At 40.0% G+C, this 55559-nt stretch carries 67 protein-coding genes, 1 pseudogene and 1 riboswitch (2 of these 69 running past the window's edge); of the genes and pseudogenes, 17 read left to right on the top strand and 51 right to left on the bottom strand.

What is annotated here, in order from left to right:
• The 3 genes from CKV81_RS09620 to CKV81_RS09610 all read right to left on the bottom strand — a co-directional run.
• Window positions 1–1255: the 5' portion of an ACT domain-containing protein gene (locus tag CKV81_RS09620; protein WP_095072811.1), read on the bottom strand. Its footprint begins 284 nt before the window's first position; only the first 1255 of its 1539 coding nucleotides appear in the window; its start codon is at window positions 1253–1255; the stop codon falls past the left edge of the window.
• Between the two features lie 2 nt (window positions 1256–1257).
• Window positions 1258–2202, bottom strand: coding sequence for an alpha/beta fold hydrolase (locus tag CKV81_RS09615; RefSeq protein WP_095072809.1), 945 nt, complete (start codon window positions 2200–2202; stop codon window positions 1258–1260).
• 52 nt (window positions 2203–2254) lie between these two features.
• Window positions 2255–2359, bottom strand: a riboswitch (SAM riboswitch).
• 100 nt (window positions 2360–2459) lie between these two features.
• Window positions 2460–2684: a hypothetical protein gene (locus CKV81_RS09610; RefSeq protein ID WP_095072807.1), complete on the bottom strand. Its 225-nt coding sequence runs from the start codon at window positions 2682–2684 to the stop codon at window positions 2460–2462.
• 124 nt (window positions 2685–2808) lie between these two features.
• Between CKV81_RS09610 and CKV81_RS09605 the strand changes: the two genes are divergently transcribed.
• On the top strand, window positions 2809–5415 hold the full coding sequence (locus CKV81_RS09605; RefSeq protein ID WP_095072805.1) for an MGH1-like glycoside hydrolase domain-containing protein: 2607 nt from the start codon (window positions 2809–2811) through the stop codon (window positions 5413–5415).
• Between the two features lie 244 nt (window positions 5416–5659).
• On the opposite strand, the gene CKV81_RS09600 is transcribed toward CKV81_RS09605, so the two are convergent.
• Complete coding sequence (locus CKV81_RS09600; protein ID WP_095072803.1) at window positions 5660–6079, bottom strand: OsmC family protein; 420 nt, start codon at window positions 6077–6079, stop codon at window positions 5660–5662.
• A gap of 143 nt (window positions 6080–6222) precedes the next feature.
• Between CKV81_RS09600 and CKV81_RS09595 the strand changes: the two genes are divergently transcribed.
• A complete protein-coding gene (locus CKV81_RS09595) occupies window positions 6223–6510 on the top strand; it encodes a GNAT family N-acetyltransferase (RefSeq protein WP_095072801.1) in 288 nt (95 codons plus the stop codon).
• Window positions 6511–6544: 34 nt separating this feature from the next.
• Here CKV81_RS09595 and CKV81_RS09590 read toward each other — a convergent pair whose 3' ends face one another.
• The 3 genes from CKV81_RS09590 to smpB all read right to left on the bottom strand — a co-directional run bounded on the left by CKV81_RS09590 (window position 6545) and on the right by smpB (window position 9290).
• The gene (locus CKV81_RS09590) at window positions 6545–7285 is read right to left on the bottom strand and encodes a YebC/PmpR family DNA-binding transcriptional regulator (protein ID WP_095072799.1); all 741 of its coding nucleotides are present in this window, start codon (window positions 7283–7285) and stop codon (window positions 6545–6547) included.
• Between the two features lie 90 nt (window positions 7286–7375).
• The gene (locus tag CKV81_RS09585) at window positions 7376–8755 is read right to left on the bottom strand and encodes an OmpA family protein (RefSeq protein WP_095072797.1); all 1380 of its coding nucleotides are present in this window, start codon (window positions 8753–8755) and stop codon (window positions 7376–7378) included.
• Window positions 8756–8831: 76 nt separating this feature from the next.
• Window positions 8832–9290, bottom strand: a complete 459-nt coding sequence (gene smpB, locus CKV81_RS09580) for an SsrA-binding protein SmpB (RefSeq protein WP_095072795.1) — start codon at window positions 9288–9290, stop codon at window positions 8832–8834.
• A 194-nt stretch (window positions 9291–9484) separates the two neighbouring features.
• On the opposite strand from smpB, the gene CKV81_RS09575 reads away from it, so the two are divergent.
• From CKV81_RS09575 to CKV81_RS09555, 5 genes are all read left to right on the top strand, one after another.
• The gene (locus CKV81_RS09575; RefSeq protein ID WP_095072793.1) at window positions 9485–11110 is read left to right on the top strand and encodes an ABC-F family ATP-binding cassette domain-containing protein; all 1626 of its coding nucleotides are present in this window, start codon (window positions 9485–9487) and stop codon (window positions 11108–11110) included.
• Window positions 11111–11229: 119 nt separating this feature from the next.
• Window positions 11230–12972, top strand: a complete 1743-nt coding sequence (recJ, locus tag CKV81_RS09570) for a single-stranded-DNA-specific exonuclease RecJ (protein WP_095072791.1) — start codon at window positions 11230–11232, stop codon at window positions 12970–12972.
• Between the two features lie 14 nt (window positions 12973–12986).
• Window positions 12987–13571, top strand: a complete 585-nt coding sequence (gene nadD / locus CKV81_RS09565; protein ID WP_095072789.1) for a nicotinate (nicotinamide) nucleotide adenylyltransferase — start codon at window positions 12987–12989, stop codon at window positions 13569–13571.
• Window positions 13572–13576: 5 nt separating this feature from the next.
• Window positions 13577–13918, top strand: a complete 342-nt coding sequence (locus tag CKV81_RS09560) for a DUF3817 domain-containing protein (RefSeq protein WP_095074417.1) — start codon at window positions 13577–13579, stop codon at window positions 13916–13918.
• 333 nt (window positions 13919–14251) lie between these two features.
• Window positions 14252–16471, top strand: coding sequence for an outer membrane beta-barrel family protein (locus CKV81_RS09555; RefSeq protein WP_095072786.1), 2220 nt, complete (start codon window positions 14252–14254; stop codon window positions 16469–16471).
• A gap of 119 nt (window positions 16472–16590) precedes the next feature.
• Here CKV81_RS09555 and ctlX read toward each other — a convergent pair whose 3' ends face one another.
• Window positions 16591–17514, bottom strand: coding sequence for a citrulline utilization hydrolase CtlX (gene ctlX, locus CKV81_RS09550; protein ID WP_095072784.1), 924 nt, complete (start codon window positions 17512–17514; stop codon window positions 16591–16593).
• 258 nt (window positions 17515–17772) lie between these two features.
• On the opposite strand from ctlX, the gene CKV81_RS09545 reads away from it, so the two are divergent.
• Window positions 17773–18432, top strand: a complete 660-nt coding sequence (locus tag CKV81_RS09545; protein WP_095072782.1) for a copper homeostasis protein CutC — start codon at window positions 17773–17775, stop codon at window positions 18430–18432.
• A gap of 203 nt (window positions 18433–18635) precedes the next feature.
• Here CKV81_RS09545 and CKV81_RS09535 read toward each other — a convergent pair whose 3' ends face one another.
• The 3 genes and pseudogenes from CKV81_RS09535 to CKV81_RS09525 all read right to left on the bottom strand — a co-directional run bounded on the left by CKV81_RS09535 (window position 18636) and on the right by CKV81_RS09525 (window position 20474).
• Complete coding sequence (locus CKV81_RS09535) at window positions 18636–19550, bottom strand: dimethylarginine dimethylaminohydrolase family protein (RefSeq protein WP_095072778.1); 915 nt, start codon at window positions 19548–19550, stop codon at window positions 18636–18638.
• 292 nt (window positions 19551–19842) lie between these two features.
• Window positions 19843–19923, bottom strand: a pseudogene (locus CKV81_RS13605) (30S ribosomal protein THX); the annotation flags it as partial.
• A gap of 65 nt (window positions 19924–19988) precedes the next feature.
• The gene (locus CKV81_RS09525) at window positions 19989–20474 is read right to left on the bottom strand and encodes a thermonuclease family protein (protein ID WP_095072776.1); all 486 of its coding nucleotides are present in this window, start codon (window positions 20472–20474) and stop codon (window positions 19989–19991) included.
• A gap of 108 nt (window positions 20475–20582) precedes the next feature.
• Between CKV81_RS09525 and aspS the strand changes: the two genes are divergently transcribed.
• On the top strand, window positions 20583–22337 hold the full coding sequence (gene aspS / locus CKV81_RS09520; protein WP_095072774.1) for an aspartate--tRNA ligase: 1755 nt from the start codon (window positions 20583–20585) through the stop codon (window positions 22335–22337).
• 98 nt (window positions 22338–22435) lie between these two features.
• Here the strand turns inward: aspS and CKV81_RS13500 are convergent, their stop codons facing one another.
• Window positions 22436–22582 (bottom strand): hypothetical protein, encoded by a 147-nt coding sequence (locus tag CKV81_RS13500; protein ID WP_220096587.1) that lies wholly within the window; start codon window positions 22580–22582, stop codon window positions 22436–22438.
• A gap of 233 nt (window positions 22583–22815) precedes the next feature.
• Between CKV81_RS13500 and CKV81_RS09515 the strand changes: the two genes are divergently transcribed.
• Window positions 22816–24456: a putative transporter gene (locus CKV81_RS09515; RefSeq protein ID WP_157727402.1), complete on the top strand. Its 1641-nt coding sequence runs from the start codon at window positions 22816–22818 to the stop codon at window positions 24454–24456.
• Window positions 24457–24613: 157 nt separating this feature from the next.
• Here CKV81_RS09515 and CKV81_RS09510 read toward each other — a convergent pair whose 3' ends face one another.
• The 3 genes from CKV81_RS09510 to CKV81_RS13370 form a co-directional block, all read right to left on the bottom strand.
• On the bottom strand, window positions 24614–25900 hold the full coding sequence (locus CKV81_RS09510) for a citrate synthase (RefSeq protein WP_095072770.1): 1287 nt from the start codon (window positions 25898–25900) through the stop codon (window positions 24614–24616).
• A gap of 268 nt (window positions 25901–26168) precedes the next feature.
• Window positions 26169–27461, bottom strand: a complete 1293-nt coding sequence (gene eno, locus CKV81_RS09505; protein ID WP_095074414.1) for a phosphopyruvate hydratase — start codon at window positions 27459–27461, stop codon at window positions 26169–26171.
• An 84-nt stretch (window positions 27462–27545) separates the two neighbouring features.
• On the bottom strand, window positions 27546–27734 hold the full coding sequence (locus tag CKV81_RS13370) for a hypothetical protein (RefSeq protein ID WP_157727401.1): 189 nt from the start codon (window positions 27732–27734) through the stop codon (window positions 27546–27548).
• Between the two features lie 78 nt (window positions 27735–27812).
• Between CKV81_RS13370 and CKV81_RS09500 the strand changes: the two genes are divergently transcribed.
• Window positions 27813–28211 carry a hypothetical protein gene (locus CKV81_RS09500; protein ID WP_095072768.1) on the top strand — a complete coding sequence of 133 codons (399 nt, stop codon included), beginning with the start codon at window positions 27813–27815 and terminating at the stop codon, window positions 28209–28211.
• A 142-nt stretch (window positions 28212–28353) separates the two neighbouring features.
• Here CKV81_RS09500 and rplQ read toward each other — a convergent pair whose 3' ends face one another.
• From rplQ to rplC, 28 genes are all read right to left on the bottom strand, one after another.
• Complete coding sequence (gene rplQ, locus CKV81_RS09495; protein ID WP_095072766.1) at window positions 28354–28893, bottom strand: 50S ribosomal protein L17; 540 nt, start codon at window positions 28891–28893, stop codon at window positions 28354–28356.
• Window positions 28894–28899: 6 nt separating this feature from the next.
• Window positions 28900–29895, bottom strand: coding sequence for a DNA-directed RNA polymerase subunit alpha (locus CKV81_RS09490; protein ID WP_095072764.1), 996 nt, complete (start codon window positions 29893–29895; stop codon window positions 28900–28902).
• Window positions 29896–29923: 28 nt separating this feature from the next.
• Window positions 29924–30532: a 30S ribosomal protein S4 gene (rpsD, locus tag CKV81_RS09485; RefSeq protein ID WP_095072762.1), complete on the bottom strand. Its 609-nt coding sequence runs from the start codon at window positions 30530–30532 to the stop codon at window positions 29924–29926.
• 101 nt (window positions 30533–30633) lie between these two features.
• Window positions 30634–31023, bottom strand: coding sequence for a 30S ribosomal protein S11 (gene rpsK, locus CKV81_RS09480; RefSeq protein WP_095072760.1), 390 nt, complete (start codon window positions 31021–31023; stop codon window positions 30634–30636).
• A gap of 19 nt (window positions 31024–31042) precedes the next feature.
• Entirely contained in the window at window positions 31043–31420 is a 378-nt protein-coding gene (rpsM, locus tag CKV81_RS09475; protein ID WP_095072758.1) for a 30S ribosomal protein S13, read from the bottom strand.
• 9 nt (window positions 31421–31429) lie between these two features.
• Window positions 31430–31546 carry a 50S ribosomal protein L36 gene (gene rpmJ / locus CKV81_RS09470; protein ID WP_007839480.1) on the bottom strand — a complete coding sequence of 39 codons (117 nt, stop codon included), beginning with the start codon at window positions 31544–31546 and terminating at the stop codon, window positions 31430–31432.
• Between the two features lie 68 nt (window positions 31547–31614).
• The gene (gene infA, locus CKV81_RS09465; protein ID WP_095072756.1) at window positions 31615–31830 is read right to left on the bottom strand and encodes a translation initiation factor IF-1; all 216 of its coding nucleotides are present in this window, start codon (window positions 31828–31830) and stop codon (window positions 31615–31617) included.
• A gap of 8 nt (window positions 31831–31838) precedes the next feature.
• Window positions 31839–33218, bottom strand: coding sequence for a preprotein translocase subunit SecY (gene secY / locus CKV81_RS09460; RefSeq protein WP_095072754.1), 1380 nt, complete (start codon window positions 33216–33218; stop codon window positions 31839–31841).
• A 14-nt stretch (window positions 33219–33232) separates the two neighbouring features.
• Complete coding sequence (rplO, locus tag CKV81_RS09455) at window positions 33233–33682, bottom strand: 50S ribosomal protein L15 (RefSeq protein ID WP_095072753.1); 450 nt, start codon at window positions 33680–33682, stop codon at window positions 33233–33235.
• A gap of 15 nt (window positions 33683–33697) precedes the next feature.
• Window positions 33698–33877, bottom strand: a complete 180-nt coding sequence (rpmD, locus tag CKV81_RS09450; protein WP_095072752.1) for a 50S ribosomal protein L30 — start codon at window positions 33875–33877, stop codon at window positions 33698–33700.
• 17 nt (window positions 33878–33894) lie between these two features.
• Window positions 33895–34419 carry a 30S ribosomal protein S5 gene (rpsE, locus tag CKV81_RS09445; protein ID WP_095072750.1) on the bottom strand — a complete coding sequence of 175 codons (525 nt, stop codon included), beginning with the start codon at window positions 34417–34419 and terminating at the stop codon, window positions 33895–33897.
• Between the two features lie 97 nt (window positions 34420–34516).
• Complete coding sequence (gene rplR, locus CKV81_RS09440) at window positions 34517–34864, bottom strand: 50S ribosomal protein L18 (RefSeq protein ID WP_095072747.1); 348 nt, start codon at window positions 34862–34864, stop codon at window positions 34517–34519.
• A gap of 14 nt (window positions 34865–34878) precedes the next feature.
• Complete coding sequence (gene rplF, locus CKV81_RS09435) at window positions 34879–35424, bottom strand: 50S ribosomal protein L6 (protein ID WP_095072745.1); 546 nt, start codon at window positions 35422–35424, stop codon at window positions 34879–34881.
• Window positions 35425–35442: 18 nt separating this feature from the next.
• Window positions 35443–35841, bottom strand: a complete 399-nt coding sequence (gene rpsH, locus CKV81_RS09430; RefSeq protein WP_095072743.1) for a 30S ribosomal protein S8 — start codon at window positions 35839–35841, stop codon at window positions 35443–35445.
• 141 nt (window positions 35842–35982) lie between these two features.
• A complete protein-coding gene (gene rpsN, locus CKV81_RS09425; RefSeq protein WP_095072741.1) occupies window positions 35983–36252 on the bottom strand; it encodes a 30S ribosomal protein S14 in 270 nt (89 codons plus the stop codon).
• A 2-nt stretch (window positions 36253–36254) separates the two neighbouring features.
• The gene (rplE, locus tag CKV81_RS09420) at window positions 36255–36806 is read right to left on the bottom strand and encodes a 50S ribosomal protein L5 (RefSeq protein ID WP_095072739.1); all 552 of its coding nucleotides are present in this window, start codon (window positions 36804–36806) and stop codon (window positions 36255–36257) included.
• 12 nt (window positions 36807–36818) lie between these two features.
• Window positions 36819–37139, bottom strand: a complete 321-nt coding sequence (gene rplX, locus CKV81_RS09415) for a 50S ribosomal protein L24 (RefSeq protein WP_095072737.1) — start codon at window positions 37137–37139, stop codon at window positions 36819–36821.
• A gap of 20 nt (window positions 37140–37159) precedes the next feature.
• The gene (gene rplN, locus CKV81_RS09410; protein ID WP_002661337.1) at window positions 37160–37528 is read right to left on the bottom strand and encodes a 50S ribosomal protein L14; all 369 of its coding nucleotides are present in this window, start codon (window positions 37526–37528) and stop codon (window positions 37160–37162) included.
• Entirely contained in the window at window positions 37528–37782 is a 255-nt protein-coding gene (rpsQ, locus tag CKV81_RS09405) for a 30S ribosomal protein S17 (protein ID WP_095072735.1), read from the bottom strand. Before rpsQ ends, rplN begins: the two co-directional genes overlap by 1 nt.
• Window positions 37783–37793: 11 nt before the next feature.
• The gene (gene rpmC / locus CKV81_RS09400; RefSeq protein ID WP_095072733.1) at window positions 37794–37979 is read right to left on the bottom strand and encodes a 50S ribosomal protein L29; all 186 of its coding nucleotides are present in this window, start codon (window positions 37977–37979) and stop codon (window positions 37794–37796) included.
• An 11-nt stretch (window positions 37980–37990) separates the two neighbouring features.
• Window positions 37991–38416, bottom strand: coding sequence for a 50S ribosomal protein L16 (gene rplP, locus CKV81_RS09395; protein ID WP_095072732.1), 426 nt, complete (start codon window positions 38414–38416; stop codon window positions 37991–37993).
• A gap of 102 nt (window positions 38417–38518) precedes the next feature.
• A complete protein-coding gene (gene rpsC / locus CKV81_RS09390; protein WP_095072728.1) occupies window positions 38519–39265 on the bottom strand; it encodes a 30S ribosomal protein S3 in 747 nt (248 codons plus the stop codon).
• Between the two features lie 8 nt (window positions 39266–39273).
• Window positions 39274–39672 (bottom strand): 50S ribosomal protein L22, encoded by a 399-nt coding sequence (rplV, locus tag CKV81_RS09385; RefSeq protein ID WP_095072725.1) that lies wholly within the window; start codon window positions 39670–39672, stop codon window positions 39274–39276.
• Between the two features lie 5 nt (window positions 39673–39677).
• On the bottom strand, window positions 39678–39956 hold the full coding sequence (gene rpsS, locus CKV81_RS09380; protein WP_055861765.1) for a 30S ribosomal protein S19: 279 nt from the start codon (window positions 39954–39956) through the stop codon (window positions 39678–39680).
• Between the two features lie 2 nt (window positions 39957–39958).
• Entirely contained in the window at window positions 39959–40780 is an 822-nt protein-coding gene (gene rplB / locus CKV81_RS09375) for a 50S ribosomal protein L2 (RefSeq protein ID WP_095072722.1), read from the bottom strand.
• Between the two features lie 57 nt (window positions 40781–40837).
• Complete coding sequence (gene rplW / locus CKV81_RS09370; RefSeq protein ID WP_095072718.1) at window positions 40838–41125, bottom strand: 50S ribosomal protein L23; 288 nt, start codon at window positions 41123–41125, stop codon at window positions 40838–40840.
• 3 nt (window positions 41126–41128) lie between these two features.
• The gene (gene rplD / locus CKV81_RS09365; protein WP_095072715.1) at window positions 41129–41758 is read right to left on the bottom strand and encodes a 50S ribosomal protein L4; all 630 of its coding nucleotides are present in this window, start codon (window positions 41756–41758) and stop codon (window positions 41129–41131) included.
• Window positions 41749–42372, bottom strand: coding sequence for a 50S ribosomal protein L3 (rplC, locus tag CKV81_RS09360; protein WP_095072709.1), 624 nt, complete (start codon window positions 42370–42372; stop codon window positions 41749–41751). Before rplC ends, rplD begins: the two co-directional genes overlap by 10 nt.
• Before the next feature lie 186 nt (window positions 42373–42558).
• Here rplC and CKV81_RS09355 point away from each other — a divergent pair, with 186 nt between their 5' ends.
• Both CKV81_RS09355 and CKV81_RS09350 read left to right on the top strand, forming a co-directional pair.
• Window positions 42559–43533, top strand: a complete 975-nt coding sequence (locus tag CKV81_RS09355; RefSeq protein ID WP_095072706.1) for a hypothetical protein — start codon at window positions 42559–42561, stop codon at window positions 43531–43533.
• Between the two features lie 101 nt (window positions 43534–43634).
• On the top strand, window positions 43635–46316 hold the full coding sequence (locus CKV81_RS09350) for a hypothetical protein (protein WP_095072704.1): 2682 nt from the start codon (window positions 43635–43637) through the stop codon (window positions 46314–46316).
• A 36-nt stretch (window positions 46317–46352) separates the two neighbouring features.
• Here the strand turns inward: CKV81_RS09350 and CKV81_RS09345 are convergent, their stop codons facing one another.
• The 8 genes from CKV81_RS09345 to rpsL all read right to left on the bottom strand — a co-directional run bounded on the left by CKV81_RS09345 (window position 46353) and on the right by rpsL (window position 52349).
• Window positions 46353–46832: a low affinity iron permease family protein gene (locus CKV81_RS09345; protein WP_095072701.1), complete on the bottom strand. Its 480-nt coding sequence runs from the start codon at window positions 46830–46832 to the stop codon at window positions 46353–46355.
• 79 nt (window positions 46833–46911) lie between these two features.
• Window positions 46912–47700: a GLPGLI family protein gene (locus CKV81_RS09340; RefSeq protein WP_095072699.1), complete on the bottom strand. Its 789-nt coding sequence runs from the start codon at window positions 47698–47700 to the stop codon at window positions 46912–46914.
• Entirely contained in the window at window positions 47688–48422 is a 735-nt protein-coding gene (locus tag CKV81_RS09335) for a GLPGLI family protein (protein WP_095072697.1), read from the bottom strand. Before CKV81_RS09335 ends, CKV81_RS09340 begins: the two co-directional genes overlap by 13 nt.
• Window positions 48423–48475: 53 nt before the next feature.
• Entirely contained in the window at window positions 48476–48757 is a 282-nt protein-coding gene (locus CKV81_RS09330; protein WP_095072695.1) for a hypothetical protein, read from the bottom strand.
• 238 nt (window positions 48758–48995) lie between these two features.
• Entirely contained in the window at window positions 48996–49301 is a 306-nt protein-coding gene (rpsJ, locus tag CKV81_RS09325; RefSeq protein WP_095072693.1) for a 30S ribosomal protein S10, read from the bottom strand.
• Between the two features lie 17 nt (window positions 49302–49318).
• On the bottom strand, window positions 49319–51436 hold the full coding sequence (gene fusA, locus CKV81_RS09320; protein WP_095072691.1) for an elongation factor G: 2118 nt from the start codon (window positions 51434–51436) through the stop codon (window positions 49319–49321).
• A 6-nt stretch (window positions 51437–51442) separates the two neighbouring features.
• On the bottom strand, window positions 51443–51919 hold the full coding sequence (gene rpsG / locus CKV81_RS09315; RefSeq protein WP_095072690.1) for a 30S ribosomal protein S7: 477 nt from the start codon (window positions 51917–51919) through the stop codon (window positions 51443–51445).
• Between the two features lie 25 nt (window positions 51920–51944).
• Window positions 51945–52349 carry a 30S ribosomal protein S12 gene (rpsL, locus tag CKV81_RS09310; protein WP_095072689.1) on the bottom strand — a complete coding sequence of 135 codons (405 nt, stop codon included), beginning with the start codon at window positions 52347–52349 and terminating at the stop codon, window positions 51945–51947.
• A gap of 203 nt (window positions 52350–52552) precedes the next feature.
• Here rpsL and CKV81_RS09305 point away from each other — a divergent pair, with 203 nt between their 5' ends.
• From CKV81_RS09305 to rmuC, 4 genes are all read left to right on the top strand, one after another.
• Window positions 52553–53029: a Dps family protein gene (locus CKV81_RS09305; protein WP_095072687.1), complete on the top strand. Its 477-nt coding sequence runs from the start codon at window positions 52553–52555 to the stop codon at window positions 53027–53029.
• Between the two features lie 74 nt (window positions 53030–53103).
• Complete coding sequence (gene pncB, locus CKV81_RS09300; RefSeq protein WP_095072685.1) at window positions 53104–54282, top strand: nicotinate phosphoribosyltransferase; 1179 nt, start codon at window positions 53104–53106, stop codon at window positions 54280–54282.
• A 4-nt stretch (window positions 54283–54286) separates the two neighbouring features.
• Window positions 54287–54565 (top strand): hypothetical protein, encoded by a 279-nt coding sequence (locus CKV81_RS09295; protein WP_157727400.1) that lies wholly within the window; start codon window positions 54287–54289, stop codon window positions 54563–54565.
• 162 nt (window positions 54566–54727) lie between these two features.
• Window positions 54728–55559: the 5' portion of a DNA recombination protein RmuC gene (gene rmuC, locus CKV81_RS09290; RefSeq protein WP_095072680.1), read on the top strand. It continues 680 nt past the right edge of the window; only the first 832 of its 1512 coding nucleotides appear in the window; it begins with the start codon at window positions 54728–54730; the stop codon falls past the right edge of the window.

Below are 55559 nucleotides of genomic sequence, written 5' to 3'. Positions count from 1 at the left end.
CTTCATCAAGTTCGGGGATTCTTGCAATGAATTCTTCTTTTGGAATCTCAAGTAAATGTTCAGGGATTAAATTCTGAATATTAATGTCGGAAAATTCATTGATCAAATCAAGCTCACGAGCCAAAATCAAAAGTTTTCTCGCAACGTCGTTTCCGGAAAGGTCTTCGCGGGGATCAGGTTCTGTATAACCTTTTGCCATCGCTTCGCCGATAATGGCTGAGAATTTATCATTACGAACCGAAAAATTATTGAAAATGTAACTTAAAGAACCAGAGAAAACACCTTTAATCCTTGTAATATTTTCACCGGAAAGATGCAGCAGTTTTATGGTGTCAATCAACGGTAAACCTGCGCCGACATTGGTTTCGTACAGATAATTCTTCTTATTTGCGGAGAGAATATTCCTGAAATTTCGGTATTCCGAAATGGGGAGCGTATTAAAAACTTTGTTCGAGGAAACCAGGTCAAAGCCGTTTTCAGCCAGTGCGTAATAGTTTTTTACGAATTCCTTGCTTGCGGTATTGTCCACTGCTACAAGGTTTTCGAGCTGGTTTTCCTTTGCAAAATCAATCAGTGTCTGTATGCTGGAATCCTGTGTAGAATAATTTATTTTCTGACGCCAGTCGCTTCCAAAGCCCGCTTTATTCAGCGCAATTTTTCTGGAGTTTGCAATCGCTACCAATTTCAAATCAATACGTTTCCGGTTCAGGATTTCGTATGAGCTGTCGAGAATCTGCTCTATCAATTCTTTTCCTACATTCCCGTGCCCGATGATCGCCAAATTGATTTTTTTAGGTTTTCCGAAAATTTCAGCTTCGATAAGATTTCTTGTTTTTTCAAGCTGATTTGATGCGACTACAAGATTTATTCGGCCGGCCGATGCAACCTGATTCAGCAACAAGGGGAAAATTTTATTACGCTGAAGTTCGGTCAGGATTTTATTATAATTTTCAGAAACCACACCGATAACCGCCAAGTCCTTAATTGCGAAAATCTGCGTTACTTTTCCTGCTTTCCTTTCCTTTTCGAATTCTTTATTCAGACATTCAACCGCTTCATCTGCATCGTTTTCATCAACCAAAACGGAAATTCCGTTTTCAATCGCCTGCTGAGAAATCACACCCACGGAAATATGAGCATCATTCAAAGCGCGGAAAATACGGCTATCAATACCAATCTGGCCTAGGAAATCAATGCCTTCAAAATTAACAAGTGCTTTATTTTCAATTATGTTTATATCTTTCTGATTTTTCATCTTTAGTTTACAATTTTCATTAAAATTTCATTGAGCTGCTCATACTCCATCAGGAATGCATCGTGTCCGTGTATTGAATTGATTTCGTGGTAGCTGACATCCACATTAGATTTTTTTAAAATTTCATAGCAATTTTTTACCTCAAACTCCGGGAAAAATAAATCGGAATTGACGGCTATGAGGTGAATTTTAGCTTTAATTTTTCTGATATCATCAAATTTTGCATCGATAGTCATCAGCAGTTGATTCATCAGTTTGTAAGCTTTTAAACTAAATCTTTCGTTGAGCGTTTTCCCGTGATAATTTAGCCAGTCGTGCGATTTCAGAAGTCCTTTCTCAGCATCAAAATCTTTGTTGAATCTCTGATTGATGGATTCGGGTGTTCTATAGCACAACATCGCGTGAATCCGGGCTTTCTGGAGCGGTTCTTCAGAATGATTGAGCAGAAACGTCTGCACTAGGCACTGCGAATGCAGCCAGTCGGTTGTTCTGTAATCTGAGGCTACGGGAATGAAGTTTTCTGCAAGTCCGTTTTCAAGCGCCAGCATTTCCCAACCGATCGCGCCGCCAACTGAGCCGCCAATCAAAGAGTGGAGTTTTGTGATTTTAAGTTCTTTTAAACCCAAAAGAAAAATTCTGGCGATGTCTTTAGTTTTAAAATCTTTATAGCTTTCGATAAAAACGCCCTCGTACCCATTTCCGGGAATATTGAAACAGATTACGGTAAACCGTCCGGTATCAATAATTTTATCTTCGCCAACCAAAGTTTTCCACCAGCCTTTTTCGCCGGAAACCGCAGAATTTCCGGTAAGCGCGTGATTTACCAAAACTATGGGAGCGGAATGAAGTTCTCTGCCGAAAACTTCATAACTCAAATGAATATCGGCAGTATTGCCTGATTCAGTTTTAAAATTACGTAATGTGATATGTTGCAGTGGTGGATTCAATTTTCTTACTATTAAAAAAATTGAAAATGCTACCTGTGAAAGTAAGTGAACGCTGTTATCTATCCCAAAAATGAGTAGAATTTAGCACCTTCTCGCTGTTTCGCAAGGGTTGCCAAGGTTTCGCAGGGTCTATTCCCTCCACCTTTCTTGATAACATTTTCAATATGTAAATGAACAAATCTGCGACAAAAGTAATGCAAATTTTCCTTTTCGCAAACTTCTGGCGGAATTTTCTTTAATTTGGGATCTACTTAAAACTATTCTTCTACGAAGATAAGTTCCTTCTGCTGCAGGTTTTCAGCTTCCTGATCTTTTCCGATTTCCTTCAGGCTTTCGATGCGGACTTTAAGCAGATATTTTATTTTATCAAAAAGTTCATCCAGATTTGTAGCCTCGGCAACCATCCCGTCCAGTTCGCGTGAATACGCAGCGTATCCCAAGGTTGAAGGGTGATAAATGATGTGAATTACATTAGATTCCATAACAGCAATTTAATTTTCTTAAAGTTAGTAAATCATTGACTTTCTACATATTAAATATCATTAACCAACCCTTAAAATTCGGTTAATCAAAAAACAATTATTTTAGCACTTTAATTGAAAAGTGATGAATGCTGAACAGGAACGATTACAAAACCCCGACTGGAAAACGTGGGGACCGTATGTAAGCAACCGCCAGTGGGGTACGGTTCGCGAAGATTACAGCCCAAACGGAAATGCCTGGGGATATACTACTTACGAAGAGGCATTGAGCCGGAATTACCGCTGGAGTGAGGACGGAATCGCCGGAATCTGTGACTATAAACAGAGGCTTTGTTTTGCTTTTTCGTTCTGGAACAAAAAAGATAAATTCATTAAGGAACGCTTTTTTGGACTAAGCAATTACCAGGGAAATCACGGCGAAGACATTAAAGAAATTTTTTATTATCTGGACAGCACACCTACCCATTCTTACATGAAAATGGTGTACAAATATCCAATCAACGAGTTCCCATATCAGGATTTAATTGAGGAAAATGGCAGACGCACCAAGCAGGACCAGGAATATGAACTTGCCGATACGGGAATCTTTGACGATGATGAATACTTCGATATCTTTATTGAATATGCAAAAATCAATCATGATGATATTCTTATTCGCGTTACAGTAGCCAACAGAAGCGGTAAAAAAGCGCCACTGGTATTGCTTCCCACACTTTGGTACCGTAATAACTGGGCGTGGGGTTACGGAAATTACAGGCCTCAACTAAAAAGTTCGGCGAGCGGAAAAATTGACATAGAGCACGAGGCTTTAGCAATAAAAAATTTCTACGCACGGGACGCAGCCGTTGAAGCGTTTTTTTGTGAAAATGAGACCAACAGCCAAAAAATCTTCGGAATACCTTCTGAAAATAAATTCTTCAAGGATGGCATCAACGATTATATTACCAAGGGCCTAGACAAAATAAATCCTGAGAAGGAAGGAACAAAAGCGGCGTTCTGCATTGACACGGAGATTGAAGCAGGTGAAAGTAAAACCTTCGATTTCCGGTTGAGTCCGCACGAGATGGACAATGCTTTTTATGATTTTGATGAAGTACTAAGACTCAGAAAAGAAGAATCCGATCTGTTTTACGACGAAATACAGTGCGAAATTACCGATGAAGATGAGAAAAATGTTCAGCGGCAAGCGTTTGCCGGACTTCTTTGGAACAAGCAATTTTACCATTACAATGTCTCAAAATGGCTTAAAGGCGACCCAAAGTATGATGCACCGAGGGATTTCAGTAATTATGTACGCAACAGGGAATGGGAACACATGCAGAACAAGGACATTATCTCCATGCCCGACAAATGGGAATATCCCTGGTTTGCGACGTGGGATCTAGCCTTTCATTGCGTGCCGTTTTCACTGATCGACAGCAGATTTGCAAAACACCAGCTGCGGCTGCTCACCAAAGAATGGTACATCCATCCAAACGGCCAGTTACCCGCCTACGAATGGGACTTCAGCGATGTAAATCCGCCGGTTCATGCATGGGCAACGTTCAGGGTTTTTAAAATTGATGAAAAAATAAACGGACATCCCGACATTCCTTTCCTGGAAAGCGTTTTTCAGAAACTGTTGCTGAATTTTACGTGGTGGGTTAACCGAAAAGACCGAAATGACAACAATATTTTTGGCGGCGGATTTCTTGGCCTCGATAATATCGGCGCTTTCGACCGGAATATGCAGTTCAAAAACGGAGAATATCTGGAACAGGCAGACGGTACCAGCTGGATGGCGATGTTTGCCCTCAATATGATGCGTATCGCGATGGAGCTGGCATTGTACAATCAGGTTTATGAGGATATGGCGATCAAATTTTTTGAACATTACCTCTACATTGCGCAAGCCATGGAAACAATTGGCGAAAAAGAAGGCCTCTGGAACGATGTTGACGGTTTTTTCTACGATGTACTTCAACTAAAAGACGGCACCTCTAAGAATCTAAAACTACGGAGTATTGTGGGGCTAATCCCAATGTTTGCCGTAGAAATTGTGGAGCATGATACTCTGGAAAAACTTCCCGGATTTACCGCACGGATGGACTGGATCCTGAAAAACAAACCGGTCCTTGCAAAACTGGTTTCGCATTGGGAAGTGGAAGGAAAAGGCCGTAAACATTTGATGAGCATCCTTCGGAAAACCAGAATTACGAGAATTCTGGAAAGAATGCTCGATGAAAAAGAATTTTTATCAGATTACGGCATCCGCTCAATGTCGAAGATTTACGAGGAAAATCCATTTGAATTCAAAGTGGATGGACATCAGTACACTGTAAAATATTTACCGGCTGAAAGCGAAAGCCGGATGTTTGGCGGAAACAGCAACTGGCGCGGCCCGATATGGTTTCCTATAAATTTTTTGATTGTCGAAAGTCTGCAGCGTTTTCATTATTACTATGATGAAAGTTTGCAGGTGGAATATCCTGTTGGCAGCGGCGAAATGCGGAATTTGCAATTTATATCTGATGATTTAAGCAACCGCCTGAAATCTATCTTCCTGAAAAATGAAAATGGAGAACGCGCCTTCAACGGTGGAAATGAACTCTTCAATAAAAATGAACATTTTAAAGATTACATCATGTTCTACGAGTATTTTCACGGCGATAACGGTCGCGGCGTTGGAGCGTCGCATCAATGTGGATGGACGGCGACCGTGGCGAAACTGATACAACCGAGGAAAGGGTGATTTTTACTCAGAGGGTTTTCATACGGAAAGTTTGAAGGGTTTTGGTGTGGGAAAGTTGAAAGTGGTTTTTGATAGAAGAAATTTTAAAAACAGAAATGACAGAATTTATAAAGTTTCATAACGAATTAATTTTTTGCAAACAATCACTTGAAGTGCCGATGAAATTTACCGGCCGTCACTTTCATTTCCGAAAGGAGAAAAATATGCCGCTAAACTTTGCAGATCAAACTCTCGTACTCTCAAACTATACCTTCTCTCCGTTCACCGTTACCTCGTAGTTTACCGTAACATTCGGTTCCAAAGTTTTGGAAACAGAGCAGTATTTTTCAAAGGAAAGTTGAGCGGCTTTTTGCGCTTTAGCAGGATCTACATCGCCATCTACGAAGAATTTTACCAAAATCGACTTAAAAGGTTTGGCATCATCAACCTGGATTCTTTCGCCTTCTACCTCCGCTGAAAATTTGGTAACGTTTTGCCTCTGTTTTTTCAGGATCGAAACCATATCAATCCCGCTGCATCCGGCAACTGCCATCAGTACGCTTTCCATTGGGGAAACGCCTTTGGCTCCGGGTTGGGAGGTGTTATCCAAAAGAATAGAATTTCCTGCAGTGTTGGTGCATTCAAACAAAAAATCGTCGTTAATGCGGTTTAAGGTGATTTTCATTTTTAATTTTATTTAAAGTCAAAAATAGCGAAATTACTTTTGACTGAGGGGTAGAAAACTAGTAATAAACTATAATAAATGTTGTAAACCCGCAGACTTTAATTTTTTATACTTTTATTAGTACTAATCACAAACCTGATAAGATGACATTTGAAAACAATAAATCCGGTAATGGCGGCGTAATTAGCCTCAATAAAGAAAATGAAGAAGTAGGAAGATTAACTTATACCGTATTTCCTGATGACCAGAAACTCATCATTTCTTATGTTCTGGTACATCCAAAATTTGAAGGACGCGGAATGGGCAAATTTTTAGTTGAGGAAAGTATAAAATTCGCGCGGGAAAATAACTGGAAGGTTTACCCACATTGCTCATATGCAAGATCGGTAATGAACAGGATGCAGGATGCACAGGATATTTTGATACGATAAAAAAAACGCTGGTCATTAACCGGCGTTTATGTTCTTAGATCTTTTCTAGAAGATCGTCTGTAATTTCCATGTTATGATAAACGTTTTGCACGTCATCATCTTCCTCGAAGCGTTCCAGCATTTTCATATTAGCCCTGAACTGATCTTCGGAAACCTCTTTTGTATTATTCGGTATTCGCTGCAGTTCTGCACTTTTTACTTCGATTCCTAGTTCATCCAATTTATGGGATAAGGGACCAAAATCTTCAAATGCCGTAGTTACCATTACTTCTTCATCATCGGCATCTATTTCTTCTGCACCGCCGTCAATCATTTCCATTTCGAAATCATCCCAATCCATTTTTATCAGCGATTTATCGATGCTGAAAATACCTTTTCTATCGAATATGAAAGCAAGCTCACCGTTCTTACCCAAATTTCCATCAAACTTATTGAACACAGCCCTTACGTTGGCCACGGTTCTCGTAGGATTATTGGTTGTACATTCCACGAAAAAAGCTACGCCGCCCTGTCCGTATCCTTCGTAAGTGACCTCTTCATAGTTTTCAGCATCTGCACCGCTTGCTTTTTTAATTGCCCTTTCCACGTTGTCCTTCGGCATATTCGCACCTTTGGCATTTTGGATACACCTTCTTAGTGCGGGATTGGATTCCGGATCAGGACCCCCGGCTTTTACTGCTAAAGCTATATCTTTACCGATTTTAGAAAATGTCTTGGCCATTTTATCCCAACGTGCCAATTTAGAAGCTTTCCTGTACTCGAATGCGCGTCCCATATCTGTATTTATTAGGTTGCAAAAATAATCATTTTCCAAAAAAAAACACCCGCAACAGCGGATGTTTTTTTATTTATGAGTCACTACTTATTAGTAATCTCTCTTTTTGATAGCGTCCCAAGCAGCAGCATCTACAGCGCTTACAACAACTTTTCTGTCTTTCATTCTTTCAGCATCAGATGCTTTCTCATCTACCACAGCCTCAGCTTCACCAACACCTTTAGATTTCAGTTGGTTTGCGCTTACACCTCTAGATTCTAGTGCAGCAACTACAGAAGCAGCTCTTCTTCTAGACAGGTTTAGGTTATAAGCTTCAGAACCTTTTTTATCTGTGTGACCTGTAATTAGGAATGTACCACCGTTAGAAGATTTAATGATTTCCGCAGCAGCATCCAATTTTGGCTTAGATTCTGGTCTTAGCGTAGACTTGTTGAAGTTGAACAAAATATCCTGAAGTGCTACTGTAGCTTCCTCCGCGTAAGCAGATTGTGGCTTAGGACATCCGTTGTATTGAGCAAGACCCGGAACTGTAGGACAAGCATCATCTTTATCTAGAATACCGTCATTATCAGTATCTGGCCAAGGGCAACCATTGTTTTCTGCAGGACCAGCAACAGTAGGACACTGATCATCTTTGTCTACTACGCCATCGCCGTCAGTATCTGGCCAAGGGCAACCGTTGTTTTCAACCGGACCAGCAACATCTGGACATTGATCGTCTTTATCTGGAACTCCGTCACCGTCAGTATCAGGACATCCTTGGAACTCAGGTAAACCTGGAGTATCTGGACATAGATCGTCTTTATCTAGGATACCGTCTTTATCTCTGTCAGTTTGTCCAAATCTAAATAATAGAGATGCACCTGCTTGCCAGAAGTTTGCAGCAGTAGCTTTGTCACCAGGTGTGGAAACATAATCTCCCTGGATGCCAAGACCGAAGTTCTTAGTCAACCAAAAGTTGGATCCTAAACCTGTTGCAAGTGCAAAGTGATTAGCACCGATGTTTTCACCATCCTCATTCACTGCGTTGGATTGACCACTGTAATCGTGTCTTAAATAGTTTGCACCAACTCTTAAGTATGGATCGAACCAAGATTCCTCGTTCCAAAGAGAGTTAGCTTTCAACTGAAGACCAAGACCGGTCATTAGCATGAATTCTTTACCCATACCAAGTCTCTTGTTATCAACGTTACCAACAGTAGTCTGCCAGTCAAGTACAAGAGGTCCGGTTAGGTGTCTAGCAACCGTTAATTTTGAAAGTGGCGGAGTGATTGTAAAATTATTGATGTTATACAATTGCTTGCCTCCAAACGCCTGTTCGAAAACGTCTCCAACTTTACCACCAGCTGCTACGTGATTCTCCGCGTGAGCACCAACTCCGATTAACCACGGATTGTTGCTAGTCTGAGCAAACACAGTAGAGGCTACAGTAAGTGCCAATGCTGAAATTCCTAATTTTAGATTTTTCATAGAATTAAATGATTAAATAATTGATAATGCAAAATAAATATAATTTTTCTTTATAACCAAAGTTTTAAGCACATTTTTAACCAACTTTTCGGATTCTGTCGAGGGTGCGCTTATTTTCTCTATCCTTAATACTTTCTCTTTTATCAAACAACTTCTTACCTCTGGCAAGCGCAATCTGCAGTTTAGCGTAGCCCTTCTCGTTGATATAAAGCTTTAATGGAATTATAGTATTACCGGCATCTTTAAGTTTTCTTTGAAATTTCTGCAATTCTTTTTTGTGCAGCAGCAACTTCCGTTCCCTTTTGGTTTGATGATTGTAAAAAGTTCCAAGCTTATACTCATCGATCATCATATTAATGATATACAGCTCCCCATCTATAAACTGGCAGAAGCTCTCCGTGATGGATGCCTTTGAAGATCTTAGCGACTTTATTTCGGTTCCTGTAAGCACAATCCCAGCCTCTATTTGTTCAAGGATCTCGTATTCAAACCGGGCTCTTTTATTTAATATATTTACAGTCTTTTCAATCTTCATAATTCCACAGTCAAAATTATATTTTAATAGTTGTTGGTTTTTATATAATTCGATTGAATGTTTTTAAAATTTTTAACTCTTTTTAACTTGATTTAGAGAATTATATTAAAAATTTTCAGCAAAACTTTCTATCCGCAATGAGTCCTTAAAAGCCAATAACTTTTCGTATTTTTGCGGCAAATTTACGAAACTATATGTTAACAGTATCAAATCTATCATTACAGTTCGGAAAGAGGGTGCTTTTTGACGACGTGAACATCATGTTTACCAAAGGGAACTGCTACGGGATTATTGGCGCTAATGGTGCCGGTAAATCAACTTTCCTTAAAATATTAACCGGAAAACAGGAACCAACAACCGGCCACGTTTCATTGGAGCCGGGCAAAAGAATGTCCGTACTGGAGCAGGATCACTTTGCTTACGACAACTACACCGTTCTGGAAACAGTTTTAAGAGGAAATAAAAAGCTTTTTGAAATCAAGGAAGAAATGGATGCCCTCTATGCAAAACCCGACTTTTCGGATGAAGACGGAATCAAAGCGGGCGAGCTTGGCGTGATCTATGATGAAATGGGCGGCTGGAATGCAGAATCTGATGCACAGACCATGCTTTCAAATGTAGGGATTAAAGACGAAATGCACTGGCAGATGATGAGCGAGCTTGAAAACAAAGACAAGGTAAAAGTCCTTTTGGCACAGGTGCTTTTCGGAAATCCTGATGTTTTGATTCTCGATGAACCGACCAACGACCTGGACATCGACACTATTTCATGGCTTGAAGATTTCCTTGCAGATTACGAAAACACCGTCATTGTGGTTTCGCACGACCGTCACTTTTTAGATACAGTTTGTACGCATATCGGTGACCTGGATTACTCAAAGCTCAACCTTTACACCGGAAACTATTCTTTCTGGTACCAGGCTTCACAGCTGGCCACCAGACAAAGGCAGCAAGCGAATAAAAAAGCCGAGGAAAAGAAGAAGGAATTGCAGGATTTCATCGCGAGATTCAGCTCCAACGTCGCAAAAGCAAAACAGGCAACGGCCAGAAAAAAGATGATCGACAAGCTGAATATTGAAGATATCAAGCCGACATCAAGACGCTACCCTGCAATTATTTTTGAAACCGAAAGAGAAGCCGGCGACCAGATTCTGGAGGTTAAGGATTTAGAAAAAACCAAAGACGGCGAACTGCTCTTTTCAAACGTTGATTTCAAACTTAAGAAAGGCGACAAAGTAGCGGTTATTTCAAAAAATTCATTGGCAGTGTCCGAGTTTTTTGAAATCATTTCAGGAAATCAAAAAGCAGACAAAGGCGAATATATGTGGGGCGTAACCACAACCCAGTCATATATGCCGCTCGACAATACCGAATTCTTCCAGGATAAAAACCTCAACCTTGTGGACTGGCTAAGACAGTTTACCAAAAACGATGAAGAAAGACACGAGGAGTATATGAGAGGTTTCCTCGGGAAAATGCTTTTTTCAGGTGATGAAGCCTTAAAATCGAGCACCGTACTTTCCGGAGGTGAAAAAATGCGCTGCATGTTCAGCCGCATGATGCTGCAAAGAGCAAACGTTCTGCTTTTAGATGAACCGACCAATCACCTTGACCTTGAAAGCATCACCACCTTGAACAACTCTTTGGTAAATTTCAAAGGAAATATTTTGCTGGCGTCGCATGACCACGAAATGCTTCAGACGGTTTGTAACAGAATCATTGAACTGACTCCGAAAGGTGTGATCGACAGAGATATGACATACGACGAATATCTTGCAGACAAAAAAATCAAGGAACTTCAGCAGCAGATGTACTCATAAATTTGTGCACTGAACATCATAAACCGCTCAAAACTGGGCGGTTTTTTATTGCTGAAACATTCTTAAGTTGCCAGCGGCAAATTCGGGCTTCCAACTTTTTTCTTTATTTTTGCCCTACTATGAATCAAAAATGGATTTACAAACCTGAACCTGATGAAGATGTGGTGGACGGATTGAGTACCTCACTCGGTTTTGGAACATTGGAATCCAAGATCCTGGTTCTGCGCGATATAGACAACTATCAGAAAGCGCGGGAATTCTTTAAACCAAACCTCAGCGATATCCACAACCCGTTTCTTATGGCCGACATGCAGAAGGCTGTGGAACGCATCGCCACCGCAATAGAAAACGGAGAAAAAATTCTTGTTTATGGCGATTATGATGTGGACGGCACCACCGCTGTGGCGCTGATGTACCTTTATTTAAGCAAAATTGTTGAGAAAAAATATCTCGGGTTCTATATCCCGGACCGCAACTCTGAAGGTTACGGCATTTCTACAGAAGGAATTGATTTTGCGAATGAGAACGGTTTTTCCTTAATTATTGCTTTGGATTGCGGGATTAAGGCTCTGGACAAAATTGATTACGCAAAACAACTTGGCGTAGATTTCATCATCTGCGATCATCACCTTCCGGGCGACCAAATTCCGGAAGCGGTTGCAGTTCTGGATCCTAAAAGAAATGACTGCCGCTACCCTTTCAAGGAGCTTTCCGGCTGTGGTGTAGGTTTCAAGCTTTGTCAGGGACTTAATACGATTTATAAAATTCCAGATGCAGAGCTTTATGAGTTGACGGATTTACTGGCGATCTCAATCGCCGCTGATATTGTCTCGATGACCGGTGAAAACCGTGTTTTGGCAAAAATGGGCTTGAAAACCTTAAGAAAAACCCGGAATCTGGGCTTAAGGCTTTTAATTCCTGAAGACAAACTGGCGACCTACGAAATCTCAAATATCGTGTTTGAAATTGCCCCAAAAATCAATGCCGCCGGCAGAATCTCACACGGGAAAGCCGCTGTAGAACTGATGGTATCCGACAATTTGAAGCATGCACATCAAATCGTAAGCGACATCGTGGATTTGAACGATTCACGCCGTGAGCTGGATCTTACGAGTACCACCGAAGCTTTGGAGCAGGTGATAACGACCAACCAGGTCGATAATTTAACAACCGTTGTTTACGCCCCGGAATGGAATAAAGGCGTGATCGGAATTGTAGCTTCTCGACTGACGGAAAGTTATTACAAGCCGACTTTAGTTTTCACAAACGGAAATAATGGTGAGTTGGTGGCTTCTGCCCGTTCAGTTTCAGATTTTGATGTTCATGAAGCACTTGAACTCTGTTCGGAATATTTTACCAAATTCGGGGGACATCCTGCTGCCGCCGGACTTTCGATGAAGCCCGACCGTTTTGAGGAGTTCAAGAAAAAATTCGAGGAAGTTGTCAGGGCAAAAATCCAGGAGCATCAGCGTGAGCCTTCCATCACCATCGATACAGAGGTAGAAATCGAAAATCTGAATAAAGAATTTTTTAATTTCCACAGGAAGCTGGCTCCCTTCGGACCGCATAATATGAAACCGGTTTTGGTCCTAAAAAACCAGAATGTTTCAGGATATGTGAAACAGATGGGTAAAGACGGCAATCATATCAAGTTTTACCTTCACAATCCAGCAAATAACAGAAATATCGAATGTGTGGGCTTTAAGCTGGGTAAGCATCTTGAAAATTTTAAAAACAAAACTTTCGACATCGCATTTACGGCTGAAGAAAACCACTGGAAAGGCAATGTAACGTATTATCTGAATATCCGCGATGTGAAATTTCATGGGCAGGAAGCAGAAAATCCAAATCCGGAAATTTAAAATCTGTGGGAAATATGAAAAAAATCGGCCTTTTTTTCGGTTCATTCAATCCTATTCATATTGGACATATGATTCTTGCGAATTATATTCTGGAGAATTCGGATATGGATGAGCTCTGGTTTGTGGTGAGCCCGCAGAATCCTTTCAAGGAGAAAAAATCTTTACTGAAAGATCACAGCCGTTTGGATATGGTACAGCTTGCGGTAAAAAATTATCCTAAAATGCGGGCATCCAATGTTGAATTTTCTCTTCCGCAGCCAAGTTATACGATCGACACCCTGACTTACCTTCACGAGAAATATCCCGATTTTTCTTTTGCCTTAATTATGGGCGAAGACAATCTGGAGAGCCTTGGAAAATGGAAAAATTCTGAGACTTTGATTAAAAACCATCAGATTATCGTTTATCCAAGAATTTTCGACGGCGAGAAAAAAGATTCAGAATATTTGCAGCATGAGAACATCCACCTGATCAAAGCGCCGATCATCGAACTCTCCGCCACAGAAATCCGCACAATGATCAGGGAAGGTAAGAATGTGCGGCCAATGCTGCCTCCCGAAGTTTTTGAATATCTCGACGGCAGTTCCTTTTATAAGTAATGCATATGAGCAATTTTGTAGAGCAAATTATTTCAAAATATTCTGAAGAAAAGATCATCAAATGGTTTAAGCAGGTTTGCCTGTTCGAAGCTGTTTCCTGGTGCCTTCTCTTTTCCGCAATGATCTGGATCCGCTACGACCGCGAAGCGCTTGCCCCAACGATTTACATCATCATCATGGGGAATATCCACGGCTTGTTTTTTACGCTTTATCTTCTTTTGGTCTTGCCGGCCCGCAAAATCTTCAAATGGGATGATGAGGATTTTGTCTTTGCGCTGATTGCAGCATTTTTTCCTTTTGCCACGATTTGGGTTGACAAGAAACTGGCGCGTTTCGACCGGGAATAAAATTTACAACAAAAAATATTTTAAAAAAAGGATGTAATATTTTGCATCCTTTTGTTGTCTTATTCCTGAAGTTAAAATTTTAATTTAAATTTTTATAACTGATTATCAACGTTTTAAAAATTAAATCTAAATTATTTCACTACTTTGTATTGCATACTACTACTTTATTTATATATCTTTGCGATGTAAATTAATAACCAAAACAAAGAACTAAAACTTTTAACCAAATCAAAGAAAGCCGCAAGCTAATAACCACACACTAAAGTAATTGACCAATCAAAAAAATTAATAACTGGCGGCTTTCTTTTTTTCTAAAAAACAAAAAAAACTATTATGAAAAACTTCATCACCACCGTCGCACTACTTTCCGGCATCGTAGCTTTCGCACAGGAAACTCCGAAAAGAGATTCAGCTTCAACGAAAAATATTGAGGAAGTAATCGTTACCAAAAAAGTCATTCAGAAGAAATCTGACCGCCTGGTTTTCGATGTTGCCGCATCTCCCGTTGCGAAAGGAAATACCGCGTTCAATCTTTTGAAAGAAACTCCACTCGTTTCTTCCGCTGACGACAAAACTTTGAAAATCGCAGGGAAAAGCAACGCCGTAATCTACATTAATGGAAAGAAAACGCAGATGAACGCCGACGGTCTGGAAGCTTTTCTGAAAAATACGCCTGCAGACAACATTGCAAAAATAGAAGTCATCACACTTCCTGGAAGTGAGTTCAATGTCGAAGCGACAGACGGTGTGATCAATATCGTGCTGAAAAAGAAAATGACGGACGGAACCAGCGGAAATTTCCGGATGAGCAGCACGCAGCACAAATACAACAACCAGGCTTCTTCTGCAAGTTTGAACTACCGCAAAGGAAAATTCGCAGCGAGTGGAAATGTGAGCTACAGCGATGTGATAAGACCGCAGGATTATTTACTGATGAACGGCAAAGGCGATGAATACAACAAATCCGAAGGAACTGTGGAAGGTAAAGATCGGGATTTTGGAGGCTACGTAAATCTGGATTACGAAATTAATGACAAAAACACCGTCGGAGTGAATTACAACGGCTGGTTCAGCAAATCGCCGTATCTGCATTCTGACTTTTTCAATACAGTGGTCGCGCGAAATCAGCAGGGCGTTCTGGAAACCCATTACAACCGTTCCAGGAATTTTGGACAAAATAAAGACCTCAATAATTCTGTAAACCTCAATTTTGAACATAAATTTGATGATAAAGGAAGTAAACTTAGTCTAAACGGCGCCTATCTCAATTACGTCAAAGACGAAACGAACAGCAATCTTACAGAAATCGCAGATGCTGGAAACCATTTTCTGGCGCTGTCTTCCAAATTCAACCAAAGTACGCCGCAAAACATCGACAACTATTCTGCAACGGCGGATTTTACTAAAATCTTCAAAGCATTTACGCTTGGTTTGGGCGGCAATTTCAACAAAACAAAAACTGACAATGACACTTATTTCGAAAACTGGAACGGCACAACTTATGTGAAAGACGACAACCAGAGCAACCATTTCGTTTACGATGAAAAAATATCCGGCCTTTACCTGAATGCTGAAAAAAATATTACCGAAAAATTTTCTGCAAAAGCCGGCGCAAGAGTCGAGTTTACCGACAGCTACGGCGAAATCCTGGGCACAACCAACAATGTGAAAAGAAACTACACTAATATTCTTCCGACATTAAGCCTCAACTATAATATCAACCAAAACAACAGTCTTTCGTATGCATTTACAAGCCGCGTGAGAAGACCGAGTTTCTGGGAGATTAATCCGGTGAGAATTTATCTGACCAAAGTAAATTACATCCAGAACAATCCTTTTTTGAAAGCATCATCGGTGTATAACCAGGAACTGATGTATATGTATAAAAGCGCGTATTTCCTGCAGGTTTCGAATTCATACACCAAAGACGCGATCACACAGGTTCCTTTGCAGAAAGTGGATGAAAACGGCGTGAGAACATTACGTTATATTCGTACCAATTACGGGACTCAAAATACTTTTTCTGCGAATCTCGGGATGAACAAAGCATTTTTCAATCAGATTTGGAACGCGAATTATGCTGCAGGATTAAATATCAATTCTTACAAAGGAACAGTGAATACAGATCCGATCACAGGCGAGAAGTTTGAAGATTTCATTTTCAATAATACGATGGCGGCGCCTTTTTTACAGCTGAATAACAATATCCGTCTTTCTGCAAAAAAAGATTTATTTCTTGGCATAAATTATTTTTGGATGGGAAAACAAAGAGCAGATCTCGGTTATCTGAATCCGATACAGCGACTTGACCTTTCCCTCAAAAAAATCTGGAACGACTGGACATTCTCTTTCGACATGAAGGACTTATTTAAAACCATGAAAATCAATATTTACGACGAGCAAGAAACCGGAACTTACAACAGAGTGAGCCAATACCAATACAGCCAAAGTGCCGTTCTGACCGTAGCCTATAATTTCGGGAACAAAAAAGTTCAGAAAACCAGAAACGTGCAAGGCGCTGCAAGTGACATTAAAAACAGAACCGGAAATTAAATTTTCTCCATATCAAACTAAATGTAAAAGAAGGAATCACCGAAAAATTTCGGTGATTCCTTACATTTCAAAAAAGCCAGCAAAATAAATCAAAAAAAATTTACGTATTCGCGGCAAAATTATTTCTTCGGCAAAAAAACTTCCGCCAACATACATCTCGCACTTCCGCCACCATTCACTTCAATCGTATTTAAATCAGCATAAATGATTTCCGAATATTTTTCGATCGCAGCAATCTGTTCCTTAGTTAAAGATCTGTATGCCGTTTCACTCATCACCAGGAAAGTTTTACCCTCAGAATTTCTTAGCTGAAGCATATTTCCGGCAAACTGCTGCATTTGGTCTTCAGAAATCTCGATAATTTCCTTGTTGGTTGATCTGATTACTTCAACTATGTTTCTTCTTTCAACTTCATCGTCAATACAATCCAGGCAAATGACTACAAATCTATCGGCGACACACATCATCACATTCGTGTGGTAAATCGGAAGCCTTTCGCCGCCAGCCGTTTGAAAACTGTGAAAAACTACAGGTTTATAACCAGTCTTTTCACAAAATTCTCGGAAAAGCCCTTCATCAAGTCGCAATGAAACTGAACCGTACGCAATTTTATTGTCATGGTCGAAAATCATACTTCCGGTTCCTTCCAGGTACTTATCCTCATTTTCATAATTTGAGATATCTTCCACCTGTTTGATGTGGTAACCGGCATTCTCTACTGCTTCCAGAATTTCCGGGCGGCGCTCATCACGACGGTTCGGAGCAAACATCGGATAAAGAAACGCTTTTCCATCGCTGCCAAAACTCACCCAGTTGTTTGGGAAAATTGAATCCGGTTTATGCGGCTGCAAGGTATCTTTTACAGTAATCACATTGATGCCTTTTGACCTCAGCTTTTCAACAAAATTTTTAAATTCCTGAAGTGCTTTTCCCTGCGTTTCAGAATTTTCAGAATTAACCTGGAAATAATTATTTTCCGCGGTTTGAGCGTTGTAGCCGAACGCCACAGGTTCAATCATCAGAACAGTGTCAGTAGTTTGCATATCTTAGTTTTGAAGTTTTACAAAAATACTCAATATTTATCTTAATATAGAAATTGCAGCGCTGCTTTACACATACATTACTGAGATTCCGCTTACAGCAAAACAATTTAGGAATGAATCGTCGAAAACGGCGCACTGTGCTCTCAAAAAGCACTTAAAGCATACAGTGCACGGCGATATAAAGAATGTTCTGAACGATTGGAAAAGAGATTATGAAATTTCAGTATCTTTAGAAATCATAAACCTGACAGAAAAATTATGCTTGAGATAGCCTGCTTCGAAATCACTTCTGCAGAAACTGCGCTGCGTTCTGTAGCTGACAGAATTGAGTTTTGCGCCGAACAGCAATTGGGCGGAATAACACCGAACATTGATGAATTCCGCTACCTGAAGTCGGTTTACAGGAAACCAATTTATGTAATGATCCGTCCGAAAGGCGGCGGCTTTTACTATTCTGATCTGGAATTTGAGGTGATGAAGAAAGATCTTCTGCAGTTCAAAAAATCCGGTGCTGACGGTTTTGTTTTTGGAATTTTAAATTCGGGAAACACGATAGATACCCACAGAAATAAAGTTTTGGTGGATTTGGCGGACGATATTCCCTGCACTTTTCACCGCGCATTCGACCGGACTCCGGATTTGGATGTGGCGATAAAACACCTTATTGACATTGGCTTTAAAGCGGTACTGACTTCCGGTGGAAAATCTTCGGCGATGGAAGGTAAAGAAAATCTGAGAAATTTAATTGAAAAATACGGCAGCCAAATCGATATATTGGTTGGCGGCGGCGTACGCTCCGGAAATATCTCGGAACTGAAAAATTTCACCAAAGGAACACATTTTCATTCCTCGGCGATACCTTCTTATGAGGTTTTTGCGAGTGATGAGGAGATTAAGAAACTGAAAAAAAGTATTTAAAAAAAAGTCCGGTTGCGGCGCCTGCGGCGCCGCAACCGGATTAAGCGGCTCATTATCACTAGCCCCGATTGCAACGGAAATCCTTTTATTTTTCTTTCACATAAGGAAAAATAAAAGATTGCAGTGGAAAGCGGGAAAAGGCTCCTGAAAAATTTGATGAAAGGGATCTCTACTTCGCTGCGCCAAGGGAAAAGTGACATCGTTTATTCGCGGACCAGCGGCATTGTAGAACACCTTAGTAATCCGCCCATTTTTGAAATTTCGCGGTACGGGATTTCTTCCACGGTCATTCCCCACTCGTCACGCATAAAATTGTTCATCCGCGTGAAACTGCTGTCGGAAACCACTACTTCCGGGGAAATTGAAAAAATATTCGGGAACATTTCAAACATTTCCTGATCGGTGACATGGAAGCAGTTTTCCTCGCCGAAAATATCGATGAGCAGGCGATAATCGCTTTCATCCACAAAACCGTTTTTATAGATGATGCATTTATCTTTGCCTACCGGATTGAACGTGCAGTCAAGATGCAGGATCCCCTCATAAGGAACGGTGTCGTTTTTCTTCAGTTCCAGATCAATGATACGTTTCTTTGGGAAATATTCTTTAAGGATTTCGATGGCGTATTCGTTGGTTCGCGCGGTTTTATAATTTCTGTAATCTTCTGAAAAACAGGTTCCTACGAACAGAAAATCATCCCACACGATAACGTCGCCGCCTTCGATGTGGGCCGTATCGGGCAGATTTACGATTTTGCGCCACTCTACTTTTTCAAAAATCTTGCGGTAGGCATCCTGCTCATCGGCACGGTCTGAGATTACATTTGAAATGATCATCTTATCATCGATCACAAACGCCACATCCCTCGCAAAAACCTGGTTGTAATCTTCTATAATTTCTGGGCGGTACACCTCCACATCATATTTTTTCAGAATTTTTTCAAATTCGGTCATTTCGCGGATGATGTCGTTTTCTTTTGGGTACGTGCCGTGTTGGATGGTATGATAAGATTTGGCATCGTATGCCTCGTCCAAGGTGGGATCAGCACCCATAGAACTGGGCTGGCCCAGAACCACAGATCTCAGTTTTCCAGTTTCGTTTTTAATGTTCAGCTTCATAAAAAAGTGCTTGATACAAATATAAACAAACGTTTCCGAAAAGGAAAATTATAAAAAAGCTGCCCCAAAAGGTGACAGCTCTAATTTGTGGAGTAGATTATTCCTCGGTTTTTTTCTTTTTGGCGGGTTTTTCATTTTCATCCGCTGCATCAGCTTTCGGCGTTTTGGGCTTTTTCGCCACTTCTGCATTTTGTGTTGGTTCCGTTTGATAGCCCACTTCTTTTCTTACCTTCGCTTTCGGAGCTTTCTTGTCGTCCTCATCCAGCACGTTTACCGGAACTGCCTTTACAGAAGCCGACTTTCTTGGCCGTGTTTTCCCGTAACTTCCCTGATTGATTTTTCCACGTTTGGTTTTTTTGTCGCCTTTTCCCATAATGAATAATTTTAATGATTTAAAACAAATTTAGGAAAAGTTTTTGAACAGCAAAGCCACCACCGTTACTGTTGATTAACAGCTTTTTGATGTCTAAATTTTCGCCAGTTCCAAGGTTCTACCGGGTTTTTATCCTGCCATAAACCAATTTTCTTTTTTCGCGCATCAATTTCCAGCTGGGCATAATTTGAATTACGGGAATATCTTTTGAAATGCCACGCCAGGCCTTTTCGCAACAGTTCTTTGTTTAAATTTTGGTTCCTGTAAAAAATTTCGGCAATCCATCTTCCGTTGCGGTCAGGTTTTCCGGCGATTACTGCCTCTACTTCTTTACCGAAGCAGAAACCGGAAACAAACTGTTTGGCTTTGTAACCGAAAGGTTGATTTTTCTCGGGAGTATCGATGTGCGCGAGGCGAACCGTCTGCCGTTTACCGTCAATCAGCAGAACAACCGTGTCACCGTCTTTCACGCCGATCACTTTCCCCTTAAAAGTTTGTGAAAATAAAACCTGAGCAAAAACAAGCAGAAAAACGAAAAGAAATTTTTTCATCGCGCAAAAGTATTGTTTAAACACTTTCGAGCCAAAAATCTTATCTTTGCTCTTTCAAATTCAAGGTTCCCAACCTTAAAATTTTAACTTAATATTTAAACCAAATTTATGTTCCGTACACATACCAACGGCGAACTTACGCTTCAAAATCTTGATGAAACTGTGACACTTTCCGGCTGGGTACAAACCATCCGCGACAAAGGTTTTATGATTTGGGTGGATTTGCGGGACCGCTACGGCATTACGCAGTTGGTTTTTGATGAAGACCGTTCTTCAAAAGAATTGCTGGAACAGGCGAAAAAACTCGGCCGCGAATTTGTGATTCAGGTAACCGGAAAAGTGATTGAAAGAACTTCCAAAAATCCAAAGATTCCGACCGGCGAAATTGAAATTTTGGTTGAAAGACTGAATCTTCTCAATGCATCCGAACTTCCGCCTTTCACCATAGAGGATGAAACCGACGGCGGCGAGGAGCTGCGCATGAAATACAGATATCTGGACATCCGCAGAAATCCGGTAAAGGATAAATTAGTCTTCCGTCATAAAATGGCGCAGAAAGTGAGAAATTATCTTTCGGACAAAGGTTTTATCGAGGTAGAAACGCCGGTTCTTATCAAATCCACTCCGGAAGGTGCCAGAGATTTCGTGGTTCCGAGCAGGATGAACCCGGGACAGTTTTATGCTTTGCCGCAATCACCTCAAACTTTCAAACAATTACTCATGGTGGGTGGTATGGACCGTTATTTTCAGATTGTGAAATGTTTCCGCGATGAAGATTTACGCGCCGACCGGCAGCCGGAATTTACCCAGATCGACTGCGAAATGGCGTTTGTGGAGCAGGAAGATGTTCTGGAAATTTTTGAAGGAATGACCGCGTCACTTTTAAAGGAAATCAGCGGGAAAGATTTTGGAAAATTCCCGAGAATGACCTTCAACGAAGCCATGAAAAAATACGGAAACGACAAACCGGACATCCGTTTCGGAATGGAGTTCGTGGAACTGAACGGTTTGGTAAAAGGCAAAGATTTTAAAATTTTCGACGATGCAGAATTGGTGGTGGGAATCAACGTGGAAGGTTGTGCAGAATACACCAGAAAACAGATCGACGCGCTAATTGACTGGGTAAAACGCCCACAAATAGGGGCTTCCGGAATGGTTTGGATCAAATATCAGCATGACGGTGTTGTTACTTCTTCCGTCAATAAATTTTATTCCGAAGAAGATTTACGGATTGTCGCCGAAACATTCAGCGCAAAACCCGGCGACTTGATGTTCATAATGAGCGGCGATGCCAACAAAGTCCGCACCCAACTATCCGCTTTGAGAATGGAATTGGGAAATCAGTTAGGCTTAAGAAAAGGCGATGAATTTGCTCCACTTTGGGTAGTGGATTTCCCGCTTCTGGAATGGGATGAAGAAACCGGCCGCTACCACGCCATGCACCATCCTTTCACGTCGCCAAAACCTGAAGACATCACACTTCTGGATACCGAGCCCGGAAAAGCCAGAGCAAACGCTTACGATTTGGTCTTGAACGGCAACGAAATCGGTGGCGGTTCGGTAAGGATTTTCAATAAAGACTTACAATCTAAAATGTTCGGTTTGTTAGGTTTCACCAAAGAGGAAGCGGAAGCGCAGTTCGGATTTCTGATGAACGCCTTCAAATACGGAGCTCCGCCACACGCAGGTCTGGCTTTCGGTTTCGACCGGTTGGTGGCAATTTTGGACGGAAATGAAGTGATCCGGGATTACATCGCTTTCCCAAAAAATAATTCCGGAAGAGATGTGATGATTGATGCACCGAGCCCGATTGCGAATGCGCAACTCGACGAACTTTATCTTAAAGTAGAAACTAAAGAATAAGATTTTAATTCAAAAAAAATAAAAAAGCGATCTCAACTTGGGATTGCTTTTTTATTTATGGCATTTCTTTCACCCAACCTCCGGAATATTTAAATAAATCAGTTTCCGTTTGAGTTTGGGACACTCACAGCTTTTAAAAGTGGGTCGTCGCAGAATGTCTTATGAGCAACCAAATTGCCCGCATCAACGTACAGAAGAGAAATTTTACCTGAATTGAAATGATTCTGCTTAATGAAAGCGTCCATTGAAGATCTTAATTTTTCGGGAACTTTAATGCACTATCAGCATATTTGCAATTGCTGTTGAGGATGTTTTTTATATGAATTCTAAAAAACACTGATCTGACAAAGTTCACTTTGATTTAAAACATAACCATAAAACAAAGATGTAACTTTGCAGAACACATCGAGAATTAAATAGCAGATTTATTATGTTTGATTGGCTTCACAATCTTTTGTTACCGGTTGAAAACCCAGGTGTGATACAGTCACTAATTGTGATGATGCTTGCCATCGGCACCGGGATTTTTTTTGGAAGGATAAGAATTGCAAAAGTTTCGCTGGGAGTTTCCGCGGTAATGTTTACAGGGCTTCTTTTGGGGCATTTTGGTTACCGAATGAATACGGAAATTCTGGATTTCATCAGGGATTTTGGGCTGATCCTTTTTGTATATGCGATAGGAATCCAGGTTGGCCCGTCTTTCTTTTCTTCATTTAAAAGCGAAGGCCTGAAGTTTAACATACTTGCGGTTTCGTCCGTTCTCCTGGGTGGTTTAATAACTTTTATTCTGTTTAAAATCACGGGTCTGAAAATTGAAGATTTGGTGGGAATTATGTCCGGATCTGTAACCAATACACCCGGACTGGGTGCCGCCAAAAGCACTCTGGAAGAAATAAAATCACAGTTCCCCAACAAAACTTTTGATGATCCGGCAATAGGCTATGCCATTACTTATCCTCTCGGAGTCCTGGGAATTATCGTAACGATTATTGCATCAAAAACGCTTCTCAAAATAAATCCCGAACAGGAAATGAAACTTTTCCGCCTCGCAAAAATAAACAGCGAGCTGCCGGTAATCAGTCAAAAAATCCGTGTGATACAACCGGAAGTTGTGGGCAAAACACTTCACCAAATTATAGAAGAAAGCGGTAAAAATATCGTCATCTCCCGACTGAAACACAGCGGTTCCGAAGCCGTTTTTTCACCCACTTTAGATATGAGACTACAGTTGCGCGATGTTCTGATGATTGTAGGTGTAGAAAAGGATTTGGAAGAATTTACAAAAATGGTGGGGCGGCCGTCCACAGACCAGTTTATAGAAACCGGAAGCGATATTCTGACTAAAAATTTCTTTGTCACCAAAAAATCAGCCATGCACAAAAAACTTTCGGAACTCGATATGTACAACAAATACGACCTGAAAGTTACCCGTGTATTCCGCGCAGGCAAGGAGATGCTTGCAAGACCTTCGCTGGAACTTTTCTACGGGGATAAAGTTAGAATCGTAGGCACAGAGGACTCCCTGAAGCAGGCTGAAGAGATCATCGGAAATTCCGAGAAAAGACTTTTGGAGCCTGATTTTCTGTCACTTTTTGGCGGTCTTTTGATAGGTATTTTAATCGGTTCCATTCCGATTATGATTCCTTCGTTGCCGGTGCCGATTAAACTTGGTTTTGCAGCCGGCCCGCTGATTACCGCCCTTTTTATCAGCCGTTACGGTGGAATTTCTTTCATCCATTCCTATATCAACAACGGGGCGATTTATTTTATGAAAGATTTGGGAATCTGCCTGTTCTTCGCAGCGGTTGGCATACACGCCGGTGAAGGTTTTTACGAAAATTTCGTGCAAAATAACGGTTGGGTATGGATGCTTTATGGTTCGGCTATTACTTTTATCCCATTGATTTTAATGGTCATTATAGGAAGATTTTTCATGAAGATCAACTTTTTGCAACTTTCCGGAATTATGAGCGGAAGTTATACCGATCCGGCAGCGCTTTCGTTCAGCACCAGCTATCTGGACAGTGATATCCCTCTTCAAAGCTATGCTCAGGTTTATCCACTGGTGACGATTTTCAGGATTTTTGTGGCCCAGCTTCTAATTTTACTATTGGCTTAGTGGTTAAAATAAAGACAAAAGGAAAATGTCTCAAAACCAACTGACGCAGGCTGAGAGTCTCTAAACGAAAACCTCTTACCATCAGGAGGTGAAAAAAAACATAAAAAAGCCGTTTCACAAATTGTGAAACGGCTTCTTCTTTCTATCAATCTTTCAATTATCTGTTTTCCATCGCAACGTAATCTCTTTTCTGTGCGCCCTGATACACCTGTCTTGGTCTTCCGATCGGGTCGCCCTTCAAGCGCATTTCTTTCCACTGAGAGATCCATCCCGGTAATCTTCCCAGTGCAAACATCACGGTAAACATTTCTGTTGGGATTCCCAGCGCTCTATAGATAATTCCGGAGTAGAAATCTACGTTCGGGTAAAGTTTTCTTTCTACGAAATAATCGTCTTCCAAAGCTACCCTCTCAAGCTGCATTGCGATATCCAAAGCTTTATCATCAATTCCGAGTGCATCTAAAATATCGTCTGCCGCCTTTTTGATGATTTTCGCTCTTGGGTCGAAATTTTTGTAAACCCTGTGGCCGAAGCCCATCAACCTGAAGTTATCTTCTTTATTTTTCGCTTTTGCAACGTATTTTGCAACATCACCGCCGTCAGCTTCAATCATTTCAAGCATTTCGATTACGGCCTGGTTTGCACCACCGTGAAGTGGACCCCAAAGCGCTGAAACACCTGCAGAAACAGAAGCAAAAAGCCCAGTATGTGCAGAGCCAACCATTCTTACTGTTGAGGTAGAACAGTTTTGTTCGTGATCAGCGTGAAGGATCAACAGTTTATCCAACGCGTCTACAACAACCGGATTTATCTCAAACTGCTGATTTGGCATTTTGAACGTCATTCTGTAGAAATTTTCTACGTAGTTCAGGCTGTTGTCTCCGTGGTTCAGAGATAAACCTTTAGTTTTTCTGTAAGTCCATGCAGCAAGGTGTGCGAATTTTGCGATCAGCATTTCCGCAGCGTGATCCATATCCTCCTTAGAGGTAACATCTACCGCCTTTGGATTAAAGGCCACCAGTGCCGACGTCAGTGAAGACAAAACTCCCATTGGGTGGGCAGAACGCGGGAAGGCGTCGATAATTTTCTTCATTTCCTCGGCTACATAGTTGTATTTTTTAATTCCCTCGTCAAATTTAGCAAACTGCTCCTGTGTAGGAAGCTCACCATGAAGCAACAGGTACATCACTTCTGTAAAGTTGGATTTTTCGGCGATTTGCTCAATAGGGTAACCTCTGTAGTAAAGTTCACCAACATCACCGTCCAGATAAGTAATTTCGCTTAAGGTAGCACCTGTGTTTTTATAACCCAAATCCAGCGTAATAAGGCCGGTTTGGTCTCTTAATTTAGAAATATCAATTCCTCTGTCACCAATAGTGCTGTCAACGATAGGATATTCGAATGCCTTACCGTCGTAATTCAATATAACTTTGTTATCTGACATTTTCTTGTAAATTTTTTGTTAAAATTAAGGAAAAACAACGTATATATCAAATGATCGCCAGCTGATCTTTATTAATTTTTTCTATTTCAAAAATACTTAGGTATCATCATATATTACCTTCACTTTGCAAAAAAGTTATCACACTGATTATCAATTCACTCAAATAAAAAAAACACCGGAGACAATTCCGATGTTTTGCATATTAAATATTCTTTAAGAAAATCGTGAACCTTCCTGCAGGCTCAAACCGTGGATATCTTACTCCAGATTATCTTTTTACTTTGAATGCGTCCAATCCCGGGAAAATTGCGGTTTCACCTAGCGCTTCTTCAATCCTAATCAATTGGTTGTATTTCGCCATTCTATCTGAACGGGAAGCAGAACCGGTCTTGATCTGTCCACAGTTCATCGCCACAGCCAGGTCAGCAATGGTAGAATCTTCAGTTTCACCGGAACGGTGCGACATTACCGATGTATATTTATTGTGCTGAGCCATCTGCACTGCTGCCATTGTTTCAGAAAGAGACCCAATTTGGTTTACTTTTACCAAAATTGAGTTGGCGATACCTTCATGGATGCCTTTAGAAAGTCTTTCAACATTGGTCACAAAAAGGTCATCACCTACCAGCTGAACTCTGTCGCCGATTTTTTCTGTTAAAAGTTTCCAGCCATCCCAGTCGTTTTCCTGCATACCGTCTTCGATGGAGATAATTGGATATTTGTTAACCAATTCTTCAAGATAAGAAGCCTGTTCTGCGCTGCTGAACTGTGCTGAATCCGGAGTCTGGAACTTTCTGTAATCGTAAACACCGTCCTTATAGAACTCTGAAGATGCACAGTCTAAAGCGAACATCACATCATCACCAGGTTTGTAGCCCGCTTTTTCAACCGCCTGAAGCAAAGTATCCAAAGCGTCCTCCGTTCCCGCAAATGTGGGCGCAAAACCACCTTCATCACCTACCGCAGTAGAAAGTCCTCGGTCGTGAAGGATTTTTTTCAGGTTATGGAAGATTTCAGTACCTTTTCTAAGCGCGTGTGAGAACGAATCTGCTTTCACCGGCATAATCATAAATTCCTGGAAAGCGATCGGCGCATCCGAGTGTGAACCTCCGTTGATCACATTCATCATCGGTACAGGAAGTGTATTCGCATTCACACCGCCAACATATTTGTAAAGCGGCATTCTGAGTTCAGTTGCTGCAGCTTTTGCCGTCGCCAGAGAAACCCCCAAAATTGCGTTTGCCCCGAGGTTTCCTTTGTTATTAGTGCCATCCAGATCAATCATAATCTGATCAATCAGGTTTTGGTCAAAAACCGGTAAACCAACCAATTCCGGAGCGATTACTTCACGTACGTTTTCTACAGCTTTCAGCACGCCTTTCCCCATATAATCAGAACCGCCGTCGCGCAGTTCCACAGCTTCGTGCTCGCCGGTGGATGCTCCCGAAGGAACGGCAGCGCGGCCCATGGCACCACTCTCTGTGAAAACGTCAACTTCTACAGTAGGATTACCTCTGGAGTCTAAAATCTGTCTTGCCTCGATGTACGAAATGTAACTCATTTTTATTTTTTTAATGTTTGTATTCGTGTTTTTAAGTGACACAAATTTACGGAATATTTAAGGGAATAACAGGTGATTTTTGTCTTAAAAATATATTAAACTGTTATTCCTAAACTCGTAAACCGCAGGACGCCGAAAAAGAATGTCGCGGTATGATGCTGGTTTGCCTCCTTCGGAATCTGCATCCTCCAAAAGCTGCAAGATTCTGGCGGCCACGAGTGTAACCAGCGGAATCACTGTGCAAAGCAAAATTATTTGTAATGTATCGGACATTGATTATCTTTAAAGATCAAAACTTATATGGTTTGACACTTACCTATATTTAAATGAAATCTTAAAAATAATTAATTTATGAGAAAAATTATTGTAGCAGCATTGGCATTTTCAATGGTTGCAGTAGGCTGTAAAAAGGAAAGCGGGAATACCGGCGTTTTAAAAGCTGACAGCGATACTACAACAACCGTAACTGCAGACAGTAACGGAGCATCAGCACAAACACAAGAACAAACCTACCGCTACGTGGCGGAAGACGGCTCATCGGCGCTTGTTAAATTTACCAGCTCGGGCAAAGACGGAAACTACATCTCCATCACCAGCAATAAAAAAACGATTAAAGTAAAACAAAAGGAAACCACTCCGAACGGCGCGGTGTACGAGGAAAACAGCGTCCTGGTAAAATCTGAGGGCGACAACGTAACCATTGAGCAGGATGGAAATGTGATTGAGCTGACTAAAGCGAGAGGACAGTGATTTATGGGTGAACGGGTGAATTTTAAAAGTGAATGAGTAAATTTTGAAATTCAACGATTTTACATTCATCTAAAATATCTTAAAACAAAAATCCGTTCAGAGCGTTCTGAACGGATTTTTTACTATTTGAAAACTGCGAATATTATTCTTCAGTTTTTTCTTCAGCAGCGTTTGCTGCTGGAGCTTCCGGAGCTTCTGCTACCGGCTCTTCAGCTTTTGCTTCTTCTTTTGCAGGCGTTGCAGCTACAGTTTCTTTCTTAGCAGCAGTAGATCTTCTGCTTCTTCTTGTAGCTTTTTTCTCTTCAGCATTTGGATTGTAAAGCTCGTTGAAATCTACCAGCTCAATCATAGCCATATCTGCAGCATCACCAGGTCTGAAACCAGTTTTGATGATTCTTGTATAACCGCCGTTTCTTTCAGCGATTTTTGGTGCTACAGTTCTGAAAAGTTCAGTTACAGCTTCTTTACTTTGCAGATAAGAGAAAACTGTTCTTCTATTGTGAGTGGTGTCTTCTTTTGCTTTTGTTAAAAGTGGCTCAACATATACTCTCAAAGCTTTCGCTTTAGCTACAGTGGTGTTGATTCTTTTATGCTCAATAAGAGAACAAGCCATATTGGAAAGCATAGCCTTTCTGTGTGGCGCAGTTCTTCCCAGGTGATTTATTTTTTTACCGTGTCTCATTGTTTATTATTTATCAGCATCTAATTTATATTTCGCAACGTCGAAACCGAAGTTCAGACCTTTTGAATGCACTAATTCTTCTAATTCTGTTAAAGATTTCTTACCGAAATTTCTGAACTTCATCAAGTCAGACTTGCTGTAAGAAACCAGTTCGCCAAGAGTTTCCACTTCAGCAGCCTTCAAACAGTTCAGGGCTCTTACGGAAAGGTCCATATCTGCAAGTTTAGACTTCAGAAGCTGTCTTGTGTGTAAAGTTTCCTCATCGTACTGAATGGATGCCTTTACGGCTTCTGTCTCCAGAGTGATTCTTTCGTCAGAGAAAAGCATGAAATGATAGATCAAAATCTTTGAAGCCTCAGTAAGAGCGTTCTGTGGAGTGATTGACCCGTCAGTTTCGATATCCAGTATTAATTTCTCGTAGTCTGTTTTTTGCTCTACACGGTAGTTTTCAATAGAATACTGTACTTTTTTGATCGGCGTAAAGATGGAATCAATGGCAATGGTTCCAAGTGGAGCATTGTTTGATTTGTTCTGTTCGGAAGGAACATAACCTCTACCTTTCTCAATATTGAAAGTAATCTCGAAGTTTACGTCTTTGGTGATATTGGCAATTACAAGGTCGCCGTTCAACACCTCGAAACCGTTCATAGATTTCCCAAGGTCAGCAGCAGTTACCTGATTTTGCCCTGAAACTTTAGCAACAACCTGTTCGTTGGCCTGGTTTTCAGATTTAGCTTTAAGACGAAGTTGTTTCAAGTTCAGGATGATCTCGGTTACATCTTCGATCACGCCCGGAATTGTAGAAAACTCGTGCTCTACACCTTCAATTTTGATAGATGAAATAGCATATCCTTCAAGAGAAGAAAGTAGTACTCTTCTCAAAGCATTACCGATAGTAAGCCCAAAACCTGGCTCTAATGGTCTGAATTCGAACTGACCTTTAAAATCATCAGAATTTAAAAGAATTACTTTATCGGGTTTTATGAATTGTAAAATTGCCATATTGTGGGTTGAGCAAAAAATTGGTTTATTATTTATTGTATAACTCTACGATGAATTGTTCCTTGATGTCTTCAGGGATCTGAATTCGTTCAGGAACCGCTACAAATGTACACTCCTTCTTCTCGTCGTTATACTGCAGCCATTCGTAGGTTGATTTTGAAGCTAATGAATCAGCAATAACTTCAAGAGATTTTGATTTCTCTCTGATCGCGATTACGTCACCAGCTTTCAGTAAATAAGATGGGATATTTACCAGTTCCCCGTTCACAGTGATATGTCTGTGAGAAACCAATTGTCTTGCACCAGCTCTTGTTTTAGCAAAACCCGCTCTGTATACGACATTGTCAAGTCTTGATTCGCAAAGCTGCAATAGGATTTCACCGGTTACGCCAGAAGCTCTGGAAGCTTTTTCGTATAGGTTAGCAAACTGTCTTTCCAGGATACCGTAGGTATATTTAGCTTTTTGCTTTTCAGCAAGCTGGTTTGCGTACTCTGATTTTTTAGCACCTCTTCTTTTGTTCGGCCCGTGCTGTCCCGGTGGTTGGTTTTTTCTTCTCTCGAAGTTCTTGTCGTCTCCGTAGATTGCCGCACCAAATTTACGTGCAATCTTTGTTTTAGGTCCAATATATCTTGCCATAATTTTCTAAGGATTATAGATTATAGATTCTAGATTTTAGATTTTACAATAATAAACCGATGATTTAAAATTTAAAATTTAAAATTTAAAATTCTAATTTATTATACTCTTCTTCTTTTTGGTGGTCTACATCCGTTGTGCGGCATTGGAGTCACGTCAACGATTTCACTAACTTCGATTCCTGAGTTGTGGATGGATCTGATGGCAGATTCTCTACCCTGGCCAGGTCCTTTTACAAACACCTTTACTCTTCTAAGGCCCGCTTCGTGAGCTACAGCAGAGCAATTTTCCGCAGCCATCTGTGCTGCGAATGGAGTATTCTTTTTAGATCCTCTGAATCCCATTTTACCGGCAGATGACCAAGAGATAACTTCTCCGTTTTTATTTGTCAAAGAAATAATAATATTGTTGAAAGACGCCTGGATGTGTGCTTCACCAATCGCTTCCACTTTTACTTTTCTTTTTTTAACTACTTTAGTTTGTTTTGCCATTATTTAATAATTCTAAAGATTATTTACTTGCTTTCTTTTTATTAGCAACAGTTTTTCTTCTTCCTTTACGGGTTCTAGAATTGTTTTTAGTTCTTTGGCCTCTTAAAGGTAATCCCAGTCTGTGACGTATTCCTCGTTGGCATCCTATGTCCATCAGACGTTTGATGTTCAATTGAACCTCTGAACGCAATTCACCTTCAACTTTGATGTTTTCAGTGATGTAGTTTCTGATAGCAGCCAATTCATCGTCATTCCATTCGTTGACTTTCTTGTCTTCGCTGATACCGGCAGCTTTCAGGATTTGGGAAGCTGTGCTTCTTCCAACTCCGTAGATGTAAGTTAAACCGATAACGCCTCTTTTGTTTTTTGGTAAATCAATACCTGAAATTCTCGCCATAATTTAATTTTAGCCTTGTCTTTGTTTAAATTTTGGGTTTTTCTTGTTGATTACAAAGAGAACGCCTTTACGACGAACGATTTTGCAATCAGCACTTCTTTTTTTAATAGATGCTCTAACTTTCATTTGTTTTGGTTTTAGCAATCGGCATTAGGCCTTTTGCATTATAATTAAAAGTGTTCTTTTAAATTGAATTAGTATCTAAAAGTGATTCTCCCTTTGGTTAAATCATAGGGAGACATTTCAAGCCTTACTTTATCTCCTGGTAAGAGCTTAATGTAATGCATTCTCATTTTACCTGAAATATGGGCGATCAGTACGTGCCCGTTTTCCAGTTCTACACGGAACATGGCGTTTGAAAGTGCTTCCACGATCACGCCATCCTGTTCAATATGTTTCTGTTTAGCCATTTAAATCCTTAAAAGTTTGATGTTCTAGATAATTTAGACTGCATCAATCCATCATAATGATGATTCAGAAGATAAGTATTGATCTGCTGTACGGTATCAAGAATTACGCCCACCATAATCAACAGTGAGGTACCCCCGAAAAACAGCGCAAACCTATCAGTCTGAACCAGAGTTCCGTATACAAGTGCCGGAAGGACTGCAAAGATAGCTAAAAATATTGAACCCGGCAAAGTTATTTTAGACAGTATATCATCCAGATAATCAGCCGTTTCCTTACCTGGTCTTACTTTCGGGATCAAACCGCCGTTCCTTTTCAGGTCGTCTGCCATCTGATTTACCGGAATTGTAATTGCAGTATAGAAGAATGTAAATACAATAATCAATATCGCAAACAGCACATTGTACTGCCAGCTGAATACATTCTTGAAACCTGCCAAAAATGTATTGGACTCATCTACTTTCGTCAATAGACCTGGTACGAACATCAGTGCCTGCGCGAAGATAATCGGCATAACACCTGCAGCATTCACCTTCAGCGGGATCCACTGTCTTGCACCCTGCATAAGGTTTCTGTTTACACCACCTCTTGCCTGTGCTCTGCTCACGTACTGAATCGGGATTTTTCGCACCGCGACAGAAAGCAGTATACCCAACAATACCACAAGCATCCAGAATAAAACTTCAACCAAAACCATGATGGTTCCCGCGCCGCCTTTACCTGTTTGCGTAGTAACTTCGTGTACAAAAGCTGTAGGGAGGTCCGCAAGGATACCCACCATAATCAGGATTGAGATACCGTTGCCAATACCTTTATCTGTAATTTTCTCACCCAGCCACATTGCAAATACAGAACCTGCAACCAAGATCACAATACTCGGAAGCCAGAACATAATTGAACTCGGCTCTACATAGTATGCAGACTGAAACTGGCCGTAAGGCAGGAACATCTGGGTGATGGAGGTAAGGTATGAAGGTGCCTGCACCAAACACACCGCGATGGTAAGCCATCTGGTAATCTGGTTCAGGGTATTTCTTCCGCTTTCACCGTCTTTCTGCAGTTTCTGCAGATACGGGATTGCCATACCCATCAGCTGCACGATGATAGAAGCAGAGATGTAAGGCATGATACCCAACGCCATGATCGACGCACGGCTGAAAGCACCACCTGTAAAAGAAGAAAGCAAACCAAGAAGTCCTGCTCCCTGTTTGCTGCCCCCCTGATTTTGGTAAATTTCCAAAAGGTTCCCTACCTCTGCCATGTTGATGGCGGGTAGGGAAATATAAGATGCGAATCTATACACCAGGATAATCCCCAGGGTAAAAAGGATTTTCTCCCTCAATTCCTTAAGACTCCAAATGTTTTTAATTGTTTGTATAAATTCTTTCATTTCGTCAATAAAGATTAAAGAGTAATTGCTTTACCTCCTGCTTTAGAAATAAGTTCCTCTGCAGATTTCGTGAATTTATCAGCAGTGATTGAAACACCAGATTTCAATTCGCCTCTACCCATAATTTTCACGATATCGTTTTTAGATGCCAAACCGTTTTCTACCAAAACTTCTTTAGTGATGTCACCTGAAATTCCTTTGGTATCGATTAGGTTTTGGATGGTATCTAAATTGATTCCTCTAAATTCTTTTCTGTTGATGTTGTTGAAACCGAATTTAGGCAATCTTCTTTGTAAAGGCATCTGTCCACCCTCGAAACCGATTTTCTGAGAGTAACCGGATCTGGATTTCTGACCTTTGTGCCCTTTTGTGGAAGTACCGCCTTTACCGCTTCCCTGTCCTCTTCCAATTCTCTTGGAATTGTGAGTAGAACCTACAGCTGGCTGTATATTGTTTAACTTCATTTTTTTTAAATTTAATTAGTTTTCCTGAACTTCTACTAAGTGTCTTACTGCTGCTACCATTCCCAACACAGCGGGAGTAGCTTCGTGCTCTACTACTTGGTGCAATTTCTTTAAACCTAAAGCTTCAAGAGTTTTCTTCTGGGTTTTAGTTCTCCCAATAGCACTTCTTACCTGTTTTACTTTAATTGTTGCCATTTGTCCTGAAACTTATTTTAGTGTTTAAAAACTTTGTCTAGTGATACACCTCTCATTCTTGCAATTTCCTCAGGAGTTCTGATATCCAATAACGCTTTGAAAGTAGCTTTCACCATGTTATGTGGGTTTGAAGATCCTTTAGATTTTGTAAGAATATCTTTGATACCTGCAGATTCTACAACGATACGTACGGTGTTACCTGCGATAACTCCGGTACCGTGAGATGCTGGTCTCATGAATACATCAGCACCACCAAATCTTGCAGAAGTTTCGTGGTAAATAGTTCCGTCTTTAGTAATTGGAACTCTAACTAAATTTTTCTTTGCATCTTCTACCGCCTTGGAGATAGCAGTTGCAACTTCTTTAGATTTACCAAGTCCGTAACCGATCACGCCAGCCTCGTCACCAACCACTACGATTGCTGAAAATCCGAAAGCACGGCCCCCTTTGGTTACTTTGGTTACTCTGTTTACAGCTACGAGACGATCTTTAAGTTCTAATCCTCCCGGTTTTACTTTTTCGATATTATCTAGTCCTAACATATATTTTTAATTTTAGATTATAAATTTTAGATTTTAGATTAATTCTTCTTCTTCAATTTATAATGTCGTTAATCATTTATAATTTAAAATCTATAATTTAAAATTTCAAACCGCCTTCTCTCGCACCGTCAGCAAGAGCTTTTACTCTGCCGTGGTATACGAAACCGTTTCTGTCGAACACTACATTTTCAATACCTGCAGCTTTAGCTTTTTCAGCGATTGCCTTACCCACTTCAACAGAGATATCCACTTTACTTCCTGTTGCATTCAAAGCTCTTGAAGAAGCTGATGCAAGGGTTTTACCTTCTTTATCGTCGATCAACTGTGCGTAAATTTCCTTATTACTCTTATAGACAGATAATCTTGGCAATTCAGCAGAGCCGGAGATTTTCCCTCTAACTCTTCTTTTGATTCTGTTTCTTTTTTCTAATTTATTCAGTGCCATTTTCTTAAAATTTATTAAGCAGATTTACCAGCTTTACGTCTCACATTTTCACCAACGAATCTCACACCTTTACCTTTGTATGGTTCTGGTTTTCTGAATGATCTGATTTTCGCAGTCACCATTCCAAGAAGTTGCTTGTCGTGTGAAGACAGAGTAATAATTGGGTTTTTACCTTTTTCAGTCAATGTATCTACTTTTACTTCAGCTGGAAGTTCCAGTAAGATACCGTGGGAGAAACCTAGAGCCAACTCAAGTTTCTGTCCTGAGTGTGATGCTCTGTAACCTACCCCTACAAGTTCAAGCTTGTTTTCGAAGCCTTCGGATGTACCAACAACCATGTTGTTGATCAGCGCTCTGTACAATCCGTGAAGCGCTTTATGCTGCTTAGAGTCAGAGGGACGGTTTACTGTAAGTTCGCCATCTTTCTGCTCCAGCGTAATTCCTTCAGTAAGGGTTTGGGTAAGTTCACCCTTTGGTCCTTTTACAGTTACTACCCCGTTGTTTTCGGTAATGGTAACTCCTGCCGGAACTGTTATAATTGCTTTACCAATTCTTGACATTTTCCTTATTTTAAAAAATTAATAAACATAGCAGATTACTTCACCGCCAACATTTTCATTTTTCGCCTGCTTACCTGTCATCACACCTTTGGATGTAGAGATAATAGCGATACCTAAACCGTTCAGTACTCTTGGGAGTTCTGCAGAACCTGCGTAGTATCTCAAACCAGGTCTTGAAGCTCTCTGGATTGATTTGATGGCAGGCTTACCGGTTAGTTTGTCATACTTCAAAGCGATTTTGATGTTCCCTTGCACAGCGTTGTCTTCAAACTTATAGTTTGTAATGTAACCCTGGTCAAATAGAATTTTCGTAATCTCCTTTTTGATTTTCGATGCAGGAATTTCCACCACTTTGTGGCCTGCGCTTTGTGCGTTCCTTACTCTTGTCAGGAAATCTGAAATTGGATCTGTTACCATTTTTCTTTTTTGTTGTTATTGGTTGATGACAGATAGTTTTGAGAGCCGGGATCCGAGACACGAGAATCAAGACGAAAATCTTGGCTCTCGGTTCTGGATTCTTTTATCTTCAACTTTTCTGTCCAGATTAGTTAATAATTATTACCAACTTGCTTTTTTAACTCCAGGGATAAGGCCTGCGTTTGCCATTTCACGGAACGTTACTCTGGAAATACCGAAGGTTCTCATATATCCTCTTGGTCTTCCTGTAAGCTTGCATCTGTTGTGCAGTCTTACAGGTGAAGCGTTTTTAGGCAGCTTTTGCAGGGCTTCGTAATCTCCGGCTTCTTTCAAAGCTTTTCTTTTCTCTGCGTATTTAGCAACCATTGCTTCTCTTTTGCGCTCACGCGCTTTCATTGATTCTTTAGCCATTCTTAATTCTTTTTAAATGGTAAACCGAAGTGAGTTAATAATGCTTTAGCTTCTTTATCAGTTTTAGCTGAAGTTACGAAAGTGATATCCATACCCTGGATTTTCTTCACTTTGTCGATCACGATTTCAGGGAAAATAATTTGCTCGGTAATACCAAGGTTGTAGTTTCCTCTACCATCGAATCCTTCTGCCTTGATCCCAGAGAAATCTCTGATTCGCGGAAGTGCTGATGAAGTAAGCCTGTCTAAGAACTCATACATTCTGTCTGCTCTTAGGGTTACTCTGGCGCCTACCGGCATACCTTTTCTAAGTTTGAAGGCTGCTTCGTCTTTTTTAGATAAAGTACCTACTGCTTTCTGGCCGGTAATTGCTGTTAATTCTTCCACTGCGTAGTCTACAATTTTCTTGTCGGCTGTAGCAGCTCCCAAACCTTGAGACACAACGATTTTCTCTAATTTAGGTACCTGCATTACAGATTTGTACCCAAATTCTTCCATCATTGCAGGAACAATTTTCTCTTTGTATATTTTTTTAGGTCTTGCTATAAATTCCATTGTCTTTTACAATTAAAGGTTTTTACCGGTTGTTTTAGCAACTCTTACTTTTTTGTCACCTTCCATCTTGTAACCTACTTTTGTAGCTTTACCTTCTGCATCCATAAGGGACACGTTGGAAATATGGATAGAAGCCTCTTTTTCTACGATACCACCCTGTGGGTTTGAGGCTGAAGGCTTCACGTGTTTTTTCACTACGTTTACACCTGCAACGATTACTCTAGGGTCTTTTCCTTCTTTTTTGATTACTTCAAGAACTTCGCCTTTGGTACCTTTATTTTTTCCGGTAGTAACGATTACGTTATCTCCTCTTTTAATTTTAACTTTTGTCATTGTCTTAAAATTTTTAAAAATTAAAGTACTTCCGGAGCCAATGAAATTACTTTCATATATTCCTTGTCTCTCAATTCTCTTGCAACCGGTCCGAATACACGGGTACCTCTCATTTCGCCTGCTGCATTAAGAAGAACGCAAGCATTGTCGTCGAACTTGATGTATGAACCATCTTTTCTTCTTACTGCTTTTTTAGTTCTTACTACTACGGCTTTGGATACCTGTCCTTTCTTTGCGTTTCCTGATGGTGTAGAATCCTTGATAGTCACTACGATTTTATCACCAACTGAAGCATATCTTCTTCTGGTACCTCCCAGAACTCTGATTACCAATACTTCTTTAGCACCAGTATTATCAGCAACTTTTAATCTTGATTCGGTCTGTAACATTACTTAGCTTTTTCAATGATTCTTACTAATCTCCATCTCTTATTTTTGCTCAAAGGTCTGGTTTCCTGGATCAGGACTGTATCGCCTTCGCTGCACTCGTTGTTCTCATCGTGTGCGGTATATTTTTTCGTCTTCAATACGAATTTACCGTACATCGGGTGTTTCATTCTCATTGTTTCACTAACAACAATAGTTTTTTCCATTTTGTTGCTGGAAACAACTCCGATTCTTTCTTTTCTTAAATTTCTTTCCATTGTAAATGAAATTATTGTTTGTTAGTTAACTCTGTATTTAGTCTTGCGATTGTCTTCCTCAAATCTCTGATCTGAATTGGGTTTTCTACAGGGCTGATCTTGTGGGCTAATTTCAGTTTCGTGTATTCAGCCTTCAGTTCAGCAAGTTTGTTCTGTAGATCGCCTGCGCTTAAATTTTTGATGTCTGCGTTTTTCATTGTATCAAAGATTATTCAGGTTTTACAAAATCGTTAGCCACTACAAATTTGGTCACTACCGGTAATTTCTGTGCAGCAAGCCTTAGAGCTTCTTTTGCTACTTCGTAAGGCACTCCGCCTACTTCGAACATAATTTTACCTGGTTTTACTACAGCTACCCAGTATTCCACGGCACCTTTACCTTTACCCATCCTTACTTCGGCTGGTTTTTTGGTAATTGGCTTATCCGGGAAGATTTTGATCCACAGCTGACCTTCTCTTTTCATATATCTCGTAGCGGCGATACGTGCAGCTTCGATCTGTCTTGCGGTGATCCACGCTCCGTCAATTGCTTTGATGCCGAAAGTTCCATACGCAAGTTGTGCTCCCCTCTGCGCATTTCCTTTCATCTTCATCTTGTGAACACGACGGAATTTGGTTCTTTTTGGTTGTAACATAATCTTTTAGATGTTAGATGTTAGATGTTAGATGTTAGATAATTTTAAATCAGTTCTTGTAACGGAAGTTCTAATTTCTAATTTCTCGTTTCTAACTTCTGATTAATTATTGTTATTGTTTCTTCTTGGTCTTCTTTCGCCTCTTTCAGCTCTCTCTCCTCTCTCGCTTCTTCCGCCCTGAGATTTTTTCTGCTGCTGGCCTACAAGTGGTGTAAGTTCTCTTTTACCGTAAACTTCACCTTTCATAATCCAAACTTTCACACCAAGTTTACCATACTGTGTTAAAGCTTCACCGATGTGGTAATCGATATCTGCTCTGAAGGTGGACAATGGAATTCTTCCTTCTTTGAAAGATTCGCTTCTTGCCATCTCTGCCCCGTTCAAACGTCCGGATACCATTACTTTGATACCTTCAGCGCCCATTCTCATTGTAGAAGCCATTGCCATCTTTACAGCTCTTCTGTAAGAGATTCTGTTTTCAATCTGTTTTGCAATGCTGTCTGCTACTAAAACTGCATCAAGCTCAGGTCTCTTGATTTCGAAAATGTTGATCTGAACATCCTTACCGGTAAGTTTCTTCAACTCTTCTTTTAATTTATCAACTTCCTGTCCGCCTTTACCGATGATCAGTCCCGGTCTTGCAGTAGTGATGGTTACGGTTACTAACTTCAGAGTTCTTTCGATAAAAATTCTGGAAACTCCGCCTTTAGATAATCTAGCTTCAAGGTATCTTCTGATTTTGTAGTCTTCCGCGATTCTGTCTCCATAATCGTTTCCGCCAAACCAGTTAGAATCCCATCCTCTGATGATACCTAATCTGTTACCAATTGGATTTGTCTTCTGTCCCATACCTTGAATTAATTTTCTTTATTACCTAGGATTAGTGTAACGTGGTTTGACCTTTTTCTGATTCTGTAACCTCTACCCTGTGGTGCTGGTCTCAGTCTCTTCAATTGTCTTGCACTGTCTACATATATTTCTTTTACGATAAGGTTTGCTTCTTCGATATCCGCACCTTCGTTTTTCGCCTGCCAGTTTGCCATAGCGGAAAGAAGGAGCTTCTCTAATTTGTTTGAAGCTTCTTTCTTAGAATATTTAAGAATGTAAAGCGCCTTATCTACGTTTTCTCCTCTGATGATGTCAGCAACAAGCCTCATTTTTCTAGGAGAAGAAGGGCAGTCGTTCAGACGGGCTTTTACCACGTCTCTGTTTGCTTCTTTTCTGGCGATTGCGCTATCCTGTTTTCTTGATCCCATAATGATTATCTGCTTCCTTTATTTTTGTTACCACCGTGACCTCTGAAAGATCTTGTCGGAGAAAATTCGCCTAACTTGTGACCTACCATGTTTTCTGTAACGTATACAGGGATAAAAGATTTCCCGTTGTGTACTGCGATGGTTTGTCCTACGAAGTCCGGAGAGATCATTGATGCTCTGGACCAAGTTTTAATTACTGTCTTTTTACCAGACTCTACATTTGCCTGAACCTTCTTATCTAAAGTATGATGAATGAATGGTCCTTTTTTAAGTGATCTTGCCATAATTATTTTCTTTTAGATACGATGTAACGGTTAGACACTTTATTTTTCTTTCTGGTTTTGTAACCTTTAGCCGGTTTACCGTTTCTAGATCTTGGGTGACCTCCTGATGAACGGCCTTCACCACCACCCATTGGGTGATCAACCGGGTTCATTACTACCGCTCTTGTTCTCGGCCTTCTGCCCAACCATCTGCTTCTACCTGCTTTACCTGAAACAGTAAGCTGGTGGTCTGAGTTGGATACAGAACCAATCATAGCGATACATTCCGTAAGGATCATTCTGGATTCACCTGAAGGTAATTTCACGATTGCGTATTTACCGTCTCTTGAAGTCAACTGAGCTGAAGAACCTGCAGATCTTGCCAAAATGGCACCTTGTCCAGGCTTCATTTCGATACAAGAGATTACAGTACCCAACGGAATGTTTTTCAGTTTCATTGCGTTACCTACGTTTGGTTCAGCAGTTTCAGAAGAGATTACTTTCTGGTCTACTTTGATACCGTTTGGAGCGATGATGTATCTCTTCTCTCCATCCGCATATTCTAATAGAGCGATGAAAGCAGTTCTGTTTGGATCGTACTCTACAGTTTTTACCGTAGCTTCAACATCGAATTTGTTTCTCTTGAAGTCGATAATTCTGTATTTCTTTTTGTGTCCACCTCCGGTGTAACGCATGGTCATTTTACCAGTTTGGTTACGTCCACCTGACTTTTTAATACCAACCGTGAGGGATTTCTCCGGCTTGTTGGTAGTAATTTCCTCAAAGTTGTTTACAACTCTGAATCTCTGTCCCGGGGTGATAGGTTTTAATTTTCTAACAGACATTACTATTGTTTATATTATTATTTGTTCAAAGTTCAATATTCAACGTTTCAAGTTGAATTATACTGAAAAGATGTCGATTACTTCTCCTTCTGCAAGGGTAATCACTGCTTTTTTCAGTTTGTTGGTCTTACCAACCTGAAGTCCTTTTTTAGTATACTTCGCAGAAACCTTAGGCGCATAAATCATGGTTCTAACGTCTGCTACTTTAACACCGTAAGCTTCTTCTACCGCGTTCTTGATCTGGATTTTATTCGCTTTGGTATCTACCAAGAAAGAATAAGCACCGCGGAGATCCGTAAGGTAGTTGGCTTTTTCTGAAATTACTGGTTTAATAATAACTGACATGATTTATTTCTTTAGATTTTCCTGGAATTTTTCTACTGCACCTTCGAAGAAAACAATCTCACCAGCGTTTACTAGATCGTATGAGCTGATCTCGTTGTAGTTCAACACTCTTGTCTTAGGCAAGTTTCTTGAAGATAAATATACATTCTTATTAGCTTCCGGAAGGATGAACAATGATTTTTTGCCGTTCAGTTCCAATGCGTTCAATACGCTGATGAAATCTTTTGTTTTAGGCGCGTTCAGGCTCATATCTTCTAATACTCTGATGCTGTTGTCTCTCATTTTTTGAGAAAGCACAGATTTTTTGGCTAATCTCTTAAGCGCTTTGTTAAGCTTGAATCTGTAGTCTCTTGGCTTAGGACCGAATACTCTACCCCCGCCTTTGAATACCGGAGACTTGATATCCCCGTATCTTGCAGAACCAGAACCTTTTTGCTTCTTAAGTTTCTTGGTAGAAGCGGTGATTTCGCTTCTTTCTTTTGATTTATGAGTTCCCTGTCTCTGTGCAGCCAGGTACTGTTTCACTTCTAGGTAAACCGCGTGTTGGTTTGGCTCGATTCCGAAAACTGAGTCATCGAAAGTAACTTTTCTTCCGGTTTCTTTTCCTGTGTTGTTTAATACTACTAGTTCCATCTTCTTACAATTACATATGAATTTTTAGCTCCCGGAACAGCACCTTTTACTACTAAAAGATTTTGTTCTTCATCTACCTTTAACACCTGAAGGTTCTGCACAGTTACCTGCTTACCGCCCATTCTGCCGGCCATACGAAGACCTTTGAAAACCCTTGAAGGGTCAGATCCCGCACCGATTGAACCCGGAGCTCTTAATCTGTTGTGCTGACCGTGGGTCTGCTGCATTACACCTCCAAAGTTGTGTCTTTTTACAACACCCTGGAAACCTTTACCTTTAGATGTTCCTGTTACGTCAACATATTCTCCTTCAGAGAAAAGGTCAACTTTTACTTCATCCCCTACTTTCAAATGATCAAATCCGTGGTGGAATTCAACCAATTTAGCTTTAGGAGCAGAACCAGCCTTCTTGAAGTGGCCGGCTAACGCTTTACCAACGTTCTTCTCACTCTTGTCATCGAAACCCAACTGAAAGCCTACATAGCCATCGTTTTCTACGGTTCTGACCTGTAAAACCGAGCATGGACCAGCCTGAATAACTGTACAAGGAATATTCTTCCCGTTTTCGTCAAACAGAGAGGTCATACCGATTTTTTTACCAATAATACCTGACATTATTTAATATATAGTTATTGTTACACTTGTTTCATCTTGGTTTTGAAGTGATTTCTACATCACAGTTAGGCACACTTCGCCCCTAAAATGAGTGTGCAAATTTAGGAATAATTTCTGAACTGGCAAATAATGTTTAGAAAATATTTTGATTTTTAAAGGCTTACGGAATTTTTATAAATTTAACCGATGAAAAAAATTTTTCTCCTTCTTTCTCTTTCCATTCTTTTCTCCTGCAAGGAAGAAAACCATCCCTACACTTTCTACTACTGGAAAACCAAACTCGCCCTAAACGCAATAGAAAACAGGGCTTTAGAAAAAGCTGCGACACCTTATATATATGTCCGCTTTTTTGATGTGGATAAAGTTGGCGCAAAGTTTCAGCCGGTAGCGGTGATCACCAAGGACAACACTTTCAAAACCGCCAAACAGACTGTTCCGGTGATTTTCATTACCAACCGCACATTTTTGAATATCAAACCGGAAGAAATTACTTTTCTCGCTAAAAGCATTTCAGATCTAATTGAGAAAAAGAAATCCGATTATCAATTAAAAACCAGCAACGAAATCCAGATCGACTGCGACTGGACCGCAGGAACGCGCGATGATTATTTTAGATTCTTGAATGAACTAAAGAAAACTTCGGGAAAAGAAATAACTTCCACGCTGCGGCTTCACCAAGTGCGCGACCGAAAAGTGATGGGCGTGCCGCCGGTTTCAAAAGTTTACCTGATGTGTTACTCCACCTCTTCACCGTTGGAAAATTCTGACAAAAATTCAATTCTGGATGTTCCGCTGCTTAAAAACTATCTTTCAAAACTGGAAAGCTATCAAGTAAATAATATCGCTGTGGCGTTACCCATTTATTCGTGGGGAATTGTGACCAACCATGCCGGAAAGCATAAACTGATTAATGCGCTTTCAAAAAAGGATCTGGAACGCCCGGAATTTAAAAAAATTACTGAAAATGAAATTGAAATTCGGAAAGACGGCTTCTATTTTGGAAATTTCCTTAACAAAGGTTTCAGGATAAAGGTTGAGGAAATATCTGAAAATCAGCTAAAAGAGGTAATGAAGTTCCTGGATAAAAAAATTAAGAATTATGAAATAGTTTATTATCAGCTTGATAGTAAATTTGTTGACCGAATATTTTTAAAAGACTGAAGCTTCAGTGAACCGGAAAACTTCGGGAACCCTGTAATATTTTTTTTCACGGAGCTGCCGAATACAAAATTTTATAACAAAGGAACAAAAACATAACAATTATGAAAAAAATACTGTTTTCAGCCGCTGTCATCTTGCTTTACAGCCAAAATATAAAAGCCTGTGGATGGTACGATCCGGATTATGAATATTTCAACCTGTTTACCCAATCAATTATAAAAGATAAAACTTATCTGCCGTTTCTGCTCACCTACTCCAACCGCTTCTATGGGCACGAACATTATGAAATTCCGGACGAGAATATAGAAACCTGGCAGAAATTTTTTGGTAATAAATTACATTACCAGGAAACTAAAAACCTGATTTACAAAATTCCGATGAGCGACCTGAATGCTTATAAAAAAGGAAACTCCTCTAACCCGATCCTCGCTAAATTAGGCACATACCAAAATAATTATGAGGCTATAGATTATCTGATTGAGGCAAAATACCTGGAACCTTATATGCAGATTAATTACGTGGAAAGCCCGGATTCGTTTTACTACCGCGAAAATGAAAATCCAAAAAATGCCACACTGCTGGATTATAATAAAACAGTCTCCGCACTGACCTCGCTTTACAATGCGGCAAAAAATCCTGAAATCAAGCTGCGGTACGGTTATCAGCTCGTACGTTTTAATCATTATACCAGAAATTATCCACAGGCTGTGGAAGCCTTTTCGAAATATGTGGAGCCGCTCAATTTAAAAAGCTCGCCTTACTTCTGGGCTTTGGATCAACTGGCTGGGGCGCAGCGCGGGCTGAACAGGGGTAAGGAAGCCAACTGGAATTTCTTCAAAGTTTTCATCAACAGCAAAAGCCGCCGAGAAAGTGCTTTTACTTCAATGAAACTTTCCGACAGCGCTTCATTCAAAAATATAATGGATCTATCAAAAACTCCCGAAGAAAAAAACATGGCCTATTTTCTTCTGGCGTACGACGGTTTCAACAATCCGCTGCCGATGATGGAGAAAATGAATGAAGTGGATCCTAACTCGGAAATGCTGAAAGTAATGGCGGCAAGAGCCATCAACCAACTGGAGAGAAGTTATCTGAAGGTTTATTATCCCAATGAAGATACGCCTCAAAATCAATCCATTCAGGAAAAAAATTCAACAGCGCAAACTTCAGAAAATAAAGCTCCGGAAGCTAAAAATGAAAGTTTTTGGGATAAGATTTCAAACTTTTTCAGAAATCTTTTCGGTTCGAAAAAAGAGAACAAAGCCAGCGAAAGAAACAATAACCAAAGCGACAAAGACCTGCTGAAGAACCCTAACCGAATTCCTTTCTACACCGAAGAACAAGCGTGGGTCAACTATAAAGAAACGACCGTGAACTTCATCGACGACCTTGAAAAATTCATTGAAAAAACCAAGGACAAATCACCTGATGAATTTTGGCAGATTGCTGATGCCTATGTGAAGTTTCTGAATAAAAATCATTCTGAAAGCAGCAAAATATTAAACGAGATAAAAACTCAGAATCCTGAGTACGCTGAACAGATCAACCGGATGAAAATGCTGAACGAGATTGTTTCGCAACCGAAGATCACACCCGAATTTGAAGATACCCTTTATAAAAAATACGCTTCCTTTTTTAGCGAACAGGACAAAAAGGACAGCACGGTTACAGACCAGTTTTATTATCCCAAACCTTCAACTTCAGATTTCCTGAAGGATGTTTTGGCCAACCGGTATTTTCTGCAGGGTGAAGATGCCAAGTCGTACCTGATGAACAACAAACTGTCGTTTCTGCAGTACAGCCCGGATTCAAAACTGGTGAAAAGTGTGGAAGATTTCTACAGGAAGCCGAATAAAAATGCCTTTGAACAACTTATCGCAAAAAATCTGGATGATGTAGGAAATAAAGATGCGTTCTTCAATCTGATTTATGGCGACCGTGAAATGAAGCTGGCCAATTTTGAAAAAGCAAAAGAATATTATCAAAAAGTCACGAATTTCAGCGGCATCCCACGAGTATATTACGACTGGGACGGCTCGAAGGAATCCATCAGTCCCTTAGTTTACGAAGAAGGAAATTATAACGGATTCAAAAATATTTCAAGTTTGGTTTTTGGCCACAATGTTTGGGAAAGTTTTGAAAGCCCGAAAGAAGTGAGCATGAAGGCAGAAAACCTGACCGCGTTCCCGTTCATTAAATCAAATATGAATAAACTGGAATTGGCTGATGCACTGATTCAGCTTAAAAAAATGAGTACCGGAAACGATGCAACGGCTGCAAAAGCCAGTCAGCTGATCGGTAATCTGATGTACAACACTTCAGTTTTGGGATATTTCAGGGAACTGTTTGTGATGGATATCGACAATTCCAACGGTGGAAAATTTAATTTCTGGGCTCCGGAACAGCCTTACCAATATTATTACAAGAATTTTATGGATCAAAATTTTGTGAAGCCCGACAATTTCGACCTGGCGATAAATTACTATCAAAAAGCTCTGAATCTTACCACTGATAAAGAAGAGAAGGCGAGAATTCTCTTCCAGATGGCGAGTGCTGAGCAGGGGAAATACTATCAGTATGAGGCACAGCAGCCGGGAATTCCTTATGACGACAAAGACTGGGAGAAAAAACAGGAAACACGTGATGCCAACTTAGCCGCAACTAAAAACCAGAAGTACAGAACTTATTTTACCCAATTGAAAAATGGCTATGCCGACACGGAAACCGCGCGGCACCTGATGGGAAGCTGTTCGTATTTTGGATATTTTATGAAGAGAAAATAGCTTTTACAAAAAACCCTTTCAATGACTGAGAGGGTTTTATTTATCTTCATCGTCGATCTGTTGCTGAATCTGCTGGTTTCTTAGTTTGTGTTCGTGGTTGTCTTCGGCGGCATCTATGGAATGCGATTGGTGCAGATCGGTATCTTCTTCGGCAAGATCCGAGAGTTTTTGGTAGTAGCGGTGTAGTTTGTCGAGTTCTTTTTCGGTTAAATCTTCAATATCTACAATGCGGTTGCTGGCTTTTTCGTGGGCAGCGATCAGCTCATTCAGTTTAATCTGTATGGCTTTGGAATCTTTATTCTGTCCCTTCTGAATCAGGAAAACCATCAGGAAAGTCACAATGGTAGTTCCTGTATTAATGACCAGCTGCCAGGTTTCAGAGAAATTGAAAAAAGGTCCGGAAATGGCCCAAACCAAAATGAGCGCTACCGCAATGATAAATGCCGCGGGGCTTCCGGTCGCAGTGGTAGCCCAATTGGAAAACCTTTCGAAAAAATTCTGATTTTCGCTTGACATGATTGATTTTTAATTTTAAAAAAACGCCATACAATGAATGTATGCGTTTTCCGAGTTATTAGAACAAAATACTTAGTTTTTATTTAATCCATAAATCACCTTTTTCTATTGGATTGTCATGCTCCTCTCTCCACTTTTCAAAATTCTTGACAATTCTTTTTTCAGTTTCTTTTTGAGGAATTTCTTTTCCATTATATGAAACCTTTACTCCAATATTCCTATTTTCTAACTTTAATCTTTTATTTCTGTAAGAAATTGCTGGATCTAAAATTATTCTTGATTTAACATCCCTTTCCTGCTTACTAGTTGATAAATTAGTGGCTGGTAATTTGGTTATAACAAGTTGATCCTTTTTTGTAATTCCTTTCATTAAAAAACGATAATCTTCATCTATTGAATATATTTCTATTATTAAACCTGGTAGACCTGAAAATTTATACGGACCATCTTGAAACGGAATATCAATAGTATACCAAGCCTCCCAAATACGGTTACCAAATATGATTTTTGCTTTTTTACAATTGAAATCTTCAATTCTTTTATTATCTTCTAACAACTGCCATTTACTGTTGTCAAATATATAATTAATACTGTATAAATCATCTACAATAGATTCGTATTTAATAAAACTCTCCTTTTCAAAATTTTTATAAATACTAAAATTTAAAGAATTTTCTTCGTTTAAGGAGGTGAAAAAAGAGCTTTTTTTTTGTGTATCAAATCTCAAAACATAGTTATCCTTCAATTTTAATGAATCATTTAGTCTTGGCTTATAAACGATTTCATATACAGCTTCATATTGTTGAGAATAAATATGTAGAGAATAAAAACAAACGATTAAAGATATTAAAAAATTCATTTTTCCCATTCAAATAATTTTTCTAATCCATCCCGGTTTTGGGATTTGTTAATAGAATTATTTTTCACCTCATCCTGAATATAAATTGATGGATACTTTAATTTTGGATATTCCACATATGATAGAAAATTATTATTAACCTCAAGAGCTTCGACTGGATTTCTAATTTCAGATTCACTTTTTTCTATTTTTTGTAATGTCCACCGAAAAAGGTTATCCTCATCATAAATTTCATATGCAAGTCCTGGAAAATTGGCAAACTTCCATGGCGCAGCCTTAATTTTACTATAAGGATCGTGCCAAATAACATATTTTCTTCCTCTAAATAAAACTTCAGCTTTATATAGTTTTATGTTATTTATTAATTTACTTTCATTTTTTATTTCATAGTCCATAACGGGAATACTATCTTTAAATATATATTTTTTTCCATTTATTTCATCACCAATAGTAAAAGCATTAGGCTTATTTGAAAATAATACGTATTTATAACTCGACCTATCAATTAATGAAAAAGCTCCTGCGTTAACTTTAGTATCAATTTGATTTACAATTCCAAATTGAACTGTATAAAGACTCTTTTCTTTATTATCTACAATCAAGGATGCAGGAAATGTAAATTCATCATTAAACAAAAGATTTTTCACTTTGTATTCATATGAAATATTCCATGTTTGTCCATTGAATAACGTGATTATTATTAATAAAAATAATGTTATTATTTTTTTCATATTCCAAAACTTTAAAAAAATAGTGATTAAAAATATTAATCACGATAATTATACTATTTCACTTCTGAAACCGGAGTTCCTATTTCCAATTGAAATATAATGCTTCTACCTTTAGCATCACAAGCTTCTTGAGAATCTGCATAGCCACCCCAAATACCAACAAGTGTGGAAGAACCGTCAGCGTTTCTACGATAAACAGTCACTTCACAATAACCTCCACTCATGTTGATGTTTGTTTCAAAATTTTGCTTTTTCACTTTTGCAATTTCAACACGATGGTTGGCACTCATCAAACCAGCAACTCCTAATGTTGCCACCAATAATAATTTTTTCATAATAAAAAGTTTTTAATGTTAGTGGCATAAAACTAAAACTAAAACTAAAACTATGCAAGTTTTTTATCAAAAAAATCAAATTTTAGCATATAAACACACATTTGTTTGATAATTTACAATTTTTTGAATTATCACAAAAAATCCGCTCTCTTTCGAGAACGGATTTGTTATCATAGCAAAGTATTTTGTTTCCGCAGAAAAACTTCCGACTTCCGTCTTCCGTCCTCCCACTTCATCATCACACTTTAATTTCTACGTCTACTCCTGAAGGAAGCTCAAGCTTCATCAGAGCATCTACAGTTTTAGAAGAAGAAGAGTAGATATCCATCAATCTCTTGTGTGCAGAAAGTTGGAACTGCTCTCTTGCCTTCTTGTTTACGTGCGGTGAACGAAGAACTGTGAAGATTCTTTTGTTCGTAGGCAAAGGTATTGGACCGTTTACTACCGCTCCGGTTGACTTTACCGTCTTTACGATTTTCTCAGCAGATTTATCTACCAAATTGTAATCGTAAGATTTTAGTTTTATTCTGATTCTTTGTGACATTTCAAAAATTTTAAAAATTACCCTTTAGCCTTAGCAATTACATCTTCAGCGATGTTCTGTGGAGCTGCTTCATATTTTTCGAATTCCATCGAAGAAGTTGCTCTACCTGAAGAAAGTGTTCTAAGCGAAGTTACATAACCAAACATTTCAGAAAGCGGAACGAAAGCTTTGATTACTTTAGCGTTGTTTCTGTCGTCCATACCGTTTACGGTTCCTCTTCTTCTGTTAAGGTCGCCTACGATATCACCCATGTATTCTTCCGGAGTTACGACTTCCAGCTTCATGATTGGTTCCATGATCACTGCTTTTGCTTTTTTACCGGATTCCTTGAAGCCCATTTTGGCAGCAAGTTCGAAAGACAGCTGGTCAGAGTCCACCGCGTGGAAAGATCCGTCTTTAAGGGTAACTTTCATGGAATCTACTTCGAAACCAGCCAAAGGACCGTTTTTCATAGATTCTTTGAAACCTTTTTCTACGGAAGGGATAAATTCTTTCGGAATGTTACCACCTTTAATCTCGTTGATGAATTCAAGACCCTGTTTTCCTTCATCTGCAGGACCGATTTCGAAAACGATATCTGCAAACTTACCACGACCACCGGATTGCTTTTTGTAAACCTCTCTGTGGTTTGCAACCGTCGTAAGAGCTTCTTTGTATTCTACCTGAGGCTGTCCCTGGTTTACTTCAACCTTGAACTCTCTCCTCATACGGTCCACAATAATGTCGAGGTGAAGCTCACCCATACCGGAGATGATCGTTTGTCCTGAAGCTTCGTCAGTTTTCACCTGGAAAGTTGGATCCTCTTCAGCCAGTTTTGCCAAAGCGTTACCCATTTTATCCTGGTCTGCCTTAGTTTTAGGCTCTACTGCGATACCGATTACCGGATCCGGGAATACCATAGACTCCAGAACGATTGGGCTTTTCTCGTCGCAAAGGGTATCTCCTGTTTTGATATCTTTAAAACCTACAGCTGCACCGATGTCACCTGCTTCGATATATTCAATTGGTTCCTGCTTGTTGGCGTGCATCTGGAAGATACGCGAGATTCTTTCTCTGCTGTTTGATCTTGTGTTCAAAACATAAGAACCTGCATCCAGTCTTCCTGAGTATGCTCTGAAGAATGCCAAACGTCCAACGAACGGGTCTGTTGCAATTTTGAATGCCAGAGCTGCAAAAGGCTCGTCCACAGATGGTTTTCTTGAAACTGGCTCATCAGTTTTTGGATTGGTACCATCGATCGCTTCTTTATCCATTGGAGAAGGAAGGTAACGGCAAACCGCATCCAGCATAAACTGTACACCTTTATTTTTGAATGAAGATCCGCAAGTCATCGGGATGATGCTCATGTCCAAAGTAGCGGCTCTCAAAGCAGTGTGAATTTCTTCTTCTGTGATAGAGTTTTCGTCCTCCATATACTTTTCAAGAAGATTTTCGTCGTACGCTGCAATTTCTTCAATCAGCTGACCTCTGAATTGTTTTACTTCGTCCGCCATTTCTGCCGGGATATCTACGATGTCGAAGGTAGAACCGTGGTTTTCCTCGTGCCAAACCATCGCACGGTTTTTCACCAAATCTACCACACCTTTGAAATCTGCTTCGTCACCGATTGGAAGAACGATTGGAACTGCATTAGAACCCAACATTTCTTTTACCTGCTTACAAACATTCAGGAAGTCAGCACCCTGACGGTCCATTTTGTTTACGAAGCCCATACGCGGAACTTTGTAATTGTCTGCAAGTCTCCAGTTGGTTTCAGACTGTGGTTCTACACCGTCTACCGCGGAGAAAAGGAATACCAGTCCGTCCAGTACACGGAGCGAACGGTTTACCTCTACGGTAAAGTCCACGTGTCCCGGTGTATCGATGATATTGAAATGGTAGTTTTTAGCATCTGGAAGCGGCTTGCCCTGTTCGGTTGGGAATTTCCAGTCTACAGTTACCGCAGCAGAAGTAATGGTAATTCCTCTTTCTGCCTCCTGCTCCATCCAGTCGGTTGTAGCGCCACCTTCGTGGGTTTCACCGATTTTGTGGTTTTTACCGGAGTAAAAAAGGATACGTTCTGTAGTAGTGGTTTTTCCCGCATCAATGTGTGCAGCAATACCGATATTTCTTGTAAGTTTAAGGTCTCTTGCCATTTCAGATTAGAATTTGAAGTGTGAGAAAGCCTTGTTAGCTTCCGCCATTTTGTGAGTATCAGATTTTTTCTTGAAAGCAGCACCTTCTTCTTTTGAAGCGGCGATAATCTCAGCAGCTAATTTAAGCGCCATAGATTTGTCGTTTCTGGCTTTCGCATATTTGATTAACCATTTCATTGCCATAGAGATTTTTCTGTCGGCCCTGATCGGCATTGGGATTTGGAAGTTAGCACCACCTACTCTTCTCGAACGTACTTCTACGTGCGGCATAACGTTGGTTAGGGCATCTTTCCAGATTTCAAGTGATGATTTTTCGTTATCACCTTTTTTGTTTTCTACGACATCAAGTGCATCGTAGAAAATCTTGAATGCGATTGACTTCTTACCGTCAAGCATCAGGTTATTTACGAATCTCGTTACCAGTTGATCATTAAATTTCGGATCCGGTAACAACGGTCTTTTTTTCGCTTTCGTTTTTCTCATTGTTTCGTTTCTTAATAATTAATGATTACTTTTTCTTACCTGTTGGTGCAGCTTGTCCTGGTTTTGGTCTCTTAGCTCCATACTTGGATCTTCTCTGAGTTCTTCCATTCACACCTGCAGTGTCTAAGGCACCTCTTACAATGTGATAACGTACTCCCGGTAGGTCTTTCACCCTTCCGCCACGTACCAATACTATCGAGTGCTCCTGAAGATTGTGTCCTTCGCCCGGGATATAAGCGTTGACTTCTTTACCGTTAGAAAGTCTTACCCTAGCCACTTTTCTTAGTGCAGAGTTAGGTTTCTTCGGTGTAGTAGTATATACTCTCGTACATACACCTCGTCTTTGTGGACAGCTTTCAAGGGCAGCCGATTTGCTCTTCTTGGCAAGTGTGGCTCTTCCTTTTCTAACTAATTGTTGAATAGTAGGCATATAATGCTTTTTATTTTAGGCTGCAAAAGTAAGGATTTTTTTTTATTCCACAATATCAACACCTTAAATATTTTTTAATTCAAATTGATAGCATCAAGCACTGGTTATGATAAACCACCAAAATGAAATATTGATTTTATCGATTGTATTTGTTCTTCGCAATAGATAAGCATGATTACATTTGCACCAAATAAAATACTATTATGAACAATTCTAACATTATCGGACTAAATGAAAAAGACTGTCAAAAAATCGCAGAAAAACTTAACGTACTTATAGCCAACTATTCCATATTTTACCAAAACACCCGCGGTGCTCACTGGAATATCAAAGGCGACCAGTTCTTTACCCTTCATCCAAAATTTGAAGAACTGTACAACAATCTGGTCCTGAAAATTGATGAAATCGCCGAAAGAATTCTCACCTTAGGCGCAACACCCAACCATAACTATTCTGATTATCTGAAACTTTCAACCATTAAAGAAAGCAAAGAAGTGTCAGACGGAACCAAATTCGTAGAAAACATTCTTGATTCTTTCAAAACCATTATCAGCCTTCAAAGAGAACTTTTAGATATCACTGAAGAAGCCGGGGACGAAGGCACCAACTCGCAAATGAGCGACTACATCACCGAACAGGAAAAAGAAATTTGGATGTACAACGCTTACCTCGGAAAATAGCACAATATATATATGGTATAAATCAAATCGCTCATTTCGGGCGATTTTTTTTATCTTTAATCTAAATTTTTAAAATGTCACAAGTACGGCTCCACTCCATCCTCGATAACGATTTCTATAAAATAACCATGCAGAACGCCGTGGTGAAACTTTTCCCAAAACAACGCGTAAAGTACGGGTTCATCAACCGTGGGAAACATCATTTCCCGGAAGGCTTCGATACAGAGCTCCGAAAAGCCGTCAGCGCAATGGCGGAACTGAAACTTACCAAAGCCGAAAAAGAATACCTGCGCGTCACCTGTCCGTATATCGATTTACCTTATCTCGATTTTTTGGAAGGCTATCACTACGATCCTTCTGAGGTACACATCAAACAAAACGGGAACGATATTGAAGTCTGGGTTGAAGGCCTTTGGTACCGCACCATTCTATGGGAAGTACCGCTTCTCGCCCTTATTTCCGAGCTGCATTATGAAATGAACCATATGGAGCGCGACAATAACGAAGAAGTGATGCGCAACACCCTTGAAAAATCAGAAAAACTGAATCAGCTTGGCGTTACTTTCGCAGAATTCGGGACACGAAGACGGCATTCCTATAAAGTTCACGATCTGGTAGTGGAAGCCTTGGTAAAAAATCAAAATTCCAAATTCATTGGCAGCTCCAACGTACATTTTGCGATGAAATACGGCATAAAACCTATCGGAACCCACGCTCACGAATGGTTTATGTTTCACGCAGCAGAATATGGTTTCAAAATGGCCAACGAGCTCGCACTCGAGCATTGGGTGGATGTGTACCGTGGCGATTTAGGCGTTGCACTTTCGGATACTTATACAACGGATGTTTTCTTCCAGCAGTTTGACAAGAAATTCGCAAAACTCTTCGACGGCGTTCGGCACGACAGCGGCGATCCACTCGAATTTACCGATAAGACCATTGCCCATTATCAGAATAACGGTATCAATCCTCTGTTTAAATATATCATTTTTTCTGACGGTTTGAATCTTGAAAAAGTGGAAGAAATCACCAGTTACTGCAAAGGTAAAATCGGCATTTCATTCGGAATTGGCACCAATCTCACCAATGATGTGGGCCTGAAACCCATGAACATCGTAATGAAACTCATCGGTGTGCAGGCAGACAACGGTGACTGGATCCCAACCGTAAAACTCTCCGACGAACGCGGCAAATACACCGGCGATCCAAAAATGATCGAGCTGGCAAAAGAATTTTTAAGAATTGAAAATTAAAAATATGCCCGACCTGATTTTACATATTGCAATAGCGTCAGTACCTTTCCTTCTAATATTTATTCGTAGGAAGATTTCCACACCCAACTACTTGATCTTCTTTTTAATCGTCTTAGTTTTAGGAGCAACTGCAGCCTATTTCAGCCAAAAACTGTACGGAGCGAAACAGACGGCATTAGGAAATAATATCGACATCGGAAGCCTTTTAATCGTAGGGTGGTCGATTCTGCTGTACGTCATCATCTTACCGATTTTTATTTTTTATAAATCTAAAAATCAATGAAAAAAAAGTTGTTCATTCCTTACATCTTTTGCTGCATCAATTCCTAGACACTTTGAAATACCATGAAAAAACTGCAAAAAGAAAATCCGTAAATTTTTTACTAAATATTTTATGCGGATAAAATCTGTAAAATCTGCACGAGATAATCCGTATTTTTGAAAAATGGAAACCACCTCTCTTATTATAGGACTTGTTTTCGGTGCCGTTCTCGGTGCCCTTATTTTATATTTTGCCTTGAAATCATCCAGTGTTCCTCGAAAGGATTATGATGAAATCAATCAGAATTTTATCCGCTCCAGTTCAGATCTTGAAAATTATAAGCAAAAAATTTCGACTCTTGAAAGCTCAGTTCTTCAGGAAAAAGAAACCAATGTGCGACAAACCGAGGTGCTAAATCAACTGCAGAATGATATGGCAAGAATTAATGCTTTGAACGAAAGCCAAAACCAGCAAATCAGCAGGCAAAACGAGATCAACAACAGGCAAACTGTTGAGTTAAAAGAACTTCAAATAGAAAAACAGAATTTAATTGCTTTAAAATCTGAACTTTCAGCCCAAAACGAAAATCTGCAGAAACTTCTCGATTCCCAAAAAGAAGAAATCGAAAAAATGCAGGAAGTTGCAAAAGTAGAATTTCAAAATCTTGCGAATAAAATCCTGGAGGAAAAAACCGAAAAATTTACTGAACAGAATCAGCAAAACCTGAAAACCATTCTGGAACCGTTTCAGGAAAAAATCGTGGAACTTAAAAATAAGGTCAACGAAACTTATGACAAAGAATCCAAGGAACGGTTTTCTCTGGGACAAAAAGTGCGTGAACTTGCGGAACTGAACCAGCAGATTTCTGAAGACGCCAAAAAACTCACCCGCGCGCTGAAAGGAGAAAGCAAAACCCAGGGAAACTGGGGCGAAATGATTTTGGAAAGCATTCTGGAAAAATCCGGCCTGGTAAAAGGCCGCGAGTATTTCCTGGAACATCAGCTGAAGGACGAGG

It is taken from the genome of Chryseobacterium taklimakanense, from assembly GCF_900187185.1.
In the GTDB taxonomy this organism is placed as follows: Bacteria; Bacteroidota; Bacteroidia; order Flavobacteriales; family Weeksellaceae; genus Planobacterium; species Planobacterium taklimakanense.
Note: the sequence above shows the minus strand (reverse complement) of the source record. Positions and strands in the feature narration are given on the sequence as shown.

Bases quoted from the DNA above. Each gene is read 5' to 3' on its own strand.
- CKV81_RS09610 (WP_095072807.1), bottom strand. From the start codon at position 2,684: ATGGAATCTAATGTAATTCACATCATTTATCACCCTTCAACCTTGGGA.
- CKV81_RS09605 (WP_095072805.1), top strand. From the start codon at position 2,809: ATGAATGCTGAACAGGAACGATTACAAAACCCCGACTGGAAAACGTGG.
- CKV81_RS09600 (WP_095072803.1), bottom strand. From the start codon at position 6,079: ATGAAAATCACCTTAAACCGCATTAACGACGATTTTTTGTTTGAATGC.
- CKV81_RS09595 (WP_095072801.1), top strand. From the start codon at position 6,223: ATGACATTTGAAAACAATAAATCCGGTAATGGCGGCGTAATTAGCCTC.
- CKV81_RS09590 (WP_095072799.1), bottom strand. From the start codon at position 7,285: ATGGGACGCGCATTCGAGTACAGGAAAGCTTCTAAATTGGCACGTTGG.
- CKV81_RS09585 (WP_095072797.1), bottom strand. From the start codon at position 8,755: ATGAAAAATCTAAAATTAGGAATTTCAGCATTGGCACTTACTGTAGCC.
- smpB (WP_095072795.1), bottom strand. From the start codon at position 9,290: ATGAAGATTGAAAAGACTGTAAATATATTAAATAAAAGAGCCCGGTTT.
- CKV81_RS09575 (WP_095072793.1), top strand. From the start codon at position 9,485: ATGTTAACAGTATCAAATCTATCATTACAGTTCGGAAAGAGGGTGCTT.
- recJ (WP_095072791.1), top strand. From the start codon at position 11,230: ATGAATCAAAAATGGATTTACAAACCTGAACCTGATGAAGATGTGGTG.
- nadD (WP_095072789.1), top strand. From the start codon at position 12,987: ATGAAAAAAATCGGCCTTTTTTTCGGTTCATTCAATCCTATTCATATT.
- CKV81_RS09560 (WP_095074417.1), top strand. From the start codon at position 13,577: ATGAGCAATTTTGTAGAGCAAATTATTTCAAAATATTCTGAAGAAAAG.
- CKV81_RS09555 (WP_095072786.1), top strand. From the start codon at position 14,252: ATGAAAAACTTCATCACCACCGTCGCACTACTTTCCGGCATCGTAGCT.
- ctlX (WP_095072784.1), bottom strand. From the start codon at position 17,514: ATGCAAACTACTGACACTGTTCTGATGATTGAACCTGTGGCGTTCGGC.
- CKV81_RS09545 (WP_095072782.1), top strand. From the start codon at position 17,773: ATGCTTGAGATAGCCTGCTTCGAAATCACTTCTGCAGAAACTGCGCTG.
- CKV81_RS09535 (WP_095072778.1), bottom strand. From the start codon at position 19,550: ATGAAGCTGAACATTAAAAACGAAACTGGAAAACTGAGATCTGTGGTT.
- CKV81_RS09525 (WP_095072776.1), bottom strand. From the start codon at position 20,474: ATGAAAAAATTTCTTTTCGTTTTTCTGCTTGTTTTTGCTCAGGTTTTA.
- aspS (WP_095072774.1), top strand. From the start codon at position 20,583: ATGTTCCGTACACATACCAACGGCGAACTTACGCTTCAAAATCTTGAT.
- CKV81_RS13500 (WP_220096587.1), bottom strand. From the start codon at position 22,582: ATGGACGCTTTCATTAAGCAGAATCATTTCAATTCAGGTAAAATTTCT.
- CKV81_RS09510 (WP_095072770.1), bottom strand. From the start codon at position 25,900: ATGTCAGATAACAAAGTTATATTGAATTACGACGGTAAGGCATTCGAA.
- eno (WP_095074414.1), bottom strand. From the start codon at position 27,461: ATGAGTTACATTTCGTACATCGAGGCAAGACAGATTTTAGACTCCAGA.
- CKV81_RS13370 (WP_157727401.1), bottom strand. From the start codon at position 27,734: ATGTCCGATACATTACAAATAATTTTGCTTTGCACAGTGATTCCGCTG.
- CKV81_RS09500 (WP_095072768.1), top strand. From the start codon at position 27,813: ATGAGAAAAATTATTGTAGCAGCATTGGCATTTTCAATGGTTGCAGTA.
- rplQ (WP_095072766.1), bottom strand. From the start codon at position 28,893: ATGAGACACGGTAAAAAAATAAATCACCTGGGAAGAACTGCGCCACAC.
- CKV81_RS09490 (WP_095072764.1), bottom strand. From the start codon at position 29,895: ATGGCAATTTTACAATTCATAAAACCCGATAAAGTAATTCTTTTAAAT.
- rpsD (WP_095072762.1), bottom strand. From the start codon at position 30,532: ATGGCAAGATATATTGGACCTAAAACAAAGATTGCACGTAAATTTGGT.
- rpsK (WP_095072760.1), bottom strand. From the start codon at position 31,023: ATGGCAAAACAAACTAAAGTAGTTAAAAAAAGAAAAGTAAAAGTGGAA.
- rpsM (WP_095072758.1), bottom strand. From the start codon at position 31,420: ATGGCGAGAATTTCAGGTATTGATTTACCAAAAAACAAAAGAGGCGTT.
- rpmJ (WP_007839480.1), bottom strand. From the start codon at position 31,546: ATGAAAGTTAGAGCATCTATTAAAAAAAGAAGTGCTGATTGCAAAATC.
- infA (WP_095072756.1), bottom strand. From the start codon at position 31,830: ATGGCTAAACAGAAACATATTGAACAGGATGGCGTGATCGTGGAAGCA.
- secY (WP_095072754.1), bottom strand. From the start codon at position 33,218: ATGAAAGAATTTATACAAACAATTAAAAACATTTGGAGTCTTAAGGAA.
- rplO (WP_095072753.1), bottom strand. From the start codon at position 33,682: ATGAAGTTAAACAATATACAGCCAGCTGTAGGTTCTACTCACAATTCC.
- rpmD (WP_095072752.1), bottom strand. From the start codon at position 33,877: ATGGCAACAATTAAAGTAAAACAGGTAAGAAGTGCTATTGGGAGAACT.
- rpsE (WP_095072750.1), bottom strand. From the start codon at position 34,419: ATGTTAGGACTAGATAATATCGAAAAAGTAAAACCGGGAGGATTAGAA.
- rplR (WP_095072747.1), bottom strand. From the start codon at position 34,864: ATGGCACTGAATAAATTAGAAAAAAGAAACAGAATCAAAAGAAGAGTT.
- rplF (WP_095072745.1), bottom strand. From the start codon at position 35,424: ATGTCAAGAATTGGTAAAGCAATTATAACAGTTCCGGCAGGAGTTACC.
- rpsH (WP_095072743.1), bottom strand. From the start codon at position 35,841: ATGGTAACAGATCCAATTTCAGATTTCCTGACAAGAGTAAGGAACGCA.
- rpsN (WP_095072741.1), bottom strand. From the start codon at position 36,252: ATGGCTAAAGAATCAATGAAAGCGCGTGAGCGCAAAAGAGAAGCAATG.
- rplE (WP_095072739.1), bottom strand. From the start codon at position 36,806: ATGGAATTTATAGCAAGACCTAAAAAAATATACAAAGAGAAAATTGTT.
- rplX (WP_095072737.1), bottom strand. From the start codon at position 37,139: ATGACAAAAGTTAAAATTAAAAGAGGAGATAACGTAATCGTTACTACC.
- rplN (WP_002661337.1), bottom strand. From the start codon at position 37,528: ATGTTACAGACCGAATCAAGATTAAAAGTTGCTGATAATACTGGTGCT.
- rpsQ (WP_095072735.1), bottom strand. From the start codon at position 37,782: ATGGAAAGAAATTTAAGAAAAGAAAGAATCGGAGTTGTTTCCAGCAAC.
- rpmC (WP_095072733.1), bottom strand. From the start codon at position 37,979: ATGAAAAACGCAGACATCAAAAATTTAAGCGCAGGCGATCTACAGAAC.
- rplP (WP_095072732.1), bottom strand. From the start codon at position 38,416: ATGTTACAACCAAAAAGAACCAAATTCCGTCGTGTTCACAAGATGAAG.
- rpsC (WP_095072728.1), bottom strand. From the start codon at position 39,265: ATGGGACAGAAGACAAATCCAATTGGTAACAGATTAGGTATCATCAGA.
- rplV (WP_095072725.1), bottom strand. From the start codon at position 39,672: ATGGGATCAAGAAAACAGGATAGCGCAATCGCCAGAAAAGAAGCAAAC.
- rpsS (WP_055861765.1), bottom strand. From the start codon at position 39,956: ATGGCAAGATCACTTAAAAAAGGACCATTCATTCATCATACTTTAGAT.
- rplB (WP_095072722.1), bottom strand. From the start codon at position 40,780: ATGTCTGTTAGAAAATTAAAACCTATCACCCCGGGACAGAGATTCAGA.
- rplW (WP_095072718.1), bottom strand. From the start codon at position 41,125: ATGTCAGTTATTATTAAACCAGTAATTTCAGAAAAAGCCAACTACCTT.
- rplD (WP_095072715.1), bottom strand. From the start codon at position 41,758: ATGGAACTAGTAGTATTAAACAACACAGGAAAAGAAACCGGAAGAAAA.
- rplC (WP_095072709.1), bottom strand. From the start codon at position 42,372: ATGTCAGGTATTATTGGTAAAAAAATCGGTATGACCTCTCTGTTTGAC.
- CKV81_RS09355 (WP_095072706.1), top strand. From the start codon at position 42,559: ATGAAAAAAATTTTTCTCCTTCTTTCTCTTTCCATTCTTTTCTCCTGC.
- CKV81_RS09350 (WP_095072704.1), top strand. From the start codon at position 43,635: ATGAAAAAAATACTGTTTTCAGCCGCTGTCATCTTGCTTTACAGCCAA.
- CKV81_RS09345 (WP_095072701.1), bottom strand. From the start codon at position 46,832: ATGTCAAGCGAAAATCAGAATTTTTTCGAAAGGTTTTCCAATTGGGCT.
- CKV81_RS09340 (WP_095072699.1), bottom strand. From the start codon at position 47,700: ATGGGAAAAATGAATTTTTTAATATCTTTAATCGTTTGTTTTTATTCT.
- CKV81_RS09335 (WP_095072697.1), bottom strand. From the start codon at position 48,422: ATGAAAAAAATAATAACATTATTTTTATTAATAATAATCACGTTATTC.
- CKV81_RS09330 (WP_095072695.1), bottom strand. From the start codon at position 48,757: ATGAAAAAATTATTATTGGTGGCAACATTAGGAGTTGCTGGTTTGATG.
- rpsJ (WP_095072693.1), bottom strand. From the start codon at position 49,301: ATGTCACAAAGAATCAGAATAAAACTAAAATCTTACGATTACAATTTG.
- fusA (WP_095072691.1), bottom strand. From the start codon at position 51,436: ATGGCAAGAGACCTTAAACTTACAAGAAATATCGGTATTGCTGCACAC.
- rpsG (WP_095072690.1), bottom strand. From the start codon at position 51,919: ATGAGAAAAACGAAAGCGAAAAAAAGACCGTTGTTACCGGATCCGAAA.
- rpsL (WP_095072689.1), bottom strand. From the start codon at position 52,349: ATGCCTACTATTCAACAATTAGTTAGAAAAGGAAGAGCCACACTTGCC.
- CKV81_RS09305 (WP_095072687.1), top strand. From the start codon at position 52,553: ATGAACAATTCTAACATTATCGGACTAAATGAAAAAGACTGTCAAAAA.
- pncB (WP_095072685.1), top strand. From the start codon at position 53,104: ATGTCACAAGTACGGCTCCACTCCATCCTCGATAACGATTTCTATAAA.
- CKV81_RS09295 (WP_157727400.1), top strand. From the start codon at position 54,287: ATGCCCGACCTGATTTTACATATTGCAATAGCGTCAGTACCTTTCCTT.